This window comes from Desulfosudis oleivorans Hxd3, from assembly GCF_000018405.1.
GTDB classification, from domain to species: Bacteria; Desulfobacterota; Desulfobacteria; order Desulfobacterales; family Desulfosudaceae; genus Desulfosudis; species Desulfosudis oleivorans.
This window is the reverse complement of record NC_009943.1, coordinates 1-57,671: the sequence shown is the minus strand read 5'-3', so window position 1 is coordinate 57,671 and position 57,671 is coordinate 1. Positions and strand designations below refer to the sequence as shown.

The 57,671-nt window shown below is 59.3% G+C and carries 47 protein-coding genes (1 of these 47 running past the window's edge); 29 read left to right on the top strand and 18 right to left on the bottom strand.

Going from position 1 to position 57,671, the window contains the following annotated elements; all coding sequences use genetic code 11:
- The 3 genes from DOLE_RS00245 to DOLE_RS00235 all read right to left on the bottom strand — a co-directional run.
- Window positions 1–401, bottom strand: the 5' portion of a protein-coding gene (locus DOLE_RS00245; RefSeq protein WP_012173477.1) for a vWA domain-containing protein. Its footprint begins 811 nt before the window's first position; the window shows 401 of its 1,212 coding nt (coding positions 1–401); its start codon is at window positions 399–401; the stop codon falls past the left edge of the window.
- Between the two features lie 33 nt (window positions 402–434).
- Window positions 435–1,280: an AAA family ATPase gene (locus tag DOLE_RS00240; protein WP_012173476.1), complete on the bottom strand. Its 846-nt coding sequence runs from the start codon at window positions 1,278–1,280 to the stop codon at window positions 435–437.
- A 139-nt stretch (window positions 1,281–1,419) separates the two neighbouring features.
- The gene (locus tag DOLE_RS00235; protein WP_012173475.1) at window positions 1,420–2,490 is read right to left on the bottom strand and encodes a uroporphyrinogen decarboxylase/cobalamine-independent methonine synthase family protein; all 1,071 of its coding nucleotides are present in this window, start codon (window positions 2,488–2,490) and stop codon (window positions 1,420–1,422) included.
- A gap of 157 nt (window positions 2,491–2,647) precedes the next feature.
- On the opposite strand from DOLE_RS00235, the gene DOLE_RS00230 reads away from it, so the two are divergent.
- Window positions 2,648–2,833 (top strand): twin-arginine translocase TatA/TatE family subunit, encoded by a 186-nt coding sequence (locus DOLE_RS00230; protein ID WP_012173474.1) that lies wholly within the window; start codon window positions 2,648–2,650, stop codon window positions 2,831–2,833.
- A 165-nt stretch (window positions 2,834–2,998) separates the two neighbouring features.
- Here the strand turns inward: DOLE_RS00230 and DOLE_RS00225 are convergent, their stop codons facing one another.
- Window positions 2,999–3,412, bottom strand: coding sequence for a single-stranded DNA-binding protein (locus DOLE_RS00225; RefSeq protein ID WP_012173473.1), 414 nt, complete (start codon window positions 3,410–3,412; stop codon window positions 2,999–3,001).
- 168 nt (window positions 3,413–3,580) lie between these two features.
- Window positions 3,581–5,971, bottom strand: coding sequence for an LVIVD repeat-containing protein (locus DOLE_RS00220; RefSeq protein WP_012173472.1), 2,391 nt, complete (start codon window positions 5,969–5,971; stop codon window positions 3,581–3,583).
- A 265-nt stretch (window positions 5,972–6,236) separates the two neighbouring features.
- Here DOLE_RS00220 and panC point away from each other — a divergent pair, with 265 nt between their 5' ends.
- Complete coding sequence (gene panC / locus DOLE_RS00215; RefSeq protein WP_041280261.1) at window positions 6,237–7,085, top strand: pantoate--beta-alanine ligase; 849 nt, start codon at window positions 6,237–6,239, stop codon at window positions 7,083–7,085.
- Window positions 7,086–7,119: 34 nt separating this feature from the next.
- Here panC and DOLE_RS00210 read toward each other — a convergent pair whose 3' ends face one another.
- The 8 genes from DOLE_RS00210 to DOLE_RS00175 form a co-directional block, all read right to left on the bottom strand.
- Window positions 7,120–8,625: an acyl-CoA dehydrogenase family protein gene (locus DOLE_RS00210; protein ID WP_012173470.1), complete on the bottom strand. Its 1,506-nt coding sequence runs from the start codon at window positions 8,623–8,625 to the stop codon at window positions 7,120–7,122.
- A gap of 43 nt (window positions 8,626–8,668) precedes the next feature.
- Window positions 8,669–10,795 carry an AMP-binding protein gene (locus DOLE_RS00205; protein WP_012173469.1) on the bottom strand — a complete coding sequence of 709 codons (2,127 nt, stop codon included), beginning with the start codon at window positions 10,793–10,795 and terminating at the stop codon, window positions 8,669–8,671.
- A gap of 1 nt (window position 10,796) precedes the next feature.
- Complete coding sequence (locus tag DOLE_RS00200) at window positions 10,797–11,534, bottom strand: nitroreductase family protein (RefSeq protein WP_012173468.1); 738 nt, start codon at window positions 11,532–11,534, stop codon at window positions 10,797–10,799.
- Window positions 11,535–11,704: 170 nt separating this feature from the next.
- Complete coding sequence (locus DOLE_RS00195) at window positions 11,705–12,577, bottom strand: FecR family protein (protein ID WP_012173467.1); 873 nt, start codon at window positions 12,575–12,577, stop codon at window positions 11,705–11,707.
- A 26-nt stretch (window positions 12,578–12,603) separates the two neighbouring features.
- A complete protein-coding gene (locus DOLE_RS00190) occupies window positions 12,604–13,767 on the bottom strand; it encodes a tetratricopeptide repeat protein (protein WP_012173466.1) in 1,164 nt (387 codons plus the stop codon).
- A gap of 60 nt (window positions 13,768–13,827) precedes the next feature.
- A complete protein-coding gene (locus tag DOLE_RS00185) occupies window positions 13,828–14,706 on the bottom strand; it encodes an LPP20 family lipoprotein (protein ID WP_012173465.1) in 879 nt (292 codons plus the stop codon).
- Between the two features lie 257 nt (window positions 14,707–14,963).
- Window positions 14,964–16,538, bottom strand: coding sequence for a SpoIID/LytB domain-containing protein (locus tag DOLE_RS16875; RefSeq protein ID WP_052294222.1), 1,575 nt, complete (start codon window positions 16,536–16,538; stop codon window positions 14,964–14,966).
- Window positions 16,539–16,557: 19 nt separating this feature from the next.
- The gene (locus tag DOLE_RS00175; protein WP_012173463.1) at window positions 16,558–18,834 is read right to left on the bottom strand and encodes a CHASE2 domain-containing protein; all 2,277 of its coding nucleotides are present in this window, start codon (window positions 18,832–18,834) and stop codon (window positions 16,558–16,560) included.
- Window positions 18,835–19,038: 204 nt separating this feature from the next.
- Between DOLE_RS00175 and DOLE_RS00170 the strand changes: the two genes are divergently transcribed.
- The 5 genes from DOLE_RS00170 to DOLE_RS00150 all read left to right on the top strand — a co-directional run bounded on the left by DOLE_RS00170 (window position 19,039) and on the right by DOLE_RS00150 (window position 27,398).
- On the top strand, window positions 19,039–19,815 hold the full coding sequence (locus tag DOLE_RS00170; RefSeq protein WP_012173462.1) for an ABC transporter permease: 777 nt from the start codon (window positions 19,039–19,041) through the stop codon (window positions 19,813–19,815).
- Window positions 19,816–19,857: 42 nt separating this feature from the next.
- Window positions 19,858–20,520, top strand: a complete 663-nt coding sequence (locus tag DOLE_RS00165) for a P-loop NTPase family protein (protein ID WP_041280260.1) — start codon at window positions 19,858–19,860, stop codon at window positions 20,518–20,520.
- A 4-nt stretch (window positions 20,521–20,524) separates the two neighbouring features.
- Complete coding sequence (locus tag DOLE_RS00160; protein WP_012173460.1) at window positions 20,525–21,442, top strand: MlaD family protein; 918 nt, start codon at window positions 20,525–20,527, stop codon at window positions 21,440–21,442.
- A 114-nt stretch (window positions 21,443–21,556) separates the two neighbouring features.
- On the top strand, window positions 21,557–26,776 hold the full coding sequence (locus tag DOLE_RS00155; RefSeq protein WP_012173459.1) for an AAA family ATPase: 5,220 nt from the start codon (window positions 21,557–21,559) through the stop codon (window positions 26,774–26,776).
- Window positions 26,754–27,398, top strand: coding sequence for a response regulator (locus tag DOLE_RS00150; RefSeq protein WP_012173458.1), 645 nt, complete (start codon window positions 26,754–26,756; stop codon window positions 27,396–27,398). Before DOLE_RS00155 ends, DOLE_RS00150 begins: the two co-directional genes overlap by 23 nt.
- A 23-nt stretch (window positions 27,399–27,421) precedes the next feature.
- On the opposite strand, the gene DOLE_RS00145 is transcribed toward DOLE_RS00150, so the two are convergent.
- Both DOLE_RS00145 and DOLE_RS00140 read right to left on the bottom strand, forming a co-directional pair.
- Complete coding sequence (locus DOLE_RS00145) at window positions 27,422–28,060, bottom strand: MBL fold metallo-hydrolase (RefSeq protein ID WP_041280259.1); 639 nt, start codon at window positions 28,058–28,060, stop codon at window positions 27,422–27,424.
- 39 nt (window positions 28,061–28,099) lie between these two features.
- On the bottom strand, window positions 28,100–28,870 hold the full coding sequence (locus tag DOLE_RS00140) for a TIGR04219 family outer membrane beta-barrel protein (RefSeq protein WP_012173456.1): 771 nt from the start codon (window positions 28,868–28,870) through the stop codon (window positions 28,100–28,102).
- 260 nt (window positions 28,871–29,130) lie between these two features.
- Here DOLE_RS00140 and DOLE_RS00135 point away from each other — a divergent pair, with 260 nt between their 5' ends.
- The 11 genes from DOLE_RS00135 to DOLE_RS16865 all read left to right on the top strand — a co-directional run bounded on the left by DOLE_RS00135 (window position 29,131) and on the right by DOLE_RS16865 (window position 40,536).
- Window positions 29,131–30,411, top strand: a complete 1,281-nt coding sequence (locus DOLE_RS00135) for a citrate synthase (protein WP_012173455.1) — start codon at window positions 29,131–29,133, stop codon at window positions 30,409–30,411.
- Window positions 30,412–30,526: 115 nt separating this feature from the next.
- Window positions 30,527–32,566: a replication restart helicase PriA gene (gene priA / locus DOLE_RS00130; RefSeq protein ID WP_012173454.1), complete on the top strand. Its 2,040-nt coding sequence runs from the start codon at window positions 30,527–30,529 to the stop codon at window positions 32,564–32,566.
- A gap of 844 nt (window positions 32,567–33,410) precedes the next feature.
- Window positions 33,411–33,902, top strand: a complete 492-nt coding sequence (locus DOLE_RS00120) for a YfcE family phosphodiesterase (RefSeq protein ID WP_012173453.1) — start codon at window positions 33,411–33,413, stop codon at window positions 33,900–33,902.
- Window positions 33,903–33,920: 18 nt separating this feature from the next.
- A complete protein-coding gene (locus tag DOLE_RS00110; protein ID WP_268815386.1) occupies window positions 33,921–34,658 on the top strand; it encodes an OS_HP2 family (seleno)protein in 738 nt (245 codons plus the stop codon).
- Complete coding sequence (locus tag DOLE_RS00105; protein WP_012173450.1) at window positions 34,655–35,311, top strand: HAD family hydrolase; 657 nt, start codon at window positions 34,655–34,657, stop codon at window positions 35,309–35,311. Before DOLE_RS00110 ends, DOLE_RS00105 begins: the two co-directional genes overlap by 4 nt.
- A gap of 48 nt (window positions 35,312–35,359) precedes the next feature.
- Window positions 35,360–36,826, top strand: coding sequence for an NfeD family protein (locus DOLE_RS00100; RefSeq protein ID WP_012173449.1), 1,467 nt, complete (start codon window positions 35,360–35,362; stop codon window positions 36,824–36,826).
- Window positions 36,823–37,299 (top strand): NfeD family protein, encoded by a 477-nt coding sequence (locus tag DOLE_RS00095; RefSeq protein ID WP_012173448.1) that lies wholly within the window; start codon window positions 36,823–36,825, stop codon window positions 37,297–37,299. The genes DOLE_RS00100 and DOLE_RS00095 overlap by 4 nt, the downstream gene beginning before the upstream one ends.
- A gap of 26 nt (window positions 37,300–37,325) precedes the next feature.
- The gene (gene floA / locus DOLE_RS00090) at window positions 37,326–38,306 is read left to right on the top strand and encodes a flotillin-like protein FloA (RefSeq protein ID WP_012173447.1); all 981 of its coding nucleotides are present in this window, start codon (window positions 37,326–37,328) and stop codon (window positions 38,304–38,306) included.
- A gap of 3 nt (window positions 38,307–38,309) precedes the next feature.
- Complete coding sequence (locus DOLE_RS16870; protein ID WP_012173446.1) at window positions 38,310–38,900, top strand: hypothetical protein; 591 nt, start codon at window positions 38,310–38,312, stop codon at window positions 38,898–38,900.
- A 183-nt stretch (window positions 38,901–39,083) separates the two neighbouring features.
- On the top strand, window positions 39,084–39,677 hold the full coding sequence (locus DOLE_RS00080; RefSeq protein WP_012173445.1) for a hypothetical protein: 594 nt from the start codon (window positions 39,084–39,086) through the stop codon (window positions 39,675–39,677).
- A gap of 337 nt (window positions 39,678–40,014) precedes the next feature.
- Entirely contained in the window at window positions 40,015–40,536 is a 522-nt protein-coding gene (locus DOLE_RS16865) for a carboxymuconolactone decarboxylase family protein (RefSeq protein ID WP_012173444.1), read from the top strand.
- A gap of 385 nt (window positions 40,537–40,921) precedes the next feature.
- Here DOLE_RS16865 and DOLE_RS00070 read toward each other — a convergent pair whose 3' ends face one another.
- Window positions 40,922–42,274 (bottom strand): YihY/virulence factor BrkB family protein, encoded by a 1,353-nt coding sequence (locus DOLE_RS00070; protein WP_012173443.1) that lies wholly within the window; start codon window positions 42,272–42,274, stop codon window positions 40,922–40,924.
- Between the two features lie 207 nt (window positions 42,275–42,481).
- Between DOLE_RS00070 and gatB the strand changes: the two genes are divergently transcribed.
- The 11 genes from gatB (at window position 42,482) to DOLE_RS00015 (ending at window position 54,653) form a co-directional block, all read left to right on the top strand.
- Entirely contained in the window at window positions 42,482–43,912 is a 1,431-nt protein-coding gene (gene gatB / locus DOLE_RS00065) for an Asp-tRNA(Asn)/Glu-tRNA(Gln) amidotransferase subunit GatB (protein WP_012173442.1), read from the top strand.
- Between the two features lie 69 nt (window positions 43,913–43,981).
- Window positions 43,982–45,679 (top strand): FG-GAP repeat domain-containing protein, encoded by a 1,698-nt coding sequence (locus DOLE_RS00060; RefSeq protein WP_012173441.1) that lies wholly within the window; start codon window positions 43,982–43,984, stop codon window positions 45,677–45,679.
- Between the two features lie 318 nt (window positions 45,680–45,997).
- Complete coding sequence (locus tag DOLE_RS00055; protein ID WP_012173440.1) at window positions 45,998–47,305, top strand: hypothetical protein; 1,308 nt, start codon at window positions 45,998–46,000, stop codon at window positions 47,303–47,305.
- A gap of 593 nt (window positions 47,306–47,898) precedes the next feature.
- Complete coding sequence (gene rpsF, locus DOLE_RS00050) at window positions 47,899–48,405, top strand: 30S ribosomal protein S6 (protein ID WP_012173439.1); 507 nt, start codon at window positions 47,899–47,901, stop codon at window positions 48,403–48,405.
- A 53-nt stretch (window positions 48,406–48,458) separates the two neighbouring features.
- Complete coding sequence (rpsR, locus tag DOLE_RS00045) at window positions 48,459–48,710, top strand: 30S ribosomal protein S18 (RefSeq protein ID WP_012173438.1); 252 nt, start codon at window positions 48,459–48,461, stop codon at window positions 48,708–48,710.
- 21 nt (window positions 48,711–48,731) lie between these two features.
- A complete protein-coding gene (locus DOLE_RS00040) occupies window positions 48,732–49,715 on the top strand; it encodes a YybS family protein (RefSeq protein WP_012173437.1) in 984 nt (327 codons plus the stop codon).
- 222 nt (window positions 49,716–49,937) lie between these two features.
- A complete protein-coding gene (rplI, locus tag DOLE_RS00035; protein WP_012173436.1) occupies window positions 49,938–50,393 on the top strand; it encodes a 50S ribosomal protein L9 in 456 nt (151 codons plus the stop codon).
- A 48-nt stretch (window positions 50,394–50,441) separates the two neighbouring features.
- A complete protein-coding gene (gene dnaB / locus DOLE_RS00030) occupies window positions 50,442–51,857 on the top strand; it encodes a replicative DNA helicase (protein WP_012173435.1) in 1,416 nt (471 codons plus the stop codon).
- A gap of 50 nt (window positions 51,858–51,907) precedes the next feature.
- Window positions 51,908–53,605 carry a GTPase HflX gene (gene hflX / locus DOLE_RS00025; RefSeq protein ID WP_012173434.1) on the top strand — a complete coding sequence of 566 codons (1,698 nt, stop codon included), beginning with the start codon at window positions 51,908–51,910 and terminating at the stop codon, window positions 53,603–53,605.
- Between the two features lie 53 nt (window positions 53,606–53,658).
- Window positions 53,659–54,441 (top strand): inositol monophosphatase family protein, encoded by a 783-nt coding sequence (locus DOLE_RS00020; protein WP_012173433.1) that lies wholly within the window; start codon window positions 53,659–53,661, stop codon window positions 54,439–54,441.
- On the top strand, window positions 54,438–54,653 hold the full coding sequence (locus DOLE_RS00015; RefSeq protein ID WP_012173432.1) for a hypothetical protein: 216 nt from the start codon (window positions 54,438–54,440) through the stop codon (window positions 54,651–54,653). Before DOLE_RS00020 ends, DOLE_RS00015 begins: the two co-directional genes overlap by 4 nt.
- Window positions 54,654–54,659: 6 nt before the next feature.
- Here DOLE_RS00015 and DOLE_RS00010 read toward each other — a convergent pair whose 3' ends face one another.
- Window positions 54,660–56,048, bottom strand: coding sequence for an FAD-binding oxidoreductase (locus tag DOLE_RS00010; RefSeq protein ID WP_012173431.1), 1,389 nt, complete (start codon window positions 56,046–56,048; stop codon window positions 54,660–54,662).
- 191 nt (window positions 56,049–56,239) lie between these two features.
- Window positions 56,240–57,622, bottom strand: a complete 1,383-nt coding sequence (dnaA, locus tag DOLE_RS00005; protein WP_012173430.1) for a chromosomal replication initiator protein DnaA — start codon at window positions 57,620–57,622, stop codon at window positions 56,240–56,242.
- Window positions 57,623–57,671 lie beyond the last annotated feature (49 nt).

Below are 57,671 nucleotides of genomic sequence, written 5' to 3'. Positions count from 1 at the left end.
TTGCCGCCGTCGTGGCGTTCGGTCTGGTCTTTTAGCCGCTCTTTAAAATATTCCACCACCTGGTCCGGGGTCATCTGGGCCAGGGCCTCCGGCGTGATGCCCAGCATGTCGGCCAGCTCTTTGGGGTCTTTTAACCACTCGTCCAGCATGGCCCGCATGATCTCGTCGATCTCCCAGTCGTCCGGGTCGGGCATGTCCGCGCCCTGAAAATAGTGGGCAAACAGCTGGTCAAACAGGTCAAAATAGCGCTCGCTTTTGACCAGTATGGTGCGGCTGGTGGTGTAAAAATCATCAACGGAGTTTACCAGGTTCAGGGCAAGGGCACGATGAAGGGTGAGAAAGGCGGTGGGGGTCACCGGCACGCCGATATCCTTGAGCTTATAGAAAAAGTCGATAAACATGGTGTTCGCCCCAGGGAAAATAAAGAGTTCGGCCTACAGGAGCCGCCGCCGCTCCACCGCGGAAAAGGCCTGCTCATAGTCGCGGCTTTTTTTAAACAGCACGCCCAGAAAGGGAATTTCGCCCTTGGCCAGTTTCTTGGGGTTAAAGTCCCGGTCGGCCCGCAAGGCCCGAATCCAGTTGATCAGCTCCCGGGTGGCCGGTTTCTTTTCAATACTCTCCAGCTGGCGCAGCCGGTAAAACACATCCACTGTGTTGTCCAGCAGCAGGTCATCAATGTCCGAAAAGTGGACCTGAAGGATCTTTCGCATCATCTTGGGATCGGGAAAGGCGATGTGATGAAAGTTGCACCGGCCCAGGAACGGGTCGGACAGGTCTTTTTTCGCGTTGGAGGTGATGATGATCACCGGCCGGGTTTTGGCCCGAATGGTTTTGTCGATCTCCACGATGTCAAAGGTCATCTGGTCCAGCACATCAAGCATGTCGTCCTGAAAATCGGTGTCTGCCTTGTCGATCTCATCGATGAGCAGCACGGTGCGGGTATCGGCGGTAAAAGCCTGGCCGATCTTGCCCATTTTAATGTAGTCCTCGATGTCGCTCACGTTCCGGTTGGAGTCCCCGAACCGGGCGTCGTTGAGCCGGGTGAGGGTGTCGTACTGGTACAGGGCCTCCACCAGCTTCATGCTGGACTTCACGTTGAGCACGATCAGGGGCATGCCCAGGCTTTCGGCAATGGCGTAAGCCAGCATGGTTTTGCCCGTGCCCGGCTCGCCCTTTAACAGCAGGGGCATTTCCAGGGCCATGGAGACATTGACGATCTGGGCCAGTTCGCTGTCCAACACATACCGGCTGGCGCCGGTAAACTGTCCGGTTTCACTCATGTATCACCTCGTATAATATTGTATTAAAACCGGCTTGAAACGCATTCAGGCCGGTACACATTTTTTATCCAAATCGGTATCGGTATCGGTATCGAAAACAATCTGCCGATATGCCTTCATGCCGCAAATAAACGATTTTTCATTGCCCGGCCCGCAGCGCTTTCGACACCCCGGCATTCAATTCCAGCACACGCAGGGCCGAGTCCATGTCAAGAGACCCGGTGCCGCAGCTCGGCGTGATCAGCGAGAGCCGCTCAATGGTTGTCCTGTCGATGCCCAGCTTTTCAACCCGGGCGACCTGTTCATGCCAGAGTGCGACCAGGGACGCCACGGTCTCTTTGCCAATCGCCTCTTTGTCGCCGGTGGGCACAATGCCCCAGGCCAGAAGTCCTTCCCGGTCGATAAACCGCCGGATGTGGTCCGCGTAGAGCACAAACTTGTCAAAAAAGGAATAACTGTCAAAGCTGACGATATCGGCCGAAGAATCCAAAATCAGGTCCCACTCGGCATTGGCGCACACATGGACCCCGGCCAAGGCACCTTCGGCATGCACCGCGGCAAACACCTCCTCAAAGCAGGCCGTTACATCGGCCCGGGAGATACTGATATACGCCGAAGAGCCGAATGCGGTCAGGGCCGGCTCGTCAAAAAAAATGATCACCGGCCGGCCCAGGGCGGCCAGGCGGCGGGCCTGCCACCGGGCCTTGGCCGCGATCAGCTTGACCGCCACGTCCCGAAGCTGGTCGTCGTAAAACAGGGCACGGCCCTGGTCGTCTGTCACGCCCGTGGCAAAGGTAAAGGGTCCGGTGATCTGGCCCTTGACGGCAAACAGCCGGTCGGCAACAGGCCCGGCCTGGTTTAAAAACTCGAAAAACCCGGCGGCCACCGTGGTGTCTAAGGCGAAAACGGAACCATCAAGCACGGACGGGTCCTGCTCCGCTGCCAGGTAAGCCTCATAAAAGCCCAGCACGTCGTCATGAAAGGCAGGGTCCTGGGTGTTGATAAACAGCTTGCCGTTCTGTTCGCTCACACCGGGAAACCCGGGCAGAAACTGGGCCAGCATGCCCTCGGCCGGGTAGGCCGGCAACTGCACCCACAGCGGAATATCGGGCGCGTGTTCGAACACCAGTTGCGTGGCTGCTGCATGGTCGGTCATGGGCAGGCTGCCGATCAGGGCGGCCCGCCGGTCCGGATAAAACGATGCTTTCATAAACGGCTGTCCTTACATATATGGGGCTGCGAGTTCCGGCCCTGTCAAGGCCCTGTGCGCAACGAATGTTTGACTTTCATCCGGGTGCCGTGATATTTAAAACCACGCTGGCACCGGTTGTTTAATTCATCGCGCAGGCGAAAAAGGGAGGTCCACCATGTTTGGCATCGGCATGCCGGAACTGATTATCATTCTTGTGATCGTGCTGATCATCTTCGGCGCAGGCAAGCTGCCCGACATCGGCGCGGGCATCGGCAAGAGCATTAAAAACTTTAAAAAAGCCACGGCCGAGGTCGAAGAGAACGACAGCGACAAGGAAAAGATCGAAGACAAGAAGTCCTGATTCGCGGGCACCGGCTCGTATCACCGCACCGGGTGCGGCATGTGTGTCGCCCCGGCGCTCCGTTTCCCCCTCCACCACCGCGTCTCGCCGGAGCGTATCATCAGGCCCGATACGCTCCGGCGATTTTTATCTTCACCGACCGCCTTGCTGACCCGGCATCTGTTGTTAGAAGGGGATGTCGTCGGGAATGCCCGCATCATCGGCAACCGGCTCGCCCATGGAGCCGCCGCCACCGGAGCCGCCGCTGCCCTTGGGTTCGAGAATCTGCATGTTGGCAGCCACGATCTCCGTGGTATAGCGCGTGACCCCGTCCTTTTCCCAGGACCGGGTCTGAAGCCGTCCATCCACATAGACCAGCCGGCCCTTGGCCAGGTATTCGCCGCAGATCTCACCGAGCCGGCCGAAGGCCACGACCCGGTGCCACTCGGTGCGTTCTTTTTTGTCGCCGGAATCCTTGTCTTTCCACTCTTCGGATGTGGCCACGCTGAAACTGGCCACGGCCCGTCCGTCCTGTGTGTAGCGCAATTCCGGGTCTCTTCCCAGTCTTCCAACGATAATCGCCTTGTTTACGCCTGCCATATTCGCCCCATGAGTTATGATGTTAACGGGTTTCCATCCATAAATGGCCTTTTTCCGCAATCTCTGCGTCAAGCTGCGGGCTTCCTTGTGCGGCGTACAACAGTACGCCTTCAGTCAGCCCTGTTTTCCTTAAACAGATTCACTTCTATCAGAAAAAGGCCCGGCCTGTCAAAAGGCCGACCCTTTATGAAAAAGCTTTTTTAAAGACTGCCACAGCCCTGTGGCGGCGGGCCGCACTGTGTCCACAGCACATCCCGAAGATCCCCCATAGGTGGTTGAATGAATATCGACGGGAACGATCCCGGCCAGCCAGTCCCACCCTTCATCTGTGGCTCCTCCGCTGGCCGTGGACACGGTTGTGGCCAGAAGCCCGCCCGCACCGTCGGCAAGGAAAGCAAAGTCACCAAACACAGAGACTGCCTTTGCGTCACCAAAGGTATCGAAATGAACCACCAGTTGAGGGGGCACGTCGGGCGGATAGGTAAAAAAGCCCATACCGGTTTTTCCGGTGGCCACCCAGAGCAGGTCCACGGCCGGGCTTTCATTGGAAATGGCGGCAAACACATCTTTTACATCCTCAAAGGGGGCGGCGTTATACCCGCTGACCAGCCGGGCGTTTTCCAGATCTGACACAAAAACTACGTGAAACCCCGCATCCCCGCCCGCCACATACGCCCGGCCTCTGAGTTCAAAAACGCTCTGGGCCGTTCCCTCAAGCGCAACGGTTTTGACAAGCGCGGGGTTGGTTTTGTCGGAAATGTCGACTATTTTTAAACCGTTACCCCCGTCGGCCACATAGGCATAGTCATCGGTACCATTGCCATCCACATCCTTGACCCATACGGCCCGGGCGTCTGAAATATGGGCGCCGCCCAGTACCCCTTTTTCTTGAGGCGCGGTTTTGTTGACCACGTTGATGATACTCAGCCCGCCGGCCCCGGCCGCCACATAGGCAAAAGTGCCGGACACCACAACATCCATGGCATCCCCGGTACCGCCGGCCACCACGCAGCTTCCCGTAAGTTCCGGCTGGGCCACAAACTGGTTGTCGCCATCCTCATCCGCGTCGTCTCCATCTTCCGGCAGCCCCGGATCAATGATCTTCAGCCCCTTGGAGCCGTCGGCCACATAAACGTACCCGTCGTGTACATAGACATCCTTTGCCTCACCATCGGTGGGCAGCTTTCCTTTAAGCAAAAAGGTTAAATATTCTTCTGAAACAATAGCATAAAATATTCTAAGCCCCTCATCGTGTCCCGCATTGGTGGCATCATCGTCCACGACATAAATATAATTGGTGTTCTCGTCAATAAACAGGGCGTCGGCATCTGCGGGGGTATTGGTGTTTTCCACGCCTGTTATCTCCCAGGTTGTTTCGTCCATGGGATCCACCAGAGAAGCCCGCTGAAATCCCTTGATGGCGTCTGCCACATAAACAACCGTGGGACCACCGGTCTCCGCGCACACGCTGTAGGCACTGGTCATATCCGTGGCATAGTTGGTTACATAGCCTGTCAGGTCCACATCTCCCGGAAGGGTGTTGATCTTAGCAACGTCCGACACATCAATCGCCAGCAGTCCATAATACTGGTCTCCGACAAATACCAGCTCATTTGCCGGATCAACCGTCACGGACAGGGCCTTGGAAGAGCCGCCGGCATACTGGCAGGTGGGAATGACATTTCCTTCCGCACCGTACAGGATGTCCACTTCATTGGTAAACTCGTCCGGATCAAAGGAGATGATACGCAATCCGGCAAAATCATCGGCCACATACGCATAATAATTGCCGCTGTCGGCCGGAATTTCGGCAACGGTCACGTCATAGGCATAGGTAAAATAGCAAGAGGCCTCTGCGTGTGGATCGGCAGGCACGTTTACATCAAAAATCGCCAGACCGTTATAAAGGTCAGCCACAAACGCATAAAGGGTTCCGTCAATGTCTGTTACATGAAGGCCTTGAGCCCGTTTCAGATCGGCAAAGGTGTCGGGCAGCTCGCTTTCACCTTTCAGCACAGGATTCGCGGGATTTGTTACATCAATCACCTGAATGCCACTGTCGTACCCTTCGGAGGTCAGCAGAAAATAGGTCAGGTAGGCGTATCCGTCCAGTACCGTCACATCCGAAACCTTTGCCCGGCCCAGAGTTTCCCGGGGAATATACACACCCGTGGGTGTTCCAACATTCAGCGGGTCCGTCACGTCAAAGATTTGCAACCCCTCGTTGCCGCAGGCTACATACAGGTGGTTCTCCGCGTAAAAAATTCCGTAAATACCTTCGGTGCCTGCCACCTCGCCGGGTTTATCCAGGTCCGCCGCTCCGGAAAGGGCGACGTCAAACCGGGAAAGCAGGGCCGGAGTGGTGTCATACACGGAAACCACCTCTCCGTCCCCGACAAAGACATAGTCGGTGCCGTCGATATCGGCAATGGCAATCGAATTGGGGCCGGCCATGGGCCAGCGGTTGAGCAGCTGAATATCGCCCACAAGGGCATGGACACCGGTTGCCCAGAGGCAGCAGAAAATAGTGATCATCCATCGGGACAGACGCTGTTTCATGATATTGGCTCCATTGATGTGTGGTTTTTCATAAACGGCTTGAGGATATGATACAAACAGAGGGTTTTCGAAAAGCCCGCCGGTGTTGTGTCCGGTTCAGCGGCTGGCCGACCGCTGCCTGTGCGGACCGTAACACTGTTTTTCTATTCTTTTTCCCGTCAAAAGTCAAACACAAAACCCGGTACACCACTTGCTTTGACAGCCGCAGGCCATGGCTTTATAATGGCGTCGCAACACGAACCATTTATTATCCGAGGAGGCCGCCATCGACATTCTTCGAACAGCCGCCGACATGCAGGCCCATTCAGACCGCATGCGCAGGCAGGGCAAAACCATCGCCTTTGTTCCCACCATGGGCTTTCTTCATGAGGGACATCTGTCCCTGCTTGAAACCGGCAAGGCCCACGGGGACCATCTGGTGCTCAGCATTTTTGTCAACCCCACCCAGTTTGCCGCGGGCGAGGATTTTGCGTCCTATCCAAAAAGCTTTGAGAAAGACGCCCAGGCCGCGGAAAACCAGGGCGTGGACGTTCTTTTCGCGCCGGAAGCAACCGGTCTTTACGAGCCGGGGTATGAGACCTATGTGTCGCTGGAGTCCCTTCCCAACCACCTGTGCGGTATATTCCGGCCCGCCCATTTTCGGGGGGTGGCCACGGTCGTGGCCAAGCTGTTTAATATCGTCAAACCCCATGTGGCCATCTTCGGGGAAAAGGATTTTCAGCAGCTGGCCGTGATCCGGCGCATGGCCCGGGACATGAACTTTGACATAAAGATTATGGGCGCTCCTATTGTGCGGGAACCCGACGGCCTTGCCATGAGTTCCCGCAACACCTATCTTAAACCGGAACAGCGGCCGGCGGCCCTTTCCCTTTATAAGTCCCTGGTTCTGGCCCGGCAGATGGTTGCCGCCGGTGAAACAGGGGCGGCCGCCATCATCGAAGCGGCCCGGAACCTGATAGCAGGTTTTTCCGACACCGCCATTGATTATGTGGCCATCTGTGATCCGGACACCCTGGACGACATGGACAGTCTCGACCGGCCGGCCCTCATGGCCCTGGCCGTGCGCGTGGGCACCTGCCGGCTGATTGATAACATGATGCTGGTCCGGCCCTGACCGGAACGGGCCGCCAGGAAGAGAGACAAAGGCCCTACTCGTCGAACACCGTTGCCTGGGGATAATCCCGGCCGATGAGGTTTTTAAACAGGTTGAGCCGGTTGAGCTGGTTGGTGCCCTCGTAAATCTGCAAGAGCTTGGCGTCGCGCAGGATTTTTTCAGCCCGCCGGTCGTGCCGCAGCCCGGCCTGGCCCATCATCTCCAGGGCCAGGTGGCAGTTCCGTATGCCTGCGTCCGAGGCGGCAAACTTGGAAAGCGAGGCCATGCCCGAGCAGCGCTCAAGCTCCTCGTCGGTCTGGCCGTCGGCCATCACCTTTCGCAGCAGCCAGGTCGCCCCTGGTGTTTCCAGAAGCGGGGATATGATTTTTTCGACAATAAAGGCCGGCACGTATTTTAAGTAGTAAAACATGATTTTCTGCTGCATCAGCCGGTAAAAGCCGTACCGTCCGTTGGCGTGGTTGGCCTCCACGTAGGTCAGCCGGGACACCACCACGTTTTTATACATTTCGGCCAGCATGCACTGGGCCCACTCGTGGTTGATCAGCAGGCTACCGTTGACCTCGGTTTCAGCGGCAAAGGCCAGGGCCGTTTCAAAGGCCCCCCGGGCGCCACCCGTGGCAAAGGCCCCCACACCGGCCCGGGTGGCGGACACCACGAAATCAATGACTTGCATGGTGGCGGCCCTTCGGTCCCGCCTCGGCCGTGGGCCGGCCAGGTCCCAGCCGAAGCAGACCCGGTCATCGGGAATAAAGCAGTCCTTGAAAACCAGTTCGCTGGCCGGGCACCCTTTCTGCCCCAGCTTGTGTTCCATGCGGCCAAAGGAAAACCCCTTGTCTCCGGTTTTGACGGCCAGCATCACCGTGTTTTCAGACGGCTTTTCCAGGTCGGTGTAGGTGATGAGCATGTGCCAGGTGGAGATATGGCCGTTGGAAATAAATATCTTGGTGCCGTTGACCATGTATCCGCCCTCCACCCGCCGGGCCAGGCAGGAGAGGTTGGCCCGGTCCACCAGGTCCACCTCCTCCACGTCGGTGCCCGCCCCGGGCTCGGTGATGGCCAGGGAGATCAGGCAGGGAACCCCGTTTTTTTCACCGGCGGCCACGTCCCGGCAGAGCCGGTTGATCATGGCCGCGTTCCAGGCGGCGCAGAGCGTGGCCACCCCCAGGTAGTGCACGCCGATGAGGTTGGCCATGGCCAGGCAGGCCGAGCCGATCTCCTCCACAAAGACCGACATGCTGGGCATGTTGTATCCCCTGCCGCCAAAGATGCGGGGAATCCACATCGTGTAAAATCCCCATTCATTGGCCTTAGAGACAAATTCGTAGGGAATAAAGTTCGGGTCGGCGTGCATCTTCAGGTCCAGCTCCGCGGTATAGGGCCGGACCACTTCGTCGTTGAACTTTCGGGCCAGGGCCACCACCTCCCGCGTTTCCCGGACCAGGCCGGCCGGAATTTTGGGCGCCGCGCTCAGGCCGATAAGCATGTCGTCAAAGGCAGGTCTCTGGCCGAGCCGAAAAACTTTTTCCCCGCGTGATATCATGAAGCCTCCCGTTGCAGGAACGGCATGCCGCAAAAAAGGCCGGCTATGCCTGTTGCGCGTCAAACGTGTCGTCCGTGATGCCCTCTTTTTCCAGCACGCCCTTGATGATCCGGTGGGAGCTGGTCTTGGGAAATTCATCCATAAACCGGATATACCGGGGAACGGCAAACCGGGCCAGCCTGTCGGAAAGAAAGGCGATCAGGTCTTCAGGGGTCAGGGTTTTGGTTGCCACCAGGCGGACAGCGGCCAGAATGTCGTCTTCGGCCAGGTCCGAGGGCACGGCATAGACCGCCGCTTCCTCAACGGCCGGATGGTCCATGATCACCTGCTCCACTTCATAGGCGGAGACGTTTTCCCCTCCCTTTCGCATGGATTCGGTGTTGCGGCCCACAAAATAAAGAAACCCGTTGATGTCCTGTTTTACCAGGTCCCCGGTATGCAGCCACCCGTCACCGGATTTTTTCCGGCTGGCTGCCGGGTTTTTGTAATACTCCACCCGGCCGGATGTCTTTTTTGCCTCAAAGAGCAGTTCACCCGGCACACCGACAGGCACGTCCCGGCCCCTGTCGTCCACCAGCCGGTAGTTTACCACCCGGGGAATCCGGCCCAGGGAGCCGGCCGGTGCCGTGCCGAAGTTGAAGATGCCTTTGCCGCCGCCGTCAATGGCGCCGTAGGCCTCGTAAAGCTTGACCCCGAACCGTTTTTCAAACGGCCCCCACATCTCCGGCGGACACCCGGAGGAGGTGACAAACCGGACATGATTGTCGGCATCATCGGGCTTTTCCGGCTGTTTCATGAGAATGGGAATGATCGAGCCGATGGTGTTGAATACCGTGGCCCGGTGCCGGCGCACATCCTCCCAGAAGCGGCTGGCGGAAAATTTTCTTGCCAGGGCCATGGTGGCCCGAACCCCCATGGTCATGGTGGTGGTGGCCAGCAGCGCGTTGCCGTGGCAAAGGGCATAGGGCGTATAGTAGGTGTCGCTCGGCCTGAGCATCAGGTGAGCCGCCAGGCACATCAGCCGGACCGAGGTTTTGTTGTAGCGATACACAACCCCCTTGGGCGGACCGGTGGTGCCGGAGGTGTACATGATCATGCAGATGTCTTCCGGCCGATAACCGGTGCCCGGGTGTTGGGGCGAAAAATCGGCATAGGCCCGGCTCAGCCGGTCCATGGTTTCGGGAACGGCCATTCCCCGGGCCTCGGCTTCGATGTCGTTGACAATGATTTTTTTGCGCTGTTCAAAACGGTCCGCAACCGACCGGACCGCGTCTGCCAGTTCGGCGTCGGCCACCAGCAGGTCGATGTCACTGTGGTTGATGATGTAGGCAAGGCCGTCACCCTTGAGCTCCGGGTTGATGGGCACCACGTACATGCCGATCTTCTGGGCGCCGAAAAAAATATCCAGAAACCGGGGGGAATTGCGCATCAGAATGCCCACGCCGGACCCCTGGCCACCGCCCAAAGCAAGAAGAAACCGGGCCATCCGGTTGGCCTGTTCATCGACCTGGCGGTAGGTGTACGACTCGTTTTGATACACCAGAAAGGGTTTGTCCGGCACCCGGCGGGCGTTTTCCTCCAGCAGGTCAGTCCAGGAGATGTCAGACGGGGTTTTGGATAAAAAGCCGTTTACCGTCGAAAACAGCCGGCCGCGAAGGGCCTCGTTTAAAAAAAACCGGGAACCGCCCAAAATCACGTTGCCGGTCATACGGAGACGGTTGGCCCGCATGCCCCACTTTTCCCGGGAACCGTACCGGGGAGAAAGCATGTCCGGGTCCGGCGCGGGCCACGTGTCCGCCGGCGCGGGGTCTGTCGAAAGGTAGCACTTGGGATAGACCAGGTCGCTGGTCTGGGAGAGTCGCTGATAAAAGTATCCGGGATTAAACCACCGTTCGATGGTGATGGCCCCCTCCGGACAGGCGGCCAGGCAGCAGCCGCAGGCAATGCAGTTGGTAACATCGGGCGCCACCGTGGCCAGCCACGGCATGCCTTCCTTCCATTTCATGGGCCCCCGGTCGCTTTTGATGGACCGGGCCGGGCAGATAAAAGAGCAGATGCCGCACCGCCTGCAGGTTTCTTCATTAAAGGCAAGAATGCCGGTGGTCATTTCCGCGGCATCAAAATAGTCGGGAATTTTTGTCCAGGGTTTTACGCCGGGTTGTGTCGTCATGTCACTCCCCCTGTTCTTCAATTCTGGGCGGCATATTCATGCCGTCGACAAACCACCGCACCACCTGCTTTTCCCTGGGAACATGGCCGTCGGCCTGGACTTTGGGCCACCCCACGGCAATGCAGTCGTTAAGCCGGTAGGGGTACGTCACGCCGAAGAATTTTTTCCATTTGGGAAGATACATCAGCAGCTTGATCAGACCGATCCAGCAGGTGCCGGCACCCATGCTGTGGGCCGCCAGCACCATGTTCTGGCCGCAGATGCCGATATCCGTGGGCGGGCAGGAGACCCCCCGCCGGTCCTCCAGCAGCAGGATCAGGGTGGGGGCATGGTGAAATACCGGGCATTCGCCGTTGGCAATGGAACGCATCAGGCCCATGGGCACCGGGTGCAGCTCGTTATGGTTGGCGCGAATGATCAGTTTGACCCAGGGTTTTAAAAGCAGGTGCCGCAACGGTGTGCGGTTGTAGTCGAGAAACCACATCAGCAGTTTCGTGATTCGGACGGCGTCCTTTTCCATTGCAGCGAGGATGTCGGCGTTTTTGACAACGATGAATTTCCATGGCTGGGCGTTGCCGGCGGACGGGGCAAAGCGGCCGGCCTCCAGGATGCGGCGGATCATGAAGTCCGGCAGGGGCTCTTTTTTAAAGGCCCGAATGCTGCGCCGTTTGAAAATTACCTCCTCCACCGGGGTCCACCGGCTCAGGTCCGGCCTGTCCGGCGTTTTCTTTTCAGACATGGTGACGGTTCCTTAATAAACAGAATAAGGAGGGCTGCTCCCTCCTTATTATGAGGATGCTCGGCCTGGTTTTACGCCGGGGATGGTTGGAGAAGCTGACCATGAAACCCGGAAAAGCCTGGAATCAGGGGCAGGGGACATGAAGCAAAAGGCCTCATGCCCCCTGTATGCTAAGGCTGATTGGATTCAGGCACGGCCGGAGAGGGTGTGTACTCAACCGGGGCGGCATCCGCGGCGGGCGGTTCAGGCACCGGCATGCCGACAGCCGTGTCCCGCTGACGGTTCCACTCCACCCAGTCGTTTCGGTCCGCCTCGTAGGAAAAGCGGAAGGGCGGGGTGGCGGTGCCGTCGGGCCGAATGACGATCTGCTGCATGGCTTTCAGGGTGTAAACCCACTGTTCCATGGAAACCGGATGGGGGCCTGCCACCGGGGTGGGGCCGGCCACGGGCCGGGGCGCGGAAAGCGCGGCGGGCGCGCCCGCCGCCTGCGGGGCCGAAGCCTCTTCGCCGGTGGCCCCCTTGACCTCCACGGTGCCGTCATACACCTTGACAACGGCCGAGTCGTCGCTGTTCACGTTGACGCGGTAGGCCGTGCCCCGCACACCAGCGGTGGTGGTTTTCATGGAGACATCAAACCGGCTGCTGCCGGAGACCCACTTGGAAACCGAGGCCCAGATTTTGCCGAACACAACGTTTACGTTGATGTCCCGCCGGTTGTCCCGGGAGTCCACGGCCATGGCCTTGAGTTCAAACACGCTGTTGCTGTCAAACCGCACGAAACTGCCGTCCGGCAGCCGGAGTTCAATCCTGGATTGATCGCCGACTCGAATCCGGTCTCCCTGGTTCAGCGCCTCTCCCTGGGAAAGGGAGCGCAGCGTCTTCTGCTGGCCGTCCACCAGGGCCGCGCTGCCGTCAAGGACGGAGATGACAGCCGGGCCGTCGCTGATGCCCACGCCCACGGGTCCGGCCTGGACCGGCAGGACAAGCAGGCCGGCCACAAAGGCGGCCAGCACCATACCGTAAAGAATTTTCATTCGTTTCATTGCATGCTTCCTGACCCGAAAGGGTCCTATTTGTTAAGCTGCACCTTCATCTGCCGAATGCTCAGCAGGGCGTCCGCGCCCGAGACCATCCCCTGGGGACGGAATTCGCCGGTGGCGGTGTCAACGGTCTCCATGATATTCCGGGTGACGCACACCATGGCCGCGTTGAAAAAGGCAAGATCGCTGCGCAGGTCGGGAAAAGGGGACTCGGTGCCGATAAACCGGGTGGCCAGCGAGTTGTCTCCGGTGATCTTGATCAGGATATCTTCGATCATCATGGCGAACTCGGCCCGGGTGATATACTTGTCCGGTTCAAACGTGTGATCCGGACCCGGCTGCAGGCCCTTGATCTGAAGGCGTACCACCGCTTCAATATCCTGGCGCAGCACATGGTTGTCAATGTCGGTGACAGCCGGCGCCTTGACATACTCGCCGGTTTTAAAAGCGGCGCCCGGGGCCTTGAAGGCGGTGTCAAAGGTTTTGGGTGTATTTTTTTCAAACAGCTCGTCCACCTTCAGCTCTTCGATAAAAAGCGCGGCCACGTCGGCCCGGGTGATGGCCTCCAGCAGGGCGATCTTCTTGCCCACCGAGGTGCCGGGCATGGCCCGTTCGATGCGCTGCATCACCGCATACTCCCGGTCCGCGGCTTCCACAAAGTCTTTGTCCAGGTCCAGCACCGCCTTGAACATGCCGGCGGCATCTGAAAAACGATAGGCGTTGCGATAGGCCATGCCCATGTAAAAATAGGGGGCCGGGTCCCGGGGCGCCAGCTTGTGGGCCCGCTCAAAATGGTTGCCGGCCTTGTTGAGCCAGTTCTCTTCCACTGCCGGGCCGCCCATGGTGTACAGGCGGATGTAACCCACACTGGTTTCGGCGTGCTGGGCGTCGGTTTTGGCAAAGCGGGCCGCCTGTTTCATGGCGTCAAATGCCTTGTCAAAGATTCCCTGTTTGCCGTGGACCAGCCCCAGGCCCACATAGGCCGGCGCGTATTTGGGGTCCAGCTGGGTCGCCCGGGTAAAGGCGGTAAAGGCTTCATCCAGCTTGTCGGCCTTCAGAAACTTGTTGCCGTTGGTCACATGGTGTTCCGGTGTGTCCATCTGGGCTTCCGGCGCAACTGCCTTGGGGCCGCAGGCAAACAAAAATACCAGGCCGAAAAGCGCCATAAAGTAAAGAAAGGTTTTTGACCGCATGGGGTTTTCCTCCAGTTTTTATTAAACGTCCGGGTAATGCGCCATACAGCGCGGGTGGTCTTAATCCACAACAATCATGACCCGGCACTTTTCAAGAAACGACAGGTTTTCCGCCGCGCTTTTCAGCATCTCGGCATCGGCGCTGCTGATCACGATGTCGCACTGTCCCGGTCCCTCCGTTTTTACACCCTTGACCACCAGGGGATTGTCGGTCACCCGCTGGTTGGCCGTGGCCGATTCAAGCTGCTTGGCATATCCGCTCATGCCCTGGGACACGGCATACTCCCGGCTGACATAGGCCGAGCCATAGACTTCCCGGCCCTCTGAATCCAGGATTTTGGGTGCCATGGCCGGTTTTGCGCCCAAGCCCTTGGCGTCCACCACCAGGCCGGTGTAAACAGCCGGAGCAGGGGTTTCCGGCGCGGGGGCGGGGGCCTCCTGGGGGGGCATCATCTCCGGCGCGGCCGGCGGCATGGGCTCCTGGCTGCCCACTTCCGGCGGCAGAACAACCCGGGCCAGGTCGCCGTTTAAACTCATCTGCAGGGTCACCTCAACGGTGCCGTCTGACATGTATTCGGTGTTTGTCACCTGGGCGCCCTTGACCAGGCCATCCACCTTGGTCATGATGATATCGTTTTCCGTGACATAGTTTTTTACCAGCGTGGTGCTGTTGACCCGCACGCCCTGGGTGATTTCCAGCAGGTTGCGGTAGGCGTCCAGCTGGGCCGCCCGCATGGCCATGGGCCGGGCCTGGGGCTTGCCGTAAAAACTTTCCGGCGGAGCGCCGATGCCTTTGGCCTGAATAATGCCGGTAGACCAGTTCACCGATCCGTTGGGCATGGACTCGACCAGTGCATCACCCCACTGACAGAAACCCCAGACGGGCGCCAGCAGAAACATCGCGGCCACCATACCGATAAGATACGCTCTTTTTTTCATTACAGCCTCCTGTTTTAGAAACAACGATGGGTTTTGTGTTGGTTGATTGTTATTAAGAATAAAAGCCCCTGTGGTTATAAAGATTCAGGTTGTCTGACCATCGACGGCGGCAAAGCCGTCGCCTTTGCTTGAGGGCGCCGGTTCGACATGTGTTTATCGCCGCTTACTATACTATTTTTTTTGCTTTCTGTCATTTGTTTTTCCCCGCCGGGCCGGTCACGGGTAAAACCGGATGAAGTTACAGTTAAAACAAAACGTTAACGATCAAGGGAGGCGATGGTGATGTTCCGGTAATAGTGCTTCAGTATGGTTTTATAGTCATGTCCCTCCAAGGCCATGGTTCTGGCCCCCCACTGGCTCATGCCCACGCCGTGTCCGTATCCGGCGCCGCGAAACAGGACCCCCTGGTCGCTTCTGGCCGCTTCAAAGCACATGCTCTTGAGCCGGGTGCTGCCGATGGCCAGCCGGAACATGTTGCCCGGCATATGCCATACCCCTGCGTCCGACACCACCGAAACATCCTGAATCCGTCCGGACCGGCTTTTGCCGTTGAATACAAAGCCCCTGACGCCGCCCACGTGCACCCCGTACCGGGCCAGCTGCGCCTGGGCCTCGTCATAGGGCAGAAAAAATTCCCATTGGCTCCCGGGCACCTCACGGCTGTAGCGGTCCGGCCGGTCCGCCAAATAGGGAAGGGCCGCGCCCCAGACGTTTTCCGGGCATTCAGTGTACCCCCCGCTGTTGGCATGAAAATAGGCCACGATCAGGTTGCCGTTGTAGGTCAGGACCTGGCCTTGAGTGGCGTCCACGGCGCGATTGGCCGCCGGCATCTCCGCGTCATATCCGCCGTAGACCTGTGAGGCCGTGGTGGCCCGGACATCAAAGGACCGGTCCGCGCTTTTCTGTTTTACATAAAGGGCATAGGTGCGGGAAGCCACGGCCTGGGCCATGAGAGCCTGTTCCGGCCAGGAGGCCGGCATCTCCCGGGGCACCACGCCGTAAAGATAGGGCTCAATGTCCACGTGGTTGATCGCTGAAACGGTTCCGCCATCGGCCGACACCACCACGGCGCCCCGGTACCGGGTGCCGTTTACGGCAATGGGCTGAGGGGATGTTATGCGGCACCGGGTCGTGGCAGTGGATTTTCCATTGATTGTCAGCCGGCCCTGTTTGGCACCAATGGTGGTCGCCTGTGACCGGAGCATCGATGTTTTTCCGGAGGCCGTGTCCGTGAGGGTCAGCCGCGTGCCTGATGCCAGGTGCACGGTATCGGCCGATTCTGCAACCAGCACGCGGACAGTGGTGTCTTTCCGGACCGCTGCAAGGCTCTCCCTGTTCATGCGAAGCGCCTGGGTGGCCGCAAGGTTTGCGGCGCTTTCAGCCCAGACCCCGGCGGTGTATCGCCGGCCGGTGTGGGGATAGCGTTCCTGATAAGCGGTAAACGCCTGGTATGCCTTTGCATACCGCTCTGTTTCGTAAAGCACCATGCCCTTTCGGTAGAGGGCTTCTTCGGCCGCCGCAGAGCCGGGCCAGTTGGTCAGAATGTAGTCGAAGTAGAGCAGGGCCTTGTCGTGCTGATCCAGGTACTGGGCATGGGCATATCCCACCAGCAGAAGGGCCCGGGCTTTTTCCCCGGCGTCCGGGGTGGTGTCGGCCACGGTCTGGTAAAGGCCGATGGCTTCCAGGTACCGGCCCGCCGCCACCTGGGTTTCGGCCTGGGCAAACAGGAAGTCGCTTTCCGCCGGAAGGCCGCCGTTGGCCGCGTGGAGCAGAACCGGCCACATCAGCAGCAGGCCGACGATAAACGAAATGAAAGACAACCGATTGCGCATGAAGGCTTAACCGTGATTCTTACTTGGTCATCATGGAAAAGGCCCCGTTCCAGTCATCGGGGGGCGGATTTTCGGCATAGGCCTCGCACCGGCGGATCATGGTCAGGCTGGGGCCGTCATCCGGGGTGACGGCCAGGGCTTCCTTGAACCAGGCGACGGCCTGGTCCCATTGTCTCTGACGGTATGCCGCCAGTCCCTTGGCATAGACCTCGGTGGTTTTTACCCCGGTTTCGTCCACCTCGCCCCGGCGGCCGAGGACCTCGTAAATGGCCACCGGCGTCTTTTTGCCCACCACGGTGACGGCATCCAGCTCCCGGGCGAACAGGGCGTCGGCCGCGGCCTCGTAGGTCGGCTGGCCGACCATGGTATAAGTGCCGTATATTTTGTTGACCCCTTCCAGCCGGGCGGCGGTGTTCACGGTGTCGCCCATCATGGTGTAGTCCATGCGGTTTCTGGAACCCATGTTACCCACGACGGCCGGTCCGGAATAAAGACCGATGCGCACCTTGAGTTCGGGTTTGCCCTGCTCCCGCCATTTGGCGCGAAGCTCGACCATCCGTTTCTGAATATCAATACAGGCCAGGCAGGCCGCTTCGGGATGGTTGGGAAGCTCGTTGGGGGCGCCGAAAAAGGCGATGACCGCGTCTCCCTCGAACTTGTCCACGGCCCCTTTGTGATGAAGGATGATGTCGGTGACCTCGGTTAAAAAATCATTGAGCAGCTCCACCAGCTCTTCAGGGGCGAGCTTTTCGGAAATGCTGGTAAATCCCTGGACATCGGAGAAAAAAGCGGTTATCTCCCGGCGCTCGCCGCCCAGTACCAGCTTCTGGGGCGAGGAGATCAGCTGGTTGACCACCTCCGGTGCCAGGTACTTGGAAAAGGCCTCCCGGATAAATTTTTTCTGCCCCTCTTCAGACAGGTATTTGTAAGAGGTCACAAACAGGTAGATCGCCAGAAACACGCACAGGGGATAGACCATGTTAAGAATCCACCCCATGTGGGTGAAGAAAAACTGGCACAGCCAGAGGTACCCGCCGAACATGGCGGCCATGGCGAGGCCGCCGGGCAGGGCGCTGGTTTTCAGCAGCACATAAGCCAGCAGCATACCGCCGCCGATGATGACCAGAAGGTCAAACAGCGCGGCCCAGGCCGGGTGAAACAGAAAATCTTCAGACAGGATGGCGTCGATGACGTTGAGGTGGACCTCGGGCCCGGGAAACACCTTGGCCACCGGCGTCACGCATTCGTCGTGAATGCCGATGGCCGTGGCTCCCACCAGAACGATCTTGTCCCGGATCAGGCTTTCATCCACCGTGTCGTTGAGAATGTCGGTGACCGAAATATGGGGAAAGGTCTTTTCCGGTCCCCGGTAGTTGATCAGCAGATCACCCCGTTCATCCACGGGTATGGACAGGTCCCCCAGCATCAGGGAGGCCACGCCATAGTCCTCCTCCACGGTAATGGAGAGGGGGGCGTCCAGGTAGGCGCCGGCCGCCTTCAGGGAGAGAGGGGCGTAAAGGGTGTTGTTGAACTGCATCACCATGGTCATGCGGCGCACCACGCCGTCCGGATCGGCCAACTTGTTGAAATATCCGGCATAGGAGGTGGCCTCTGAAATCGCCTGAATGTTGGACTGGGGGGCCGCCACCCGATAGAGCCACGCCTCCCTGGCCCGGTCCGAACTGAACCGTTCAATGGTGTAACGGCCGCCAGCGATTTGCCGGGTGTGTGTTTCAATCTCCGCTTCGGTGATATGCAGGGCGTCTTCGGGGTTCATCTGAAAAAAGAACCCCAGCACCACCGTTGCCCTGGAGCGCTGAATGGCTTCCACCAGAATCCGGTCGTTGTCCGACCGGTTTTTCAGTGTGGCCAGGTAGTCGTCGAATCGCTTGTTCCGCAGGGCGTTGTCCTTTGACGCCGCCTGAATGCGCCCGATGGTCTGGATAACCTCGGAGCTTTCCGGTTCGAAAAACCCCACATCAAAGGCGATGACCCGTGCCCCTTTTTCGGAAAGCTTGTCCACCAGGGCCGCTATCTTGGTGCGGGGCCACACCCACCGGCCCTCCTGTTTCAGGCTTTTTTCATCAATGGCCGCCAGCACCACCCTGTCGCCGGGCGGGATATCCCCCCGGAGCTTGAACCGCATGTCAATGGTTTTCAGCTCAATGATATCCAGGAAGCTGATGCCGGACATGAAGACAAGCGCGCCTGCCACCACGATACAGAAAGAGAGCAGCAGGGGCTTGCGTGAAAAGACCGTTTTTATTGCGCGACCGCTTTTTTTCAAAAGGTCCATGGTGATGTTCTATCCGTATGGGGTGCCTGGTTCCACCGTCGCTGCCGCGTCCCACGGCTGCCCGCGGCTTTGCGTGCGGCCGACGGTTTCGAGTTGCTTAAGCAGTGGTTATAGTGTAAAAAAGCAAACAAGTCAATGTGCTTGCCGTCCGGTACGGTGGCAGGCGACCGGTGCGTTCCACCCCCGTTAAAACGGTGACATGTCATGAACAGCCCGACAGGATACATCGGCCGAAAAACCCTGGCCTATGTTGATCATCTGCAAAACATGGCCGCGTTTGCCATAGACCTGTGCGCCGTCCTGCTTGCCTCCCCCCTCAAGGGCCGGGCCGTGGTCCGGTGGGGCGTGGTGGAGCAGATCTACTTCACCGCGGTGCAGGCCCTTTTTCTGATCATTCCCCTCTCATTGCTTACCGGCAGCATGATGCTGATTCAGTTTGCCAAATTTTCCGGCCAGGTTGACCTGGGCAAACTGATGATCATCCTGGTGATCCGGGAAATCGGCCCGGTGGTCACCGCCATGCTGGTGGTGCTCCGCTCCGCCACCGCCGTTACCATTGAGATCGGCTACATGAATGTGTTCAACGAGATCGATTCTCTGGAAATGACCGGCATCGACCCCCTGCGGCTGCTGGCCATTCCACGGTTTGTCGGTATCACATCGGCCATCGTCTGCCTGTTTATCGTGTTCGACCTGGTCGCCATTCTTGGCGGCTACGGCGTGGTACGGTTGACCACCTCGATTCCCGTGGGCAACTTTTTGTCGGATATCGGCAGCGCCATCACCGGTGCCGATATCATTGTGGGCCTGGTCAAGGCCCTGTGCTTCGGCGTCGTGATTTCCGTGGTGACCCTGTATCATGGGTTTGAGGCCCAGAAACGGATCACCGTGATTCCCAAGATCACCTCCACCGCGGCTATTGAGTGCTTTTTTTACTGTATTGTCACCAACATTTTTATTTCCGGGCTGTTCTATTTTTAATGCCGGCCCATGGCATGGCGCCCGCGCCAGAAAAGTGCAAGCATGTCACTGATTGAACTGTCCAACTACACGGTGGCCCGAAACGAGCTGCGCCTGAAAAACATTTCGCTGGCAATCTCGCCCGGCCAGTGCTGGCTGGTGGCGTCGGATCTCCGGGAAAGCGCGGGCCTGCTTTTTGCCGCCCTGGCCACGCTTGTCAAGCCGGAGACAGGGACTTTTCGCTTCAAGAACGCGCTTCTGGATTTTTCCACCTACCGGCAACTGCTGTCCTGTAAAAGAGAAATCGGTTACGTTTCCCCGGCCAACGTGTTGCTGAGCAACCGGACCATCCTGGAAAACCTTCTGCTTTCAGATTTTTATGACAAGAACACGCTGTCGGTGACCCTGGACAAGAAAACCGATGAGATGTGCCTGCTGTTTCACATTCGCAACCGGCTGGGCCAGAAGGTGACCGAGGCGGACCGCTGGGACCTGCGGCTGGCCATGGCCGTCCGGGAACTGGCCAAGGACCCCGCCGTCCTGCTGGTGGAGTGGCCGGAGGAGGTGGTGCCGCCGGACCGGCAGTGGATGTTTGTCAACCTGCTGCAACAAGCCCTTGTGTCCGGCACCCCTCTGGTGATATTTTCAAGGGACCGGTCTTTCTGCGCAAACTTTTCGGCGTCCGGAAAGATCGTCATAAAGGGAGAAAGGGTAACCGTCTCGTAAGCACATGGAACTTATATACAGCAGAAGAGAAAAGATCGTCGGCCTGTTTGTGATCAGCATCATCGTGCTGCTCTTTTCAACCGTGGTGCTCATCGGGCGCGGCAAGAACTGGTTCAAGTCCTATGTGACTTATTACACGGTGTTTGAAGAGAGCTACAACCTTCAGGAAAACGCGGACGTCAAGTTTCAGAAAGCCTCCATCGGCAAGGTCTCCCGGATCGATCTTACCGAGGACAAGGTCCGGGTGACACTGAAGATCCTGGAGGATTACCAGAGCCGCATCACCCGAGATACGACGGTAACAGTCAAAAGCCCCACCTTTATCGGCGACGAGTACGTGGCGGTGATTCCGGGAAACTCCAGGGCCCCGGCCATGGACGAGGGGGAGGAGATTCAGTCGATTCCCAAAAAATCGATCGAGGACCTGCTGGTGGAGTTTCAGGTGGAACAGACCGCCAAAAAGCTCTCGACCGCCGTGAAGAACATTTCGGACATCACCGAGGCGCTGAGGGACCCCGAGGGGCCTCTGTTTACCGTCTTTGAAGAGCTGGAGGCGATCCTGTCGAACCTGGCCGAGGCCACGGCCAAAACCCCCATGGCCATGGACCATGTCAACACCAACCTGGTGACCATCAACAAAATCGGCAACGAACTTTACTTCAACCTGACCGACCTGCGGAACATGCTGGCCGATGTGGCGGCCAGCATGCAACGGGTCAAGACGGCGCTGGCCAACGTGGAGGAGGCCAGCTACGATATTCCCGCCATTACTCACTCCACCAGCCTGGGTATTGATGAAATCCGTGGCGCCGTTGAAAGCACGGACCGTATCATCCAGTCGTTGAAAGAGAACTTTCTGATAAAGGGCAACCTGCCGCCCTCGCCGGAAGGGGAAAACATCGACGCCGGACCCCGGCAGTAAACCGGGTCCGTGTAGCGGGACGCTTTCTTGCCGGCACAGCGGCAAGTTTACATATCACGGCAACAACGGGGGAACAGCCGCCGGCCGCTTTCCCTGCACACGGCGGGAGTTCCCATGGCCCATCCGCTCGGCGACATCGCACGACAGGCGCTTGCCCACCGTTATGATCGGCTGGTTGAGATGGACGCCACCGGCACGTCGACCACGCTTTCGGCCGTAGACCGGGACACCGGCAGGGCGGTGGTGGCCCGGCTGCTGGGTGTCGAGACCCGTTTTCCCGCCGCCGGAACGCTTCTCGACCATGTGGCGCGGCTGGCCTCCCTTTCCTCTGACTACCTGCTTGAGATATATGAATACCGGGAGGTGCCCGCGGACAGCCCTTCCGGCATACTGGTCATTCATGAGGCGTTTACCGGCATGCCCCTGGGCGACCTGCTGCCGTCATTTCACCGGATGCTTTCCGAAGATGCCCGGCCCGGCCATGCCTTTTGTGTCCTGGCGGCCCAGATGGCGACGGCGCTTCGCGACCTTCACGCGGCCGGCCTGCTTTACCGGGGTATCACGCCCCACAGTTTTCTGTTTAATCCCGCCACCCGCCGGTTCAAGCTCGACGGCCTTGCCTGGGATGACGCGTGGCTGCCCGAACAGGGCGGTTTTTCGGCCGGCGTCGCCGCATCGGCGCTCTCCTGTCTTGCGCCGGAGCAGGCCGGCCGCATGGACCATGTCGTGGACTTTCGCGCCAACCTCTACTCCCTGGGGGTGCTGTTTTATGAAATGATGACGGGAAAACACCCGTTCCCCGCCGGGGATGCCGCCGGCGTGTTGTACGGGCACACGGCCCGGACCCCGGCCCTGCCGTCGGACCTCAATCCCGCCATGGACACGGCCCTTTCCCGCATGGTGCTCAAGCTGCTGGCCAAGCATCCCGATGATCGCTACCAGAGCGCCGCCGGCCTGCTGTTTGACCTGGCCGACCTGACCGGCCGGTTTGACGCCGCCCTTTCCGTTGGGGAGTTCATGCCGGGCCGAAAGGATGTTTCCCCGGTATTTGCCCTTCCCGACCGGCTCTACGGTCGCGAGGAGGCGCTTTCGTTTTTGAAAAAGCGGTTTGACCGGGTCCGGGCCGGCGACACCGGCGTGGTGATGGTGACCGGGGGCACCGGCGTGGGGAAAACCGAGGTGATTCGCCACCTGAGCCGTTATGTCCGGGAGTCCGGCGGTATTTTTCTCACCGGCAAGTTTGATCCGAACCAGCAGAACGTTCCCTTAAGCGCGTCCAAAACCGCTATTGCCAGCATTGCCCGGTGGCTGTTAAGCCGGCCCCCGGACCAGATTCGGGCATGGCGGGAAAAAATACTGTCGGCGGTCTGGCCCAGCGGCCAGGTCCTGGTGGACATGATTCCGGAAATGGAACTGATCATCGGCAAGCAGCCGCCCCTGGGAGAGCTTCCGCCCATGGAGGCCAATATGCGGATGGCCCTGGTCATGGAGAAGTTCGGGACCCTGTTTCTGGCCAGGGAACACCCGGTGGTTTTTTTTCTCGACGACCTGCAGTGGGCCGACCGGGGAACCCTGGAACACGGTGTCGCCTTCATGCTGATCCGGCAGCGGCACTACTGCATGGTGCTGGGTACCTGCCGGGACAGCGAGGTGGACGACACCCACCCGCTCTCCCGGTTCCTGGAAAAGCTGGAACGCACCAGTGTCCCGGTTGAAAAGCTGTCGCTGCGGCCCCTGGATATCGACCAGACCACGGCCATGATGGCGGATACGCTTTCCCAGGCCAGGACGGCCGTTCTCCCGCTGGCCCGCATCGTTTTTGAAAAGACCGGGGGCAACCCCTTTTTCATCCGGCAGTTCCTGGGGTCTCTGCATGCCAACGGCCTGATCCACTATGACACGGGCCGGGGCTGCTGGGCATGGAACGTGGAACGCATTGCCGCCGCCGACATCACCGACAACGTGGCCCGGCTGCTCTCCACGACCATCGACAAGCTGCCGGCCCCGACCCTGTCGGTGCTTCAGGCCGCGGCCTGTGCCGGGAACCGGATCGACCCGGAACTGCTTGTCCTGGTCATCGGCCGGGACCGGGCCGACATTTGCGCCCATGTTCAAACGGCCCTGGAGGCCGGACTGGTCCACCCCGTTACCGACCCTTCCGCAACGGCCCCGGCCGTTGACACCAGCACCGGTTTAACGTGGGAGTTCGCCCATGACCACATTCTTCAGGCGGTTTACCAGACCCTTCCTGAAACACAGGCACGGGAGATTCACTGGACTGTAGGAAAGGCGCTGCTGGAGAAGGCATCGGAAGGGGCTCCGGGAGAAAGAATTTTTGATATTGTTCACCAGCTTCGGCTCGGCATGCCGCTTTCCCTTTCCTCTCCCGAAGCAACCGAACTGGCCCGCCTTAACCTGGAGGCCGGGCGCGTGGCCATGGAGACCATCTCTTTTGAAGGGGCGGCCGACTACCTGCGCCACGCCTGTAACCTGCTGCCGGATACCGCGTGGGAGACGCATTATGACCTGGCGGCCGGAATTTACGGCGCCCTGGCCAGGTGCGAGTTTGCCCTCGGCGCTTTTGTCGAATCAGAGCGATTGTTCGGCCTGCTGCTGCAAAAGGCCCCCTCCCTGGTGACCCGGGCCCGGGCATACAACGCCATGGTGGAACTTCACACCGCCGCCGGCAACATTGACAAGGCTTTGATGCTGGGCCGCCGGGCACTGGAGACCCTCGGCATTCACCTGCCCCGCCGGCCGGGCCGGGCCCGGGTGCTGCTGCTGCTGGTTCGTCTGCGCCTGATATGGGGGGTTCGCAGGGTTTCCGCCATTCTGGACGCAGCGGAAAACCGGGATGAAACACTGGACATCACCCTGACCCTGCTGACCAACATCGGGCTGCCCACTTTTTATGTCAACCCCCTGCTCTGCCTCTGGATCAACGCCACCGGCATCCTGCTGGGCATTCGGAACCCCAAAGAGGGGTTTCCCCTTCAGCACGCTTCCTTTGGCCTGATCACTCTGGGCGCTTTTCTGGGGTCCATCTTCGGGTTTATCGGCATGGGACGCCACTACGCCAAGACCGGTATGCGGCTCCTGGAGCGCCAGGCGCCGGGGCAGTACCAGGCCATCGCCTATTTTGTGTCCGCTTTTTTCAACCGGCACTGGTATCAGCCGGCGAGAAAAAGCATCGACTCCTTCAAGCGGGCCTATCGTCATGCCCTGAAAACCGGGGACATCAGTTATGCCGGCCACAGCATCAACTCCATGTTTATGGTCCGTTTTTTTCTGGGGGACAACCTGGACGCGGTTTACGCCTATCACCAGCGGCACGAGGCGTTTATTCAGAAGGCCCGCTCTCCCTTTGCCGTGGCCCATTATAAACTCCTTCGGCAGCTTTATCGAAGCCTTAAAGGGCAGGCCCTTTCCCCAGCCGGCCTGGACACAAAAGATTATGACACGGCAGCTGAGTTCGCGGCGGTCGTAGACACGGGCAACCTGCTGCTGCGATTCTTTTTTCTGTTGTCTCAGCTCAAGCTCTATGTTTTTCACCGCCAGTGGGAGAATGGCGCGTCCCTGGTGGAACGCATTCAGGCGATGAACTACCTGCCCGTGGGGACACTGGTGGTGACCGAGTACTGTTTTTTCGCCTTTCTGAGCATTACGAATCTGATTGTTGCCGGCACGCCGCCGCAACAGGCCCGGCGATACAGCCGTAGGGCGGCCCGTTTTATTCGACGGATGCGGCAGTGGTACCGGCTGCAGCCGGACAACTTCGAACCCATGCTGCGCCTGATGGAGGCGGAAAAGGCCCGTGTCCAGGGACGGCCGGTACAGGCCCAGGAGCGCTATCGACAGGCCGTGGCCGCGGCCCGGGACGGCGGGTTTACGCATCTGGCGGCACTGGGGTGTGAATCGGCCGGAAATTTTTTCGCGGCCCAGGGCGACACCGTGGCGGCCCGGGCATATTTGGCCGAAGCCAGAAAGGCGTATCTAGACTGGGGGGCCACAGCAAAGGCCGCGGACCTGGAAAAACAGCATGCCGGCCTTTTTGCCGCCATTCCCGGCCACACGGCGGTGTCCATCTCCCCCCTGGAGCGCGCGGACCATGGGGCCGTGGTGGCGGCCCTGCAGGCGGTTTCACAGGAGATCGTGGTGCGCCGGTTGCTGACCCGGCTGATGGAAATCACCATGGCGGCCACCGGCGCCAGCCGGGCCGCTTTCATTTCCAACCGGCAGGGCCGGCTCTTTGTTGAGGTGGAGCGGTGGGGAAACGAAACGGACCAGACCCTGCTGAAGAGCGAGCCCCTGCTGGAGCAGCCCACCTCACTGATGGCGGCGGTGGTCTATTATGTCAAGCGGACCCGGGAACTGGTGGTGATGAACGATGTAAAAAAAGAGTCGTCGCTGTTTCAGAAAAACAGTGATGACGCCGGCACCCCCCGGGCACTGGTCTGCATGCCCATGGCCCGGAATAAAAGGCTGGTGGGCATTCTGTACCTGGAAAACGCTCTGACCGGGGGCGTGTTCACCGAAGACCGGATCGGCCTGCTCACGATGATTGCCTCCCAGGCGGCCGTCTCTTTTGAAAATGCCACCCTTTACGAGCATGTCATGAAAAACGAGCAGGACCTCAAGCGGTTGTCTGAAAAGTTGCGAAGCCTCTATTCGGAACTGCTGCTGACCGAGGAACGGGAACGCCGCCGCATCGCCACCGAGCTTCATGACCGCATCGGACATGCTCTGGCCGGCGCGAAAATCGGACTTGAAACCCTTTGTAAAGGTTCGGCAAAAGAGCACGAAGCCCGGCTTCGGGATGTTCTGGCGGTTCTGGACCAGTCCATTGCCGATACCCGCACCCTGACCTTTGAGCTGAGCCCGCCGATTCTCTACCACCTCGGCCTGGGCCCGGCCCTGGACTGGCTATGCGAAGAGACCCAGAAAAAACATGGCCTGACCGTCTCCTTTGCCGATACCGGGCAGGAGGGGGGCCTTGATCAGAAAACGGAAATCCTCTGTTTTCAGATAGTGCGGGAACTGCTGTTTAACGCGGTAAAACACTCCCAGGCCGGTCATGTGGAAGTGCGCCTGTACCGTAACGGCGCACGGATGGGCCTGACCATTCAGGATGACGGCGTCGGCTTTGACGGGTCCCGGCAATCGGCCGGTAGCGGGTTCGGGTTGTTCAGCATTCACGAGCGGTTGCGCCTGGTGGGCGGAGAGATGAACATTGATACCGGAAAAAACCGGGGCACCACGATTGATATTACGGTTCCCCTGACAGGCGAAAATCAAAACCAGGGAGAGGTGAATGATCAAGGTTCTGGTGGCTGATGATCACAAGATAATTCGGGAGGGCCTGTGCAACATGCTGGATGCCGAGCCCGACCTGAAGGTGGTGGGTGCGGCGAGCAACGGACGGGAGGCCCTTGCCCTGGCCAGAAAGCTGTCGCCGGACGTGGTGATCATGGATATCAGCATGCCGGAGCTCAACGGCATTGAGGCGACCCGGCAGATACGGGCCGAAGCGCCCCAGGCCGCGGTGATCGCGCTTTCCATGTACGCGGACAAGCGGTATGTGCTGGGCATGCTCAAGGCCGGGGTGGCCGGCTACCTGATCAAGGACTGCGCTTTTGAGGAACTGGCCCGGGCCGTTGTCGTGGTGCATCGCGGCGAAACCTACCTGAGCCCGGCCATAGCGGACACGGTGCGAAAGGTTCTGGTGACCCGGATCGATCAGGACCCGCTGACCCGGGTGGAGGAACTGACCGAGCGGGAACGGCAGGTGTTGCAGATGATCGCCGAGGGCATAAAGACAAAAGATATTGCCGAGTCCCTTCACATCAGCGTCAAGACAGTGGAAACCTACAGAAGCAGCATCATGCAGAAGCTCGGCCTGTTTTCCGTGGCGGAACTGACCAAGTTCGCCGTCCGGGAGGGGATAACCCCCCCTTGAATCCTCGAATCCCTGGACCCTGCTTAATCGGCCTGCATAAACGGATTGGTCTTTTTTTCATGGCCGATGGTGGAAACGGGCCGGTCTCCATAGTCGTGGCCGGGCCAGACCCGGGTGTCGTCAGGCAGGGGAAAAAGACGGGTGCGGATGGAGGCGTGAAGGTCTTTTATCGACCCGCCGGAAAGGTCGGTGCGTCCGGCGGAGCCGACAAACAGGGTGTCGCCGGCAAACAGGTGGCCCGGCATATAGAGGCAGATGCTGCCTGGTGTGTGGCCCGGCGTGTGCAGCACGGTGAGGGTGGTCTGTCCCAGCACCACCGCTTCACCGTGCTGTAACACGACATCGGGACGGGGCGACGGCCGGCCCCCCAGGAGCCGGCACAGAACGCCGTTAAAAAATCCGGTCAGTTGCCGGGCATCTTTTTTGTGAATATGCAGCCGGGCACCGGAAGCGCCCATGACGGCTGCGTTGCCGCAACAGTGGTCCGCGTGGCCGTGGGTGTTAACCACGGCGGTGATGGTAAACCCCGCGGTTGCGGCCGCGGCCAGAATCCGGCCGGTGTCAAAGGCCGGGTCAATCAACAGCCCGGTTTTGGAGGCCGGGTCCCCCACCAGGTAGCAGAAGGTCTCCATTCGGGACAGTTTTATCTGCCGCACCACCATCGGGTTTTTATCTGAATGTTGCATCAAAGAAGAAACAGGTTAAAACTCAAACCCGGTTTCGGCAAAGAACCCGTCCACCTGTGCGTCGAGCCGAAGGTCTTTTTCATCCAGCTTGATGCTGTCGTACCGGTAGCCGCCGGCAATAAAAAAGGGGCCAAAGGGCTTGACCTTTACCCGTCCGATGACGTTGAACAGGTGGTTGCCGCTGTAGGAGATGCCCCGGCCCTCGGCCTCGATGGCCAGAAGGTCGATGGGTTTGAGCTGGACCGCGGCAAACGCCATGGGAATGGGCAGCACATAGTCCTCTTTTTCAGAAAGGCCGGTGTCCGGCTGGGTAATTTCCGCGGACAGGTCCGCCACTTTCAGGTTGATACCCAGATCGATGTTGAGCCTGTTGAATGTGGCCATTTCCAGCAACGGAATGCTGTAGAACAGGGCCACGTCCACATGGTTCATGGAGAGTTTGGAAGTATAGGGAATGTCTGCCTCGAAGGTGTCGTTACCAAATTTGAACTCTACGGCCTGCTGACTGGTGCCTTCGAACTCCATGGGGGTTGCCATCACATAGATGTTGGGAATGATAAGGGGCATGTCGATGCGCACCCGGCCCATGACCCGCGTCTCACTGTCATAGCCCAGGTCCCTTTCAAAGTCGATGACGTCGGTGATGGGGTTGAGGGGTTTGTATGCCATGTCGCCGGATATATCCTGACCCCAGCCGCCGATGGCCGCTTCCAGGCCGATGGCAAACGATGTGGCGGGCACGGCCAGCAGCAGTGCCAGAGCCAGGCCGATCCATAATTTTTTCATGAGCCGCTCCTCCTTTAACTGGTTATTAATGCGTTTTTTCAATGGTTTTCAATGGTTTTCAATGGTTTTCCCCGACCAGTGAAATACCCGTTGTAATGTATCTGTTTTTTTGATAAAAAAAAAGCCTATTCTGTGACCCTGGCGTAAAAACACGCCGGCCGCACGCTGCGGCGTCTCCCACCCGCCGTGCAGCGTCTTTCAATCTCCCCGGAAGGAGAAGCGCCAGACTTTATAAAAAGAGGAAGAGGAAGGAGTGTGCCATGACAGAAACCGCCACTATTGTAATTAATGGAAAAACATATGAATTCCCGGTAATTACCGGAACAGAAGGCGAAAAGGCCATCGACATTCGGGAGCTTCGGGCCAAAACCGGCTACATCACCTTTGACCCGGGTTTCAGCAACAGCGGCAGCTGCACCAGCACCATCACCTACATGGACGGCGCCAAGGGGGTCCTGCGTTACAGGGGGTATCCTATTGAACAACTCGCCGAGACAAGCTGTTTTGTGGAGGTGTGTTACCTGCTGTTAAACGGAGACCTGCCCTCCCGGGCCGAATACCAGCGCATGAGCGTCATGCTCAACGACCACTCCCTGGTCCATGAGGACATGCAGATCTTTTTCCAGAATTTTCCCCGGTCGGCAAACCCCATGGGCATTCTCTCCTCCATGGTCAACGCCCTGCGCAGCTTTTATCCCGAACTGATGACCACGGAAGAGGCCATAGAGACCACCTTTCTGCGGCTGATCTCCAAGGTGCGCACCATGGCGGCCATGTCCCACCGGATCTCCCGTGGTCACAAGATCGTCTATCCCCGGCCCGACTACTCCTACTGCGCCAATTTTCTGAACATGATGCACGACTCCCCGGTGCGGCCCTATGAGATCAAAAAGGAGTTTGTGGAGGCGTTGAACATGTTCTGGGTGTTGCATGCCGACCATGAGCAGAACTGCTCCACCTCAACGGTGCGGGCCGTGGGCAGCGCCCGGGCCAATATCTACGCGGCCCTGTCCGCCGGTATCGCGGCCCTGTGGGGCCCCCTGCACGGCGGCGCCAACCGGGCCGTTGTGGAGATGTTCGAAGATATCCGCAAGAGCGGCGGGGACGTGAAAAAGGCGGTCAAGCGGGCCAAGGACAAGAACGATCCGTTCCGGCTGATGGGGTTTGGCCACAGCGTCTACAAGACCTATGATCCACGGGCCAAGATCATGAAAAAAATGTGCGACAAGGTGCTGGCCGTGGCCAACACAGAGGACCCCCTGCTGGATATCGCCATGGAACTGGAGGAGGTGGCCTTAAAGGACAGTTACTTTACGGACCACAACCTCTATCCCAACATCGATTTTTACAGCGGCATCGTGCTGCGGACCCTTGGCATTCCGGTGGAGATGTTTACCGTGATGTTTGCCATCGGCCGGCTGCCGGGATGGATCGCCCAGTGGAAAGAGCTGATGGACGATCCGTTCAAGAAGCTTTTCCGGCCCCGCCAGATTTACGTGGGCGAAACCATGCGGGAAGTGCTTCCCATCGACGAACGGTAGCCCGGATATTTCATGAAATATCCGGAACAGGCGAAGCGGTCTTGAATCACAATGCTGATAGCGCAGGGGCGACTTTAAGGTCGCCCCTGCTGCTGTTTTTGCCACTGGGACCATCATGTCCGACAGTCGATACATAGAGGTGGCAATCCACCTGCCGGTTTTTCAGACCTACACCTACAGCGTTCCCGAACCGCTTCTTCTGCAGGCGGTTTGCGGCCGGCGGGTGCAAGTGCCCTTTGGCCGGCAGATGGTTGCCGGCACGGTGCTTGGCGAGGCGACCGCCTGTGACAATGCTGAAATAAAACCCGTGGCGGCCGTGCTGGACGACGGGCCCCTGTTTCCCGCCACCATGATTCCCTTTTTCCGGTGGGTCGCCGACTACTACCTGTATCCCCTGGGTGAAACCATTGCCAACGCCCTGCCGGCAGGAGACCTGCCGAAAAAAAGCGCGCCGCCGGTCGGAAAAATTCCGAAAGACGCCGTGGGAGACCCCATTCTGCCGGACACGCCGCCGGACCTGACCACCGATCAGGAGGCCGTGGTGGCGGACCTGGTTTCCCGTCTGGATGCGGGGTTCTGCTCCTGCCTGCTGGCCGGCATCACCGGCAGCGGCAAAACCGAAGTATACATGCGGGTGGTGGCCGCAGCCCTGGCCATGGGCAAAACCGCCCTGGTGCTGGTGCCGGAGATCGCCCTGATCGCCCAGGCCGAGCACCGGTTCTGCGCCCGGTTCGGCCATACCGTGGCCGTGCTGCACAGCGGCCTCTCCCGGACCGAGCGCTGGCACCAGTGGTCAAAGATTGCCCGGGGTGAAGCGGCCATTGCCATCGGCACCCGGTCGGCGGTGTTTGCGCCCCTGGACCGGCCGGGGATCATCATCGTGGATGAGGAGCACGACACCTCCTACAAGCAGGAGAGCGGCCTGCGCTACAATGCCTGCGACCTGGCCGTGGTCCGGGCCAAGCTTTCGGACGCCGTGGTGGTGCTGGGGTCGGCCACACCCTCGGTCCAGTCGCTTCACAACGCGACAACCGGCAAGTTTTCCAAAACCTACCGGATGGATCGGCGCATCAACCGCCAGCCCCTGCCGGCCATCACCGTGGTGGACCTTCGGGAACAGCAGGCCCGCCGGGGCCCCCGGGCCTATATCAGCGACGAGCTGCACCGTGCCATGGCGGAAACCCTGGCGCAGGGCAACCAGGTGCTGCTGTTTTTAAACCGCCGGGGGTTTGCCAGCCTGCCGGTGTGCGCGGCCTGCGGCAACACCATTAAATGCAAACACTGTGACATCTCCCTCACCCTGCACAAGGGGGCCAATGCCTTCCGGTGCCATTTCTGCGGCTATTCCCGGGCCGCGGCCAGGGGCTGCGACATCTGCGGATCTTCCTCCATCAAGCTGCTGGGCTTGGGCACGGAAAAGGTGGAAGAAGCGGTAAAACAGCTTTTTCCCGAGGCATCGGTGGCCCGGCTGGACCGGGACACCACCACCCGGAAAGGGGCCATGCTCCGTATTCTCAAAGACCTGAAAAATCGGAAGATCGACATTCTGGTGGGCACCCAGATGATCGCCAAGGGCCACGACTTTCCCGGCATCACCCTGATCGGGGTCATCTGTGCCGACCTCTCCCTGAATTTTCCCGATTTCCGGGCCGGCGAGCGGACCTTTCAGCTTCTGGCCCAGGTTGCGGGCCGGGCCGGCCGGGGCGTGGATCCCGGCCGGGTGATTCTGCAGACCTACAACCCGGATCACTTGTGTATCGCCGCCGCCACGCGCCAGGACGGGTCGGCCTTTTACGACCAGGAGATCGCCTTTCGCCGGCAGCTGGGCTACCCGCCCTTTTCCCGGATGGTTCACCTTCACATCTCAGCCACGGACCCGGCAAAGGCAAAGGCACGGGCACGGGAGGCCGGGGATTGCTGCACGGCCCTGAAAAACAGCGCCCCCGCGGTCTTTGGCGCTGTGGAGGTGCTGGGCCCGGTGGAGGCCCCCATTCACAAGCTGGCCAGCCGCTACCGGTGGCAGATCCTTTTAAAAAGCCGGTCCGCGGCAGCGGTCAAGTCCTTTGCCGCCCGGCTTCTGGCCCAAGACGGCCAACGGCTCAGAAAGGGAGGCGTCCGGCTGGTGGTGGATGTGGATCCCTTTTTCATGATGTAAGGGGCGTCTTGCCCTTACATCTAATCGAAATCGGTATCGCTATCGGTATCGGCATCGATCATACCGTCGCCTGTTTCCACGAACCAGCCCGGGAGCGCCGCACCCCAGTGCGGCAAATCAAACGGCAGGCCACGTTTCACCAAACTTCCATGTTCCGCACGATCACCCCACACCCGTCACTACCCGGCTTGACCGGGTAATCCAGTGTAAAATTGACCCTCATTCCTTTATAATCGAAATTGACACCGGCTGACCGTTGCCCCGTTTTTTGGCGGGTGCCCCGGGCCAAGCGACAGCTTGCCCGTGATTTATTCAATAATCATTTTTCCTATTCTGTTTTTCCGTGTCCTTTTCTTGGCGGCAAGAAAAGTACCAAAAGAACCGCGCCCTGCGGCTTGGCCTTCGGCCGCCCTCGCTCGAAGAATTTTTCGGCGCGAAAATGAACTCGCCCCGCTTCCAGCGCGGCTCAGACAGCATTTTCGCTTTTTGCCGAAAAATTCTTCTTGCTCGGCTGCGCCGCAATGGGCGGAGGGCCGTCATTGTGGAGACCGGCCGGGCTTAAAACATCAAGGTTTGTAGTGTGCCCGTAAGGGCATTCAGCAGGACGGTATCAAACACCAGTCCTTTGATGGGTGCCACGGGCCAGGCGAAACTTGCCTGTGCCGTGTTCCCGCACTGCCGCTCACGGGCAAGGCCGTTCGGCCCTGGCCCTTGGCACCCGTTGATTCGATTTGAATCCCGATCCCGCTTTAAATCAAAGGTAACGGCGCCGGCCGACCCCGGCCTTTGACTTTTTTGCCCGATACGGATAAAGTTACCAGGCGGTAAACAAAGGAGCGTTCCCATGCTGATGGCCGTGATGAGCGATTCCCACGACAACATCGCCAACATGCGAAAGGCCGTGGCAAAGGTCCGGGAAGCCGGATGTGAAATGATTCTTCACTGCGGCGATTTTGTGGCCCCCTTTATGCTGGCGGAACTGGATATGGCCGGCATTCCGGTTCACGGCGTGTTCGGCAACAACGACGGGGACCGGTACCTGTTGACGAAAAACGCGTTGACCGTTCATAAAAACATTACGCTTCACGGCGATTTTGGCCGCCTGGCGGCTGACGGTCGACAGGTGGCCTTTATTCATGACGGCACCATTGCCGACGACCTGGCCGGCGGGGGCCGGTACGACATTGTCTGTTTCGGCCATTTTCATGTCTGGATGCAGAAAAAAGTCAACCACACCCTGGTGGTCAACCCTGGCGAACTGCTGGGAAAAGACGATACCCCGGGGTTTTGCGTGGTGGACACGGCCGCGCTTTTGGCGGAAAGAGTACTCATATAAGAAATTCGGGAGAAGCCTATGAAACGCCTGATCATGCTGAGCGGGATGGTTCTGTTTCTACTGTCGGCCGGGGCCGTCGTCTTTGCCGCGGACGTGCCGGACAAGGCGTCACCGGTGGCAGTGATCGAAGCGCGCACCTTCACCTTTGACCCGGTACCTGAAGGCACCGAGGTGGTGCACGACTTTACCGTAAAAAACACGGGAACCGCCGAGCTTCGCGTGGAGCAGGTCAAAACCGGCTGAGGGTGTGCGGTGGCCTCGTTTACGAGGTCAATCCCCGCCGGCGGCGAGGGTACCATCAGCATAAAGGTTTATACCAAACACTACGGGGACCAGCGCATCACCAAAACCGCGTCGGTCTACACCAATGACCCGTCCAACAAAATTATTCCCCTGACCATCACCGGCCAGGTGGAGCGCGTGGTCTCGGTCATGCCTAACCAGGTACGGCTCAGCGGCACGGTGGGCATGGAGCTTAAGCAGGTGGTGCGCATTGTTCCCGGTGAAAAATACCCGTTTGCCATCACCGAAGTTCGGGCCAACCAGGGAAAGGAGATCGCTTTTGATCTGAAAGAGATCACCCATGATGGACGGCCCGCCTACCAGCTGACAGTGACCAACACCCGCAAGGAGCCCGGCACCTATATTGATTTTATCTACCTGAAAACCGACAGCCAGTTGGTGCCGAACCTGAAAGTCCGGGTCCAGGGTACCCTGGTCTCTCCGGTTTTGCCAAACCAGGAGCCGGTGCTTTGAGCGACACGACACGGCAGACCGTTAAAATCATCGCCTTTGACTGCGACGGAGTCCTGTTTGACACGGATGACGCCAACCGGGCCTACTACAACCGCATTTTGGTCAACATGGGGCTGCCGGAGATGACCGACGCCCAGTTTAGTTATGTGCAGATGCACACGGTCAACGACTCTCTGGCTTTTCTCTGTGGAGCAGATGGCCTGGACCGGGCACAAGCACTTCGAAAAGGATTGGGGTATGGTCCGTTTATCCGGCACATGAAAAAAGCCCCCGGCCTGGAAGACCTGCTGGACCGGCTTTACAACAGGGTCCATACCGCCATTGCCACCAACCGCTCCAACACCATGAACCGGGTCCTGGCCGAGCATGGCCTTGCCGACAGGTTCGAGATGGTGGTCACGGCCTTGGACGTGATGCGGCCAAAGCCGGCCCCGGAGCAGCTGTTAAAAATTCTCGACCGCTTTGGCGCGGCCCCCTCAGAAATGATTTACATCGGTGACTCGGAACTGGATGAACGGGCCGCAACCTCGGCCCAGGTGCCGTTTATCGCCTACAACAACCCGGCACTGAAAGCCGATTTTCACGCCCCTGACATGCGGGCCGTGGGGACCATCCTGGACCGGTTTTCCCTGGCAGGCCGGACCGGGGAATAGGTTTTTCAATATAACGCGTTTTAACCATAATGAATCGCCGGAGCGCCTGTGAAGCGTCTTTTTCTTATTTTCTGCCTGCTGGTTTCCGGATTTTTTTTGGTGGCCCCCGGTCCGGTATCCGCCGGTGATGCCCACACGGTTTATGTGGTCAAGGTGGCCGGCGACGTGGCTCCGGGTATGGCCGCCTACCTGAAACGGGCGCTTGATGATATTCCGGAAGCGCCACACCAGACCATTGTCCTGGACCTGGATACCTTTGGGGGCCGGGTCGATTCGGCCCTGATGATCGTGGACCTGATCACGGCGGCAGATAGCAAGGGGAAAACCATCGCCTTTGTCTCCAGGAAGGCCATCTCGGCCGGGGCGCTGATCGCCCTGGCCTGCAACGAGCTGGTCATGAAGCCCGGCACCACCATCGGCGACTGCGCGCCCATCATGGTGGGAAGCCAGGGGCCGGAAATGCTGGGGGAAAAATTCCAGTCCCCGCTGCGGGCCAAGTTCCGGGCCCTGGCCAAAAAAAACGGGTATCCCGAGGCCCTGGCCGAGTCCATGGTCACCGCCGACATGGAGGTGTTCCGGGTGGTGACCAAAGACGGCGGCACATTCTACATGGACGCCCTGGAGTACGAGGAGATGGATGAAGCCCAAAAATCGGCCGTGGTGTCTAAAAAAACCGTGGTGGCCAAAGGCGAGCTGCTCACCATGGACGACATTGAGGCCCGGGACCTGGGATTTTCACAAATGACCGTCTCCAGCGTAAAGGAGATGCTGGCCGCCATGGGTATTGACGATACCGATATCGTTGTCATGGAACAGCAGTGGTCCGAGGGCCTGATGCGCTGGCTGGGCACGCTTGCGCCCCTGCTGATGCTGATCGGCCTGGGAGCCCTGTACACGGAAATCAAGTCGCCGGGTTTCGGTGTTCCCGGCATCGTGGGCATCATCTGTCTGGCCCTGTTTTTCATGAACCAGTACGCCGTGGGCCTGGCCGACTACACCGAACTGCTGATCTTTCTGCTGGGCCTGGTGCTGATCGGGATTGAAACCTTTGTGCTGCCCGGGTTCGGCATTGCCGGCATTGCCGGCGCCGTCTGCATCATCGTCTCTTTTGTCCTGGCCATGCAGGGGTTTGTGCTGCCCGACCCGGACATGCCCTGGCAGACGGACCTGATGGTAAACAACGTGATCCAGGTGCTGGGCGCCGTGGTGACCGCCTTTCTGGCGGCCCTGTTTTTGCTTCGGTTTGTGCTGCCCCGGTTGTCGGCGGTGGTCAGCGGGCCGTACCTAAGTGCCACCCTGAGCGAGGCCCGGGCCGATGCCACGGCCAACACCGGCGCCGGCGTTGGCGACCGGGGCACAGCCGCCACCTCGCTGCGGCCGGCGGGAAAGATGAAAATCGGCCCGGAAATGTATGACGTGGTCACAGAGGGCGAATTCCTGGACAAAGGCACCCCGGTGGTAATTATTGCGGTTCGCGGCAACGTGCTGGTGGTGTCAAGGGAGACAACGCAATGAACCCGGTGATGCTTGTCGTCATTCTGCAGTTGGTGGCCGTGGTGATCATCATCGCCGAGGTGATCATACCGTCGGGGGGCCTGTTGAGCCTGCTGGCCGCCGGCCTGATCGGCTATTCCCTGTACACCGTGTTCGGCCAGATATCCGTTGATGCCGGGTACCTGCTGATCGGCATCGACGTGGTGGTGCTGCCTCTTGTGATTCTGCTGGGCCTGAAGCTGCTGGCCCGGTCACCGGCCACGCTTCGGGCCGAGCTGTCCACCGGTGCCGGCGTCACTTCCCAGCGGCCCGACATGGAGGGCCTGATGGGGAAAAAGGGAACCGCCCTTTCCGACCTGCGGCCCTCGGGCGTGGCCATGATAGAGGGGAAACGGGTTGACGTGGTCAGTCGCGGTGCGTATATTGATAGAAATTCCGAGGTGGTTGTGCGCGCGGTGACCGGCAACCAGGTCATCGTCACAACACCGGAATAAACATAACACCCCCAAAGGAGACCCCCATGAACCCGAACTACATTATACTGTTTTTTCTCGTGGTGGCCGTCATCGTGCTGTTTTACTTTGTCGGCTCCTCCGTATCCCTCTGGATTCAGGCCCTGGTGTCCGGCGCCCGGGTGGGCCTGCTCAACATCGTGTTCATGCGGTTTCGCAAAGTGCCGCCCAAGCTTATTGTGGAGTCCAAGATCATGGCCACCAAGGCGGGCCTGGACATCAGTTCGGACGAGCTGGAGTCCCACTACCTGGCCGGGGGCAATGTGAGCCGGGTGGTCCAGGCCCTGATCGCGGCGGACAAGGCCAAGATCGAACTCTCCTTCAACCGGTCGGCGGCCATTGACCTGGCCGGTCGGGACGTGCTGGAGGCGGTCCAGATGAGCGTCAACCCCAAGGTGATCGAAACCCCCATGATCGCGGCCATGGCAAAAGACGGCATTCAGCTCAAGGCCATCTCAAGGGTCACGGTGCGGGCCAACATCGACCGGCTGGTGGGCGGTGCCGGGGAAGAGACCATTCTGGCCCGGGTGGGCGAGGGCATTGTCACCACCATTGGTTCGGCCGACTCCCACAAGCACGTGCTGGAAAATCCGGACCTGATCTCCAAGCGGGTCCTGGAAAAGGGGCTGGACTCGGGCACGGCCTTTGAGATTCTCTCCATCGACATCGCCGACGTGGACGTGGGCAAGAACATCGGCGCCGAGCTGGAGACTGACCGGGCCGAGGCGGACAAGAAGATCGCCCAGGCCAAGGCCGAGGAGCGGCGGGCCATGGCCTATGCCCGGGAGCAGGAGATGAAGGCTCAGGTGGAGGAGATGCGGGCCAAGGTGGTGGAGGCCGAGGCAAAGATTCCCCTTGCCATGGCCAATGCCTTTGAAAAGGGAAACCTGGGCATCATGGACTACTACCGCATGAAAAATATCATGGCCGATACCCAGATGAGAGACACAATCGGGTCACCGGACAGGGAAACACCCAGGGAGAAATAGTCAATGGACTTAAACGACCTGATACCGGTTCTGGTTTTTCTGGCCATCGTGGGGTTTCAGGTGATCGGCGCGATGATCAAGCGGGCGCGAAAACCAGCGCCCGACGGTGAAGCCGCCGATACCGGGGCCGGACCGGGGGGGGTGCTGGGCCGGGTGTTTTCCCGCATTCAGCAGGAGATGGAGCGGGCCGCCAGGGAGGTGGAAGCCAAAAGGGAGGCCCCTTCCCAGTGGGACCTTCTGATGCCGGAAGATGCACCACCGCAAGCGGAAAAACCGGCGGCCCCGGCCCAGGGAATGCGACAGGTCCATGAGGGGCGACGGGCGGAAGCGGTTGTCCAGCCCGTCTTGCGGAAACAGGCGCCGCCGGCCCCGTCCCCGGCAAAGACGATGAAAAGAGGCACCACCGCCTTTGAAACCGCCCTGCAACAGGCCGGGGCCGCTCCAGCACCGGCCGCCCTTCCGGTGTCGAAGCCGTCCATCGTCACGGGGTCCGCGGCCGAGCTGCGCCGGGCCGTGGTCTGGTCCGAGATTTTGGGCCCGCCGGTGGCGTTAAGAAAGACCCCTGAAGACCGTTGGGAACCGGACGTTTTGTAACATGGTTTGTTTCCCGATTAATGTTAGTAAACGACTTACCTAATTTTCGGTGCAGTCGATGGTGTTGAAAGGGGCTCTGTGTACTCATTAAATCGGAGAAGGTCCTGATAACATAACCCCGCGCGCCGTCATTCTGGCGGAATCCGCGCGGCACACAAAAAAAATAAAACCAGGAGGAAGGCTATGAAAACCGTTCGTCTGATCGTCTGTCTGGGGCTTGCTGTGCTGATGACCGGGTTCTGGGGCTGCGGCCGGTCGGAGATTGATTTCGGATCCTTTTCCGGCAATGTGTATAAAAACGACTATTTTGACATGGCCCTTACCCTGGCCGATGATGTCAGGATAGACACCCGTCAGAAGGCCGCGGCGGCACAGGCGGCAAAACCGTCCGAACTGCAGACCCTTACCCTGTTTACCGCCTATCTGTATCCGGATGACAGCGAGGTGCTGTTCAACGCCAACCTCATGGCCATGGCCGACCGCATCGACAAACCCATGGGCGTGAAAACCGGGCGGGATTATCACCTGTACACAAAGAAGCTGCTCGAGTCCACGCCGATTCCGGTTTCGCTTTCCCAGGACATCACCACCCAGACCCTGGGCGGCAAGACCTTTGACCTGATGCAGGCGGCCATTCCCCTGGCCCAGGTGTCGGTCAAGCAGGACCTTTACGCGGCAGCCATGGGGGACTACATCCTGGTGCTGGCCATATCCTACACCAATCCGGATGAAAGGGCCGCCCTGCTGGAGATGCTTAATACCGTTTCCTTTAAGTAGTTTCCATCCATAAATGGCCTTTTTCCGCAATCTCTGCGTCAAACCGCGGGCTTCCTTGTGCGGCGTACAACAGTACGCCTTCAGTCAGCCCTTGGTTTCCTTGATCTTGCGAAATCCCACCATGGCGGAACTGGACTGGAAACCTTTTCCGTGTCCTTACAATAGAGGAATGGACACTAAATAGTTTCCGCAGCCAGACGGCTTTGTAAAAAGTTCAAGTTCAAGGCGCGCAAGTTCCGAGGAATGAGGCGTACTCAGTGTACGCCGCAGTGACGAGTGAATGCAGCGCAACGCAGAAATTGGGCTTTTTACGAAGCCGTCAAAAAGGAGACTTCTCATGCCCCACATCGACCTGCCTGAAAAAGAGGACCTGCCTTCGGAAATCGGAGACCTGCTGGCCCTCCTGCCGCCGCTCAACGCCTTTCGCATGATGGCGGTTGTGCCGGTAAGTTTCCGGCCCTTTCTCGATCTGGCCGGATCGGTGCTGTCCGGGGAGACCTTTGACGCTAAATTGCGGGAGATTGCCGTGCTGCGGGTGGTGCGGCAGCTGAAGTGTGACTATGCATGGACCCACCATGTGACCGTGGGAAAGGCCACCGGCCTGACCGATACCGAAATCGGGGCCATCAAAACCGAGGACCCGGTTTCTTCTCTTGATGATGAAGGCAACCTGCTCTGCCGGGCCGCCGACGAAATCACACTGTCGGCGTGCCTTTCCGACGACACCCTTGAACAGATCAAGGCCCGCTACGGCAACGCCGGTGCCGGTGCTCTGATTCTCTGCTGCGCCTATTTCAACATGCTGGGCCGGTGTCTTTTGTCCATGCGCGTGGACCTGGAAACAGAGAAAGTACTGTAACCCCGGTAGTCCACAGCACGGGCAAGCTTTCGCTTGGCCCGTGGCACCCATCAAAGACCGATTTTTTAATGACGGGCCGAACATCAATGACAGCCCTCGCCCATTGCGGCGCAGCCGAGCGCGGGCGGGTTTTCCGGAAAAAGCGGGCAGGCTGTCTGAACCCCGCGAAAGCGGGGTGAGTTCCTGCCCGCGCCGGAAAACCCGTTTGCGCGAGGGCAGTCACGCCTGCGGCGTGATTCTTTTGGTACTTTTCTTGCCGCCAAGAAAAGTACACGGATAAGTGGAAGGGGGAAATGGGTGTTAATGGTAAAGATTGCTTCGTCGCATTCGCGCAATGACCTGTCGGAAAAAATGGTTTGGATGAAGCCTTGCCGAAGGCGGTTGGCTATATATCCTTTAACGCCACGTTGGCCCTGGATTTGCCGATGTCCCCGTAAAAGGCGCTGACCGCGTCTGAAAGGCGGGAAAGCTCCGGGGTGGAAACGACGGGCATTTCGGTGGTGCCGTTTTTATCCATGGCCTCGGTTGCCGAGGCAATGGTGATGTCGGTAATATCGCGGCCCGGCTGCCAGGCCGGGTCCCCGCCTGTGCCGCTCAGCGTCTGTGTCGCCAGTCCGGCGGCGGAAAGCGTTTCCAGCAGGCGGTTGACCATGCGGATGGGCAGGTCCAGCCGGGCCGATATCTGGTCGGCGGTCAGGGGGGGCTCCCCGTTTTTGAAGGTTTTGACCAGCAGGTGGGCCACGTACAGGCCGTAAATTCGCTTGAGAAAGTCACTGATGTTTCGGCTGTCCGGCTCCAGTTCATAGTGGCCCACGCTCTGGTGAGCATAGGCAAGCTCGGCGCCGAACAGGGTCACCAGCCAGCTCAGCTGCATCCAGATCAGGAACAGGGGCAGGGCCGCAAAGCTGCCGTAGATGGCGTTGTACCGGGAAACCCCCACCTGAAAGATAAGATAGGCCCACTGCAGCAGCTTGAAGGCCGTACCCGCGAGAACCCCGCCGAAAATACAGGAACGGACCGGTACCCGGGTGTTGGGCATAAACCCGTAAATAAAGGAAAACAGCAACCAGACAAACAGGTAGGGCAACAGCTGAAGCCCGGTCATGATGATCGGCGCAAACCAACCCAGGAAAAATATTTTGTTTGTGATGGCGGTCACCTGGGTGGCCACCAGCACCGTTGCGCTGCCCGACAGGATCAGGAGCAAGGGCCCCACCAGCATGATGGAGAGGTAGTCGCTGAACTTTTTTCCCATGGAGCGGGGCGTGGTGTTGGCCCAGATGGCGTTAAACGACTTTTCGATGTTGTTGAGCACCTTGATAACGGTCCAGATCAGGACCGCCACGCCCACGCCCGCCAGCAGGCCGCCCTTTGTCTGGTCCAGCAGGGCCCGGGCGTATTCGATCATCTGGAGAATCACCGCCTCCTGGCCGGGAAACTGGGCCAGCACCTCTTTTTCCAGGGTCTGCTGAAGGCCGAATCCCTTGGCCACGGCAAAGGCCAGGGCCATGACCGGCACAAGGGAAAGAACGGTATAAAAGGTCAGGGCTGAGGCCCGCAACGGGCCGCCGTCGGTGATAAATTCCCGGCCCGCGATCATGAAAATGCGGGCGTATCGAACAAGCACGCGTTCTCGCGTCTCCAGTTCCCGTAACCGGACGCGCCAGATGCCGGTGCGGAGGAAATCAAGCGCCCCGGATGTCCTGGCGGCCAGCCGCTTTTTTTTGGATTCATTCATGGCGGTTTTTCCTGGCTGTGATGGGTGACGGGTTTTTCCCCGGCCGAATGTCTGCAACCTACTGTTTATCCGGCCTGAAAGTCAATGGAAAACAGCGGGGCCCCGGTCCGGCGCATATCCAAAATGTTCTTGACTATTTTTGCTTCCTATTACAGCATGCACAGGAATGTGTAACCCAAAAGCCCATAACGGGCGGATCGGCAAAAAATGGCGTTTGAATCTGTCATCGGCCTGGAAGTCCATGCCCAGCTGAAAACCGGAACCAAGATATTCTGCGGCTGCTCCACGGGTTTCGGAGCCCCGCCCAATACGCACACCTGTCCGGTGTGTACCGGCATGCCCGGTACGCTGCCGGTGCTCAACCGAACCGTGGTGGATTACGCGTTGAAAATGGCGCTGGCGGTCAACTGCCGCATTCGGTCCGTGAGCCGGTTTGCCCGGAAAAACTATTTTTATCCGGACCTGCCCAAGGGCTACCAGATATCCCAGTACGAATTGCCCATTGCCGAACACGGCGAGGTTGTTATTGATACCGGCAACGGGGAGCAAAAGCGCGTCGGCATCACCCGGATTCACATGGAAGAGGACGCGGGCAAGCTGATTCACGATGCCTCCCGGCCGGTCTCCTACGTGGACTACAACCGTACCGGCGTGCCCCTGATCGAGATCGTCAGCGAGCCGGACATGCGTTCCCCCCGGGAGGCCGGGGCCTACCTGCGGGAGCTGCGGTCCCTTCTTCGCTGGCTGGACATCTCCGACGGCAACATGGAGGAGGGCTCCTTCCGGTGCGACGCCAACGTGTCGATCCGGCCCAGTGGCAGCACCGCGCTGGGCACCCGCACCGAAATCAAGAACTTAAACTCCTTTCGCCATGTGGAGCAGGCCCTTGCTTACGAAATCCGGCGCCATGCCGACCGGGTCTCCGAAGGCGGAGCCGTGGAGCAGGAGACCCGGCTCTGGAACCCGGAAAAGATGGTGACCGTCTCCATGCGGGGAAAGGAGGACGCTCACGACTACCGCTATTTTCCCGACCCCGATCTTTTGCCCCTGGTGGTCGACGATGCCTGGAAAGACAGAATTCAGGCCACGCTGCCCGAGCTGCCGGCTTTTCGAAAAAAGCGGTTTGTCGCCGACTACGGCCTGTCCGAAGAGGATGCCGGCGTGCTTACCGGTTCCAGGGCACTGGCCGACTATTTTGAGGCGTGCGCGGCCGAAGCCAAAACCCCCAAGCCCTGCGCCAACTGGATCATGGGGGACCTGCTGGGCCTGCTTAACGCCACGGCCACGCCCATTGAGGCATCACCGGTTTCGCCGGTCCACCTGGGCCGGCTGGTGGGCCTGATCAACGACAACGTGATTTCCGGCAAGATTGCCAAGACCGTTTTTGAAGAGATGGCCCGTACCGGCCAGGATCCAAAGGCCATTGTCGAGGCCCGGAACCTGGTCCAGGTCACCGACACCGGCGCCATCGGCGCGGCCATTGACCAGGTGATTGCCGAGTGCCCCGACGAGGTGGAAAAATATAAAAGCGGCAAAACCAAGGTAATGGGGTTTCTGGTGGGCCAGGTCATGAAAAAAACAAAAGGAAAGGCCAACCCCCAGGCGGTAAACGATCTGTTGGCCGAAAAACTCAGGTGATTTTGACGGCGTCTTTTGTTTTTGCACTGAATTTTAATTTTTAGAGATTTTCTAAAACAGGAGTTATTGATGATGCGTATTTTCGTTTGCAGAATTCTTTTTTTGGCCGTGTTCCTGCTGCCGGGCCTGTCTGGCGGCGCGGCCCATGCCCGGGTGGCGAGCCTTGCCATCACCCCCTTTGCCATCAACGCCGAAACTGATCTTTCCTACCTTTCCAGGGGCGCGGCCGAGATGCTGGCCTCGCGCATCGCGGCCCAGTCCGACGTGTCGGTGATGGACATGGCCCTGGTGGCCGATGCCGCGGCACGTGCCCCGCAGCCCCTGACCCGCGCCGGCGCCGTGGCCCTGGGACGACAGCTGAATGCCGACTACGTGCTGTTCGGCAGCATTACCGTGCTGGGCGGGCCTGTGAGCATGGATGTGAACGTGATTCCCGTGGCCGAGGGCAGTGGTCCGCCGGCCGCCTTTTACAAGCAGGCCGATTCCATTGCCGGCGTGATTCCGGCGGTGGGGGCCCTGGCCGGGGAGATTCGCACAACCGTGTTTGCCGCCGCGCCTTTGGGTGACAGCACCGTGACGACCCCGTCCGCGGCCGCACCCACGGAAACCGGGCCACCGGCCCCGGTCCCGGTGGCCGTGCCGGCAGGCGCCCCGGCCGGGGCCGTGATGGCCGCTCGGGCACCGGCGCCTGCCGGAGAGAGAACAACGGATGCCGGGTCATCCGCCTTTGTGGTGTCAGGCCAGCCCGGCCAGGAACAGGACTTCTGGAAGAGCCAGGATTTTGAGGCCGAGATTCGCGGCCTGGCCCTGGCCGATGTCTCCGGTGACGGCAAGACTGAAACCGTGCTGCTTACCGACAGGCTGCTCACGGTGCGGCGCCTGGAGCAGGGCCGGTTTTACAAGCTGGCCGAGCACCGCCTGGCCGGCTACGAAAACCCCCTGGCCGTGGATGCCGTGGATACGGACAACAACGGCCAGGCCGAGATCTTTGTCACCTGCATCAACAAGACCACCGGGGCACTGGCCTCCTTTGTGCTGGAACTTTCCGACCGGACCCTGACAACGGTGGCCCAAAAACAGGCCTGGTATTTCCGCTCCATGGGGGATGGCGCCATTTACGGTCAGAAAAAAGGACTTGGCATGGCCGATATTTTTCTGCCCGGCATTTTTCGCCTGGCCCGGCAGGGCGGCCAATACACGGCCCAGGCCCCGCTGGAGACGCCCGCAGGGGAACGGTTTTCTCTGTTCAACCTGGCCATGGGCGACCTGACAAACGCCGGCACGCCCCAGGTGATCGCCTATGACGACAACGATCACCTGCGGATCTATGACAAAGAGGGGCAAATGGTCTGGAAAAGTGAAAACCCCTTTGGCGGCAGCGAAACCTATATTACCACCAAAGAGGACAGCGATAACGAGATCGGCCAGCGGTTCTACTTGGCCCAGCGGATCTGGGTGGGGGACATCGACGGCGACGGCCGCACCGAGGTGATCACCGTGGCCAACAATGCCGTGTCCGGCCGATTGTTTGACCGGTTCCGTCACTACAGCGGGGCTCAGTTTGTCTGCCTGGGATGGGACGGCCTGGGCCTGGCTGAAAAGTGGCACACCCGCCAGGTCTCCGGTTATGCCAGCGATTTTTCTTTGGCCGATTTTGATAACGACGGCAAGCCGGAGCTGGTGTCTGCCATTGTCTCATCCCGGGGCGCGGTGGTGACCAAACCCAGATCATCGGTGATCAGCTATGACCTGGAAGGGGCACAATAGCTTCCATCCACAAAAGTGCCAAAGCCTTGCCCCAGAAGATTTTGAGCGGTAAAATTCGATAAAATCCTTGACAACAGATGGATTTGCGGTTATCACTATTGATAATTTATTTAATTTTTAACGAAAACCACGCCAGCAAATCCATAAATGCCCGGCGGGCAGGGGTTTGGGCGTATATCATAAATCGGAAATGCGTTTAATCCATATGAAGGGGGGGATGCCTGTCACGCGCACGGGTCCGACAGCCCGATCATCTTCACAAGCACAAGGAACACCAGAACCGTTTTTATAGCAATATTTTCTTAGGGAGGAAATTCAATGAAAAAGATTACCGTATTAGCACTGGCCGCATGCATGGCGTTTGCCGTTGCCGTACCTGCCATGGCTGTGGACGTGGACTTTTCCGGCTACTACCGGGTCCGCGGATTTATGAACTCCAACATCACCCTTAACGACCAGGACGAACAGTCGGAAGCCTACTATGACAACCGGTTCCGGCTTCAGACCGTTTTCAAGGCCACCGACGCGGTTTCCGTCACCACTCGCATTGACGCGCTGGACGATAACGTCTGGGGCGCCCAGAACGAGAACGACATCGACTGGGACCGGGTCTACATGACCATCATGAGCGATGTGGGTATGTTCATGATCGGCCATCAGCAGGCCGGCGTGTGGGGCCTGGACTTCTTTGATGATGACTACAATGACGACCGGATCAAGTACGTTGGCAAGACCGGTGATTTCTACTTTGGCGCCATCATTCAGAAGACCCGTGAAACAGATTCGAACGTAGCGTGGCTTAATGATGGTGAGTCGGATGCCGACACCGATGTTTACTACCTGTTCGGCTCCCTGAAGCAGGAAGGCCTTGAGGCCGGCCTGCTGGCTGCCTATGCAAGGGATACAACATCTTCTTCTATGACTGCGACCAAACAGGCGCTGCTGCCTTACGGAAAGTTCACCGCCGGCCCTCTGAGCGTCCGGGGTGAAATCATCTACGAGTTTGGCGAGATGGACTTTGACGGCGCAACACCGGACGTGGACATTGATACGCTCTCCTACGCTCTGGAAGGCTCTTTCAGCTTGGATATGGCCAGACTCTACCTGGGCTGGGTCAGCGTTTCCGGTCAGGAAGACGGAGATGACATGACCATGGGCAACATGACATACGGCGGTCTTGGCGACGATTTCAATCCGCTTGCACTGCTCACCAACGATCTGGGCGCCAAGATGCTGAACAGCAAAGCCAGCCTTGGAAACATTATGGCAGTTGATGCTGGCATGCCTGGGGCGACGCTGTCTTCAGCCGATGTGGTTGCCCTGTGCGGCGTGAACCTGCTCTATGCCGGTGCTGACGTGGCGGTCAACGACAAGCTGAACGTGGCCGGTATCATCGGTTATGCCATGGCCAATGAGGATGATCTGTTGACTGGCACGGGCATAGATGATGTGTACGGCACGGAAGTCGACGTCACTGTCACCTACCAGATTATGGACAACCTGGAGTACCAGTGTACCCTGGCTTACCTGATGACCGAGGATCTGTTGGCCTTCACCAAGAGTGTGGGGCCGAACAATGCGGATGACAACTTCGGTATCATGCATCAGATCAAAGCCAGCTTCTAGTACGGCTGATCATTTAAAAAAGAGCTAAAGTGTTTTTCGCTCTTTTAGCGGTAAATTAAAAAAAGCCTCCGGGAACAATCCCGGAGGCTTTTTTTTGTTGTTGTGACGGCTGCGTAGAAAGCTCAATTTCTGCGTTGTCCACCCTCCGTGTTAAAAAGCGGCCGGTCATGCCGTGAGAGCCCGGGTGTTTTCACACGAAGGACACGAAGAAACGAAGCGCACGAAGGAACAGATGTTTTTGCCCCGTTGGAGTGATTGAGCCCGATCCCGATTTCGATGCGGCGGGAGCCCTGCCGAATCGGCACCCCCCGCTTCGTGTTCTTCCCAATCTTCGTGCTCTTCGTGTTAAAAAGCGGCCGACCGTGCCGGAGAGCCCGGGTGTTTTCACACGAAGGACACGAAGAAACGAAGCGCACGAAGAAACAGGCGTTGTTGATCTGTCGGCATGATCGATCCCGATCCCGATTTCGATAGCGATTTCGATTTGGGTAAAAACCTGTTGACTTTATTGCCGGGTTTGGATATGTAAGGCGGATGTTTTTATCCTTGCTCCGGGGAAAGCCCCGGGGCTTTATTATCCAAAAGGAGGTGTTATGAGACGGTACGAGACCATTTTTATCGCAGATCCCGATCTGTCCCCCGAAAACCAGGCCCAGCTTTTTGAAAAAGCCACCACCCTGATCGACGCCAACAGCGGCGTGCTGGTGGAATTTGACGAGTGGGGTACCCGCCGGCTGGCCTACGAGATTCGCAAGAAACCCCGGGGCCACTATGTGCGGTTGGACTTCTGCGGCGACGGCGCAACGGTCCAGGGGCTTGAAAACGCGTTCCGCATCGACGAGCGGGTCCTCAAGTTCATGACGGTTTTTCTTTCCGAAAACGCCGACCCCGAGGCCCTTCGCCAGGCCATTGCCGAGGAAAAGGAAAAGAAGGCCGAAGGCCAGGCCGCCGCGGACGCGGCCCCGGCCGATGGTGACGACGAGGCCCCGAAGCAGCCGGCCCCGGCCAGTGACGACGACGCCCCGAAGCAGCCGGAGACGGAAGCCGGTTCTGATGAAACCGAAGCCGCGGCGGCTGACAAGAGCGACGACAACGCATAAGCGCAAACGATAATTCGTGACACAGCGGGTGTGTTCACAGACAAGGTGATCCGATGAATCCAAGTCCAAGAGGAAAAAAACGTGTGTTTCACAGGCGCAAGTACTGCCGGTTCTGCGCAGACAGCAGCCTTCCCATAGATTACAAGAACCCCAAGTCGTTGAAGAGTTTTATAACGGAACGCGGCAAAATCATTCCGCGCCGGATATCCGGCACGTGCGCCAAGCATCAGCGGGCCATCACCCGTGAAATCAAGCGGGCACGGACCATTGCCCTGCTGCCGTATGTGGGTAAGCCGGACAACTAGCCCCGGAACAAGGGTGGACAGGTGCTGCACCAGGCAGAAAAAACCGGGCCGAAAAACATGCTGGCCGGCGCGGGCATTACCAGCCTGATCTTTCTTGCGGCGGGCCTGTCGCCGGTGCTGGGGGTGGCGGCGTTTTTCATGCTGCCGCCGGTCATGTTCTACTACCGGTCCCTGCTGGGCCGGCAGGCCGGCATGACGGTACTGTCCGTGGCCGGAGCCGTGGCCCTGGTGCGGTGGGGCGGCATGACACCGGATGTGGGGGTCGGCCTGACCCTGCTGGCCCTGGGATTTTTTCTGGCCGAGTTTGCCGAAAAGGGGCTTTCCATTGAGCCGACCATCCTGTTTGCCTGCGGTGCTGTTCTGGCCGGCGGTCTGGTGGTCCTGGCCCTCTACAGCAACCTGTCCGGCGTTGGCCTGGGCGCCATGGTGTCCGACTATGTGGGGAAAAATCTGGAGCTGACCCTGCGGCTGTATGAAGACGCGGGCATGACCGACGACCCGGGCGTGGCGGCCCTTGCTGAATCCATGGACGCGTTAAAAACCCTGCTGGTCCGCATCCTGCCGGCCCTGGCAGCGGCCATGGTGCTGCTGGCGGCCTGGGCCACGATACTGACGGCAAGGGTCGTGATGAAACGAAGGGGCCATGCGTTTCCCGATTTTGGGCGGTTGAACCGGTGGGCCGCGCCGGATTTTCTGGTATGGGCCGCCATTGTCAGCGGCGGGCTGCTGCTGCTGCCCGTTACGGTGGCAAAGGTGACGGGAATAAACGGTCTGATCGTGCTGGTGGTGGTCTATTTTTTTCAGGGCATCGCCATTGTGTCGTTTTATTTTGAAACCAGAAACGCGCCCGCGGCCCTGCGTGTGCTGGTTTACGGCATGATGGCCGTCTGGCAGATGACGGCCCTGCTGGTGGCGTGTCTGGGGTTTGTTGACACCTGGGCCGATTTCCGCAGGCTTCGGCGGGCGGGCGAAACCGACCCGGACGATGATGAACCCGTGGGATAAGGCTTTCAGCGGCCTGTTCCCATGAAAAAAGTCATTTTCAGAGGGTTTTTGTGATAGAGTTTTAAACAATCAACAGCAAGGCGGCTTCGTAAAAAGCCCAGGTTCAAGGCGCGCAAAACCCGAGGAGTGAGGCGTACGTGTTGTACGCCGCAGCGACGAGGGTTGCAGCGCAACACAGAAATTGGGGTTTTTACGAAGCCGCCAATTTTCAGGAGGTAGAACATGCAGGTAATATTGATGGAAACCGTAGAGGCCCTGGGCCTTGCCGGCACCGAGGTGAAGGTGGCCCCCGGCTATGCGCGCAATTTTCTTTTCCCCAGGCAAAAGGCCATGGCGGCCACTCCGGCCAACCGCCGGCGCATGGAACAGATGCGGGCCAAGATTGAACTTCAGATCGCCAAGGAGCGGGGGGCGGCCCAGGAGGCGGCCAAAAAGCTGGAAGGCGTGGTGTGCCGGATATCCGCCAAGGTCAGCAACGAGGGCCGGCTGTACGGTTCGGTGACCGTGGGCGACATCGTGGAGGCCCTGGCGGCCCGGGACATTACCGTGTCCAAGAAAATGGTGCTGCTGCGGGAGAACATCAAGGAAGTGGGCACCTATCCGGTGGGTATTTACCTGTACAAGGACGTGGTGCCGGAGATCTCGGTTGAGATCGTGGCCGACGAAAAAGCCGAATAGCCGGGTTTTTGTTTTTCTGTTGAGTCCGGCCTACCGGAAAGAAGGCATATGGAAAAGGCAGCCCCCAAAAAAAAAGGTCGCCCCAAGGCCGGGGCCGCGGGTGCCGTACCGTCAGACCCCCTGCTGCACAGGCTGCCGCCCCAGAACATCGAGGCCGAGGAGTCCATTTTAAGCACCATTCTGATCGACCCGGACCCGTCCACGCTGTTTGATGTGCTGGAGGTGCTGGCCCCCGAGGATTTCTACAAATCGGCCCACCAGAAGATTTTTGCCGCCATTGTCCGGCTGGTGGAGAAAAACGAGCCGGTGGACCTGGTGACGGTGAAAAACACGCTGGCCGAGAGCGACGAACTGGAGCCCATCGGCGGCGCCGCCTACCTGGCCGGCCTGGTGGATTCGGCCCCCTATGCCGCCAATGCCCGTCACTACGCCGACATCATAAAGAACAAGGCCTCGTTGCGCCGAATGATCGAAAACGCCAACGAGATTTCCCGGCGCTGCTTTGACAATCCCTCCGACGTGGAAGGGGTCATCGACTTTGCCGAGCGCGCGATCCTGGAAGTGGCCGAGCAGAAGGCGGGCCGCTCTTTTTACAAACTCAGCCAGCTCCTGGTTGCCAACATAGAGACCATCGAGGCAAACCAGGGCAAGGGGATCACCGGCATTCCCAGCGGGTTTGACCGGCTGGACAACCTGACCGCCGGCTTTCAGAAGTCGGACCTGATCATTCTGGCGGCCCGCCCCAGCATGGGAAAAACCGCCTTTGCCCTTAATATCGCCCGCAACGTGGCTGTGGACGCCAATGTGCCGGTGGCGGTGTTCTCCCTTGAAATGTCCAAGGAGCAGCTCTCCATGCGGCTGCTCACCGCCGAGGCCCGTATCGGGTTTCAGCGCCTGCGGAGCGGCTATACCAGCCGGCAGGATATGGGTCAAATCACGGACGCGGCCTCGGTGCTGGAGCAGGCCCCGCTGTTCATTGACGATTCGCCGGGGCTCACCGCCATGGAGATTCGGGCCAAGGCCCGGCGCCTGAAGCGGGAAAAGGGCATCGGGATGATCGTGGTGGACTATCTTCAGCTCATGCGGGCATCCCACCAGGGAGAACGCCGGGACCTGGAAGTGTCGGAGATGTCCCGCTCCTTAAAGGGGCTTGCCAAGGAGTTGGACCTGCCCATCCTCGTCCTGTCCCAGCTCAACCGTTCTCCGGAACAGAGCCAGGACAAGCGGCCCATGCTGTCCCACCTGCGGGAGTCCGGCTCCCTGGAGCAGGACGCCGACGTGGTGCTGTTCATCTACCGGGATGAGATGTACAACAAGGAACCGGAAAACCCCAACCGGGGATCCGCGGAGATCATCATCGGCAAGCAGCGCAACGGCCCGGTGGGCAAGATCAAGCTTCAGTTTAGCGCCGACATCACCCGGTTTCATGACCTTGAAACCGTGCATGCCGACATGGAAGCATAAGTCGAATGTTTTCAAAAGCGCGTTTCGGACAAGGCGGTGGTTTCGCCTGAATGAAAAAAAGACCCCACGGCAACACCGGCGGCCTCAAGGCCGACCACCTGCGGCGACTGGACAACCTGTACCGGCGCCGGGTTCCCTCCTCGTTTCTCGTGACACCGGAGCTGGCCCGTGAGCTGTGCCTGCTCTCCCGGGAGATTCGCCGGCAGATCGGCCTGCTGATCGACCGCCAGGGAGTGGTGGCCCACGTGATCGTTGGCACGGACAGCGCCATCGTGATTCCCGACATCAGCGAATACCGCACCGCCGCCGGCCGGCTGAGGGGGCTCAAGTGCGTTCACACCCACCTGGGCCCTGACCCCCTGACCGCTGACGACATCACCGACCTCTCCCTGCTGCGGCTGGACATCATGGCCGCCGTGGCCGATACCGGCGGGCCGGAAGAAAACCCCCGGTACCGCGTGTACGGTGCCCACCTGCTGCCCGGCAACGGCGAAGGCGGTCCGTCCGGGCCGTCGTGCAAGGTGCTCGACCCCCTGGGTCACGCGGACCTGGACATCGGCTGTGACGGCCTGATCGCCTCCCTGGAGGATGAACTGGCCCAGGCCGGTGCCCTGCGGGAGGCCGGGCAAAAGAGCGACCGGGCCATTCTGGTTTCCGTGACCGGCGCCCCCCGGGCCGCGGCCGGGGCCTCCCTTACCGAGCTTTCCGCCCTGGCGGCTTCGGCCGATATCGCGGTAGTAGACACGGTTCTCCAGTTTCGAAAAAAGACCGACGCCCGGTTTCTCCTGGGCCGTGGCAAGCTGGGGGAGCTGGCCGTGCTGGCCCTGCAGACCGGGGCCAACCTGCTGGTGTTCGACCAGGAGCTCAACCCCTCCCAGATCCGGTCCATCACCGACCAGGTGGACATCAAGGTGATCGACCGCACCCAGCTGATCTTAGACATTTTTGCCCAGCGGGCCCAGTCCATGGAGGGTAAGCTCCAGGTGGCCCATGCTCAGCTCAAGTACCTTCTGCCCCGGCTGGTGACCAAGAACACGGCCATGTCCCGGCTCACCGGCGGCATCGGGGGCCGGGGACCCGGCGAAACCAAGCTGGAGATCAACCGGCGACGGGTGAGGGACCAGCTGGCCCGGCTGGAAAAGCAGCTGGAGTCGATCAAAAAGCAGCGGCGCCAGCAGAAGGCCCGTCGGGACAAGCGAGCCCTGCCGGTGATCTCCATTCTCGGCTATACCAATGCCGGCAAGTCCACCCTGCTCAACACCCTGTCAAAAAGTGGCGTGGCCACTGCGGACCGGCTGTTCATGACCCTGGATCCGGCCAGCCGGCGCATTCGGTTTCCCCGGGAGATGGACGTGATTCTCACCGATACCGTGGGATTTATTCAGAACCTGCCCAAAGAGCTGATGGTGGCCTTTCGCGCCACCTTAGAAGAGCTGGAGCGGGCCGACCTGTTCATCCACGTGGTGGATGCCGCCAACCCGGCGGCCGAAGCCCAGATCCGGTCCGTGGAGCGGATCGTGACGGAACTGGGTCTCTCGCTTACGCCTATGGTTTATGCCGTCAACAAGGCGGACCGGGCCACGCCTGAGCAGGTCGAGGCCCTGGTCAGGGCCACCGGCGGCGTGCCGGTGTCAGCCAACAATGCCGCCACCCTGGGGCCCCTGATCGACCGGCTGGCCGACCGGGTGGGGCAAATTGTCAAGCATAACCGGCGGTTATCGGAAAATCCAGTAATTTCAGATTATTGATTCTTTTTTTATCGGTTGACACGTTGCGGCTTTGGCGGTACAAAAGAGAGGATATGAGCGTTGATATTGCGTATGTGAGACAGGTGGGCATCGGTGCGGCGTTTAAAGGCGCCCGGGCGTTGCGCGCCTTTTTTCGTGGCCGTTTTTCCGTGGACAAAAAAGGGGTCCGGGACCTGGTGACCGAGGCGGACCGGGCGTCTGAAAAGGCCATTGTCGATGAAATTCACTACCGGTTTCCCGACCACGCCGTCCTGGCTGAAGAGTCGGGAGCTACCGGAACCCGGTCCGAATACCGATGGATCGTGGACCCCCTGGACGGCACCACCAACTTTGCTCACGGCCTGGGGCTGTTTTGCGTTTCCATTGCCTTTGCCGAAAACGGCGAGGTGACAGCCGGCGTGGTGTTAAACCCGGAAACCGGGGAGCTGTTTACCGCCACCGTTGACCATGGGGCCGAGCTGAACGGCGCGCCTATCGCCGTGTCCGGAACATCGACCCTTTCCGACAGCCTGCTGGCCACCGGGTTTCCCTATGACGTGGACAAGCGGCTTGACCCGGTGATGGCCCGCCTTTCCCGGTGCATGGCCGCCTCCCGGGGCATTCGGCGCCTGGGGTCCGCGGCCCTGGACCTGTGCTATGTTGCCTGCGGCCGGTTTGACGGGTTCTGGGAAGAGGGGCTTTACCCCTGGGATACGGCCGCCGGCATGCTGATTGCCCGCCGGGCCGGCGCCACGGTCACTGATTTTTCCGGAAAGGCCTTTGTGCCGGAACAAAAGACGATTCTGGCCACCAATGGTTTGATTCATAATGAGATACTCAAGGAAATGCGAGAATGAGGGACTTTATCGGCATGGATGATATATGGGACCGGCTGTTCAGGCAGGACGAGATGGGATGCCTGGGTGATTTCAATCCGAACAGCCGCCTGTGCACACGCAAGTGCGCCCTGGCCGTTCGATGCATCATAGTGTACAACCACAGGATTGAAACCATGGAGGTCGATGACCTGTTCGGCTTTCAGGACAGCGACACCGCGCCCATTCAGTGAAACCGTTCAAATCAGGTGAAAGATTTTTCCGGGATTTAAAATTCCGTTGGGGTCAAACACCTTTTTTATTCGCCGCATCAGCATCAGCTCCGCTCCGCCCACCTCTTTTCCCAGGTAGGGGGCCTTGGTGATGCCGATGCCGTGCTCGCCGGAAATCGTGCCGCCCAGGCGCAATGTCTCTTCAAAAAGCCGGTCTGTCGCCTCTTTTGCCCTCTCCGCCTGCACCGGATCTTTTTTGTCGGCCATGATATTCACGTGAATGTTGCCGTCGCCGGCATGGCCGAAGCAGGCGATGGTCAGGCCGGTTTGCCGGCTCAGGGCCTCCAGGGCCGCCACCATGTCGGGAATCCGGCTGCGGGGCACCACGATATCTTCATTGATCTTGTCCGGGGCCAGGTTGAAAAGGGCGGGGGAGATGGCCTTGCGGGCCCGCCACAGGTCTTCGGCGGCCTGTTTCGTGTCGGCCACCGTCACCTGGGTGGCGCCCTGACTGGTGCAGATGGCGGCAATTTTTTCAAGGGCCGCGGTATTGGCCAAAGGCGCGCCGTCCACCTCGATCAGCAGCATGGCCGCCGCCGTTATCGGCAACCCCAGATTCAGGCTTTTTTCCACGCAGCCAAGGGAGGCGTTGTCTATAAACTCCAGGGTGCGCGGCACGATCCGTTGCCGAATAATTTCAGACACGGTGCGCGCCGCCTGCCGGATGTCGTCAAACAGGGCCGTCATGGTGCCCACTGCCTCGGGCAGGGGCAACAGCCGCAGGGTCATTTCAGTAATCACGGCCAGGGTGCCTTCGGAACCGGCAATCAGCCGGGTCAGGTCGTAGCCGGCCACCCCCTTGGCCGTGCGAACGCCGGTGGTAATAATATCGCCGTTGGGCAGCACTGCTGACAACCCCAGAACATAATCCCGTGTCACTCCATATTTGACGGCCCGGGGGCCGCCCGCGCACTCGGCCACGTTGCCGCCCAGGGTGGAAAAGGCGGCGCTGGAGGGATCGGGCGGATAAAAAAGGCCCAGTGCCTCCACGGCCTTGTGAAAGTCGCCGGTGATCACCCCCGGCTCAACGCGAGCCACCAGGTTGTCCGTGTCGATCTCCAGAATCCGGTTGAGCCGGTTTAACACCATGACCACGCCCCCGGCCACCGGTACCGACCCGCCGGTCATGCCTGATCCCGATCCCCGGGGAGTGACACAAAACCCATCCCTGTGCGCCAGGGCCAGCACCCGGGCCACCTGGTCCCGGTCCGCGGGAAACACCACGGCATCGGGCAGGCAGTCGGCGGCGGATGCGTCGTAGGCGTAGCAGACCCGGTCTTCAGGGGCCGTGGTGCAGTGGTCGCTTCCCACGATGCCCTGAATCTCTTCGATTGTCTTTTTCGTCAGGGGGGCCATGGCTGCCTGTCTTGGTGGTGTCTGTTAAATGACGCGGTTTTGGTCCTGAAAGAGATTTTTCCCGACTGAAACCCCGATTCAAGGGAACCTCGAAAAATTAAATTAAAAAAGCAAACCGCAAAAAACAAAAAATGGCGTTTTGGGGCGGGAAGAAAACCAATTTTTAGAGAGGCCCTTAATTTTCAGGTTTTTTAAATCTTGCCGGATTCTATTTTCTGAATAATATAGTCCACTTCCTGAAAAACCGAGCGGTTTGCCTTCATTGCCTGCTCAACGGTGTTGATGGAGTGCAGCACTGTGGCGTGGTACCGGTTGTAGCTGCGGCCGATGGCTTTGAGGGAGTGGTCGGTATAGCGCCGGGAGAGGTAGATGGCCACCTGCCGGGGCCAGGCGACCCGGTGCTTGCGGGACCGGGAGTCGATCTCTTTGGCGGCAAGTCCGTAGGCCTTGCACACCACCTTTTTGATGGCATCCAGGGTGATCGCGCCGTTTCGCACCGCCATGTTTTTGATGATGCTTTCGGCCAGCTCCCTGTCCATGGGCACGCCCAGCAGGCAGGACTTGGTTGCCAGGTTGGCCAGCCCGCTTTCCAGCTGGCGCACATCTTCGGTCAGCACATCGGCCAGGTATTCGAGAATGTCCCGGGGCACGGCATACCCGTAAAATCTTGCCTTTTTCTCCAGAATGCGGACCCGGGTGGTAAAGTCCGGGGTTTCCATGGTGGTGATCAGGCCGCAGGAGAGGCGGCTCTTGAGCTGGTCGTTCATTTTGGGAATTTCACCGGGCAGGCAGCATCCGGCAAACAGCACCTTTCGGTCGGCCTCCAGCATGTAGTCCACCACCATGGCCAGCTCCTCCTGGGTGCGGTCTTTTCCGGCCAGGGCATGAATGTCATCGATCAGCAGCATGTCAAACCCGGTGCGGTACTTCTTTTTAAAGGCGCCGCTGGACTTGGTGGTGTAGGCGTACACCATCTCGTTGGAAAAATCCTCCACCGTGGTGTAATAGACCCGGCATCCGGGCTGGGCTTTTATGGTCTGGTGGCCCAGTGCCTGGGCCAGATGGCTTTTGCCCATGCCCGGCCGGGAGGAGAGAAACAGGGACCGGCCCCCGGACTGTTGCCGGGCTCCCAGGGAGAGGACCGCGGTATAGGCAAAATCGTTATGGTTGCCCACCACGAAGTTGTCAAAAGTGTAATCGGCTTTGAGTACCCGGCCCGTGGCGGGTTTAACCTGGACAGAGGGCAGCGTCAGCTGGGCGTCGGACCGGGTGTGTGTCCCGGAGGGAATGGCGGTTGAATCCGGTGCCGGCGACTGCTTTTTTGCGCCGGTACCCGGGGGGGCCACCTCCAGGCGAAGGTGGACCTGTTTTCCGCAGAGCCCGCAAACCTTCTCGGCAATCAGTTTTTCGTAGTTGCCGGCCACCCATTTTTTGGAAAAGGAGTTGGGGCAGTTCAGCACAAGGGTGTCGGGCTGTGCGGATTCGAACTCCAGGGGCTCAATCCACATCATGTAGTTGTTTAACGGCACATGCGTTTTTAAGTCAGCTTTTACTTTTTTCCAGACAGAGTCCATGTAACCACGCTGCACAAAGATAAAGGGGTATAGTAAAATAAAAGCATTA

Bases quoted from the DNA above. Each gene is read 5' to 3' on its own strand.
- DOLE_RS00160 (WP_012173460.1), top strand. From the start codon at position 20,525: ATGGAACTTATATACAGCAGAAGAGAAAAGATCGTCGGCCTGTTTGTG.
- DOLE_RS00120 (WP_012173453.1), top strand. From the start codon at position 33,411: ATGCTGATGGCCGTGATGAGCGATTCCCACGACAACATCGCCAACATG.
- DOLE_RS00055 (WP_012173440.1), top strand. From the start codon at position 45,998: ATGAAAAAGATTACCGTATTAGCACTGGCCGCATGCATGGCGTTTGCC.
- DOLE_RS00150 (WP_012173458.1), top strand. From the start codon at position 26,754: ATGATCAAGGTTCTGGTGGCTGATGATCACAAGATAATTCGGGAGGGC.
- DOLE_RS00200 (WP_012173468.1), bottom strand. From the start codon at position 11,534: ATGTCTGAAAAGAAAACGCCGGACAGGCCGGACCTGAGCCGGTGGACC.
- rpsR (WP_012173438.1), top strand. From the start codon at position 48,459: ATGAATCCAAGTCCAAGAGGAAAAAAACGTGTGTTTCACAGGCGCAAG.
- DOLE_RS00010 (WP_012173431.1), bottom strand. From the start codon at position 56,048: ATGGCCCCCCTGACGAAAAAGACAATCGAAGAGATTCAGGGCATCGTG.
- DOLE_RS00185 (WP_012173465.1), bottom strand. From the start codon at position 14,706: ATGAAAAAAAGAGCGTATCTTATCGGTATGGTGGCCGCGATGTTTCTG.
- DOLE_RS00020 (WP_012173433.1), top strand. From the start codon at position 53,659: ATGAGCGTTGATATTGCGTATGTGAGACAGGTGGGCATCGGTGCGGCG.
- DOLE_RS16870 (WP_012173446.1), top strand. From the start codon at position 38,310: ATGGACTTAAACGACCTGATACCGGTTCTGGTTTTTCTGGCCATCGTG.
- dnaB (WP_012173435.1), top strand. From the start codon at position 50,442: ATGGAAAAGGCAGCCCCCAAAAAAAAAGGTCGCCCCAAGGCCGGGGCC.
- DOLE_RS00240 (WP_012173476.1), bottom strand. From the start codon at position 1,280: ATGAGTGAAACCGGACAGTTTACCGGCGCCAGCCGGTATGTGTTGGAC.
- hflX (WP_012173434.1), top strand. From the start codon at position 51,908: ATGAAAAAAAGACCCCACGGCAACACCGGCGGCCTCAAGGCCGACCAC.
- rplI (WP_012173436.1), top strand. From the start codon at position 49,938: ATGCAGGTAATATTGATGGAAACCGTAGAGGCCCTGGGCCTTGCCGGC.
- DOLE_RS00195 (WP_012173467.1), bottom strand. From the start codon at position 12,577: ATGAAACGAATGAAAATTCTTTACGGTATGGTGCTGGCCGCCTTTGTG.
- DOLE_RS00175 (WP_012173463.1), bottom strand. From the start codon at position 18,834: ATGGACCTTTTGAAAAAAAGCGGTCGCGCAATAAAAACGGTCTTTTCA.
- DOLE_RS00015 (WP_012173432.1), top strand. From the start codon at position 54,438: ATGAGGGACTTTATCGGCATGGATGATATATGGGACCGGCTGTTCAGG.
- DOLE_RS00225 (WP_012173473.1), bottom strand. From the start codon at position 3,412: ATGGCAGGCGTAAACAAGGCGATTATCGTTGGAAGACTGGGAAGAGAC.
- DOLE_RS00140 (WP_012173456.1), bottom strand. From the start codon at position 28,870: ATGAAAAAATTATGGATCGGCCTGGCTCTGGCACTGCTGCTGGCCGTG.
- priA (WP_012173454.1), top strand. From the start codon at position 30,527: ATGTCCGACAGTCGATACATAGAGGTGGCAATCCACCTGCCGGTTTTT.
- DOLE_RS00235 (WP_012173475.1), bottom strand. From the start codon at position 2,490: ATGAAAGCATCGTTTTATCCGGACCGGCGGGCCGCCCTGATCGGCAGC.
- DOLE_RS00220 (WP_012173472.1), bottom strand. From the start codon at position 5,971: ATGAAACAGCGTCTGTCCCGATGGATGATCACTATTTTCTGCTGCCTC.
- DOLE_RS00165 (WP_041280260.1), top strand. From the start codon at position 19,858: ATGTCACTGATTGAACTGTCCAACTACACGGTGGCCCGAAACGAGCTG.
- DOLE_RS00190 (WP_012173466.1), bottom strand. From the start codon at position 13,767: ATGCGGTCAAAAACCTTTCTTTACTTTATGGCGCTTTTCGGCCTGGTA.
- DOLE_RS00205 (WP_012173469.1), bottom strand. From the start codon at position 10,795: ATGACGACACAACCCGGCGTAAAACCCTGGACAAAAATTCCCGACTAT.
- DOLE_RS00170 (WP_012173462.1), top strand. From the start codon at position 19,039: ATGAACAGCCCGACAGGATACATCGGCCGAAAAACCCTGGCCTATGTT.
- DOLE_RS00095 (WP_012173448.1), top strand. From the start codon at position 36,823: ATGAACCCGGTGATGCTTGTCGTCATTCTGCAGTTGGTGGCCGTGGTG.
- DOLE_RS00145 (WP_041280259.1), bottom strand. From the start codon at position 28,060: ATGGTGGTGCGGCAGATAAAACTGTCCCGAATGGAGACCTTCTGCTAC.
- DOLE_RS00135 (WP_012173455.1), top strand. From the start codon at position 29,131: ATGACAGAAACCGCCACTATTGTAATTAATGGAAAAACATATGAATTC.
- DOLE_RS00080 (WP_012173445.1), top strand. From the start codon at position 39,084: ATGAAAACCGTTCGTCTGATCGTCTGTCTGGGGCTTGCTGTGCTGATG.
- DOLE_RS16875 (WP_052294222.1), bottom strand. From the start codon at position 16,538: ATGCGCAATCGGTTGTCTTTCATTTCGTTTATCGTCGGCCTGCTGCTG.
- DOLE_RS16865 (WP_012173444.1), top strand. From the start codon at position 40,015: ATGCCCCACATCGACCTGCCTGAAAAAGAGGACCTGCCTTCGGAAATC.
- floA (WP_012173447.1), top strand. From the start codon at position 37,326: ATGAACCCGAACTACATTATACTGTTTTTTCTCGTGGTGGCCGTCATC.
- DOLE_RS00070 (WP_012173443.1), bottom strand. From the start codon at position 42,274: ATGAATGAATCCAAAAAAAAGCGGCTGGCCGCCAGGACATCCGGGGCG.
- DOLE_RS00155 (WP_012173459.1), top strand. From the start codon at position 21,557: ATGGCCCATCCGCTCGGCGACATCGCACGACAGGCGCTTGCCCACCGT.
- DOLE_RS00060 (WP_012173441.1), top strand. From the start codon at position 43,982: ATGATGCGTATTTTCGTTTGCAGAATTCTTTTTTTGGCCGTGTTCCTG.
- dnaA (WP_012173430.1), bottom strand. From the start codon at position 57,622: ATGGACTCTGTCTGGAAAAAAGTAAAAGCTGACTTAAAAACGCATGTG.
- DOLE_RS00230 (WP_012173474.1), top strand. From the start codon at position 2,648: ATGTTTGGCATCGGCATGCCGGAACTGATTATCATTCTTGTGATCGTG.
- rpsF (WP_012173439.1), top strand. From the start codon at position 47,899: ATGAGACGGTACGAGACCATTTTTATCGCAGATCCCGATCTGTCCCCC.
- gatB (WP_012173442.1), top strand. From the start codon at position 42,482: ATGGCGTTTGAATCTGTCATCGGCCTGGAAGTCCATGCCCAGCTGAAA.
- DOLE_RS00210 (WP_012173470.1), bottom strand. From the start codon at position 8,625: ATGATATCACGCGGGGAAAAAGTTTTTCGGCTCGGCCAGAGACCTGCC.